The organism is Rhodovulum sp. DZ06, assembly GCF_050586345.1.
Classification (GTDB): Bacteria; Pseudomonadota; Alphaproteobacteria; order Rhodobacterales; family Rhodobacteraceae; genus JBOCEF01.
This window is the reverse complement of the sequence record NZ_JBOCEF010000024.1, coordinates 1-54,903: the sequence shown is the minus strand read 5'-3', so window position 1 is coordinate 54,903 and position 54,903 is coordinate 1. Positions and strand designations below refer to the sequence as shown.

The 54,903-nt window shown below is 71.3% G+C and carries 52 protein-coding genes and 3 tRNA genes; 28 read left to right on the top strand and 27 right to left on the bottom strand.

Going from position 1 to position 54,903, the window contains the following annotated elements; all coding sequences use genetic code 11:
* Positions 1-141: 141 nt before the first annotated feature.
* Positions 142-1,266, bottom strand: coding sequence for a tRNA (adenosine(37)-N6)-threonylcarbamoyltransferase complex transferase subunit TsaD (tsaD, locus tag ACQ5SO_RS12175; protein ID WP_430941872.1), 1,125 nt, complete (start codon positions 1,264-1,266; stop codon positions 142-144).
* Between the two features lie 86 nt (positions 1,267-1,352).
* Here tsaD and hemC point away from each other — a divergent pair, with 86 nt between their 5' ends.
* From hemC to ACQ5SO_RS12145, 6 genes are all read left to right on the top strand, one after another.
* A complete protein-coding gene (gene hemC, locus ACQ5SO_RS12170) occupies positions 1,353-2,339 on the top strand; it encodes a hydroxymethylbilane synthase (protein WP_430941871.1) in 987 nt (328 codons plus the stop codon).
* Positions 2,336-3,127 (top strand): uroporphyrinogen-III synthase, encoded by a 792-nt coding sequence (locus ACQ5SO_RS12165; RefSeq protein WP_430941870.1) that lies wholly within the window; start codon positions 2,336-2,338, stop codon positions 3,125-3,127. The genes hemC and ACQ5SO_RS12165 overlap by 4 nt, the downstream gene beginning before the upstream one ends.
* Positions 3,128-3,253: 126 nt before the next feature.
* The gene (locus ACQ5SO_RS12160; protein WP_430941869.1) at positions 3,254-5,149 is read left to right on the top strand and encodes a hypothetical protein; all 1,896 of its coding nucleotides are present in this window, start codon (positions 3,254-3,256) and stop codon (positions 5,147-5,149) included.
* Between the two features lie 37 nt (positions 5,150-5,186).
* A complete protein-coding gene (locus ACQ5SO_RS12155; RefSeq protein ID WP_430941868.1) occupies positions 5,187-6,713 on the top strand; it encodes a heme biosynthesis protein HemY in 1,527 nt (508 codons plus the stop codon).
* A 206-nt stretch (positions 6,714-6,919) separates the two neighbouring features.
* Positions 6,920-6,995, top strand: a tRNA-Thr gene (locus tag ACQ5SO_RS12150).
* 114 nt (positions 6,996-7,109) lie between these two features.
* Positions 7,110-8,588 (top strand): carboxypeptidase M32, encoded by a 1,479-nt coding sequence (locus tag ACQ5SO_RS12145; protein ID WP_430941867.1) that lies wholly within the window; start codon positions 7,110-7,112, stop codon positions 8,586-8,588.
* A 9-nt stretch (positions 8,589-8,597) separates the two neighbouring features.
* Here ACQ5SO_RS12145 and ACQ5SO_RS12140 read toward each other — a convergent pair whose 3' ends face one another.
* From ACQ5SO_RS12140 to hemE, 14 genes are all read right to left on the bottom strand, one after another.
* A complete protein-coding gene (locus tag ACQ5SO_RS12140; protein WP_430941866.1) occupies positions 8,598-9,338 on the bottom strand; it encodes a gamma-glutamyl-gamma-aminobutyrate hydrolase family protein in 741 nt (246 codons plus the stop codon).
* Positions 9,335-10,339, bottom strand: a complete 1,005-nt coding sequence (locus ACQ5SO_RS12135) for an amidoligase family protein (RefSeq protein ID WP_430941865.1) — start codon at positions 10,337-10,339, stop codon at positions 9,335-9,337. Before ACQ5SO_RS12135 ends, ACQ5SO_RS12140 begins: the two co-directional genes overlap by 4 nt.
* Before the next feature lie 284 nt (positions 10,340-10,623).
* Positions 10,624-12,069, bottom strand: coding sequence for a hypothetical protein (locus tag ACQ5SO_RS12130; protein WP_430941864.1), 1,446 nt, complete (start codon positions 12,067-12,069; stop codon positions 10,624-10,626).
* Complete coding sequence (locus ACQ5SO_RS12125) at positions 12,066-12,743, bottom strand: ABC transporter ATP-binding protein (RefSeq protein WP_430941863.1); 678 nt, start codon at positions 12,741-12,743, stop codon at positions 12,066-12,068. Before ACQ5SO_RS12125 ends, ACQ5SO_RS12130 begins: the two co-directional genes overlap by 4 nt.
* Positions 12,740-13,525, bottom strand: coding sequence for an ABC transporter permease (locus ACQ5SO_RS12120; protein ID WP_430941862.1), 786 nt, complete (start codon positions 13,523-13,525; stop codon positions 12,740-12,742). The genes ACQ5SO_RS12125 and ACQ5SO_RS12120 overlap by 4 nt, the downstream gene beginning before the upstream one ends.
* Positions 13,522-14,610: a hypothetical protein gene (locus tag ACQ5SO_RS12115; RefSeq protein WP_430941861.1), complete on the bottom strand. Its 1,089-nt coding sequence runs from the start codon at positions 14,608-14,610 to the stop codon at positions 13,522-13,524. The genes ACQ5SO_RS12120 and ACQ5SO_RS12115 overlap by 4 nt, the downstream gene beginning before the upstream one ends.
* Before the next feature lie 170 nt (positions 14,611-14,780).
* Positions 14,781-15,662: a ParB/RepB/Spo0J family partition protein gene (locus ACQ5SO_RS12110; RefSeq protein ID WP_430941860.1), complete on the bottom strand. Its 882-nt coding sequence runs from the start codon at positions 15,660-15,662 to the stop codon at positions 14,781-14,783.
* 20 nt (positions 15,663-15,682) lie between these two features.
* A complete protein-coding gene (locus tag ACQ5SO_RS12105; protein WP_430941859.1) occupies positions 15,683-16,465 on the bottom strand; it encodes a ParA family protein in 783 nt (260 codons plus the stop codon).
* A gap of 7 nt (positions 16,466-16,472) precedes the next feature.
* Positions 16,473-17,099 carry a 16S rRNA (guanine(527)-N(7))-methyltransferase RsmG gene (rsmG, locus tag ACQ5SO_RS12100; RefSeq protein ID WP_430941858.1) on the bottom strand — a complete coding sequence of 209 codons (627 nt, stop codon included), beginning with the start codon at positions 17,097-17,099 and terminating at the stop codon, positions 16,473-16,475.
* Complete coding sequence (gene mnmG / locus ACQ5SO_RS12095; protein WP_430941857.1) at positions 17,096-18,988, bottom strand: tRNA uridine-5-carboxymethylaminomethyl(34) synthesis enzyme MnmG; 1,893 nt, start codon at positions 18,986-18,988, stop codon at positions 17,096-17,098. The genes rsmG and mnmG overlap by 4 nt, the downstream gene beginning before the upstream one ends.
* On the bottom strand, positions 18,985-20,274 hold the full coding sequence (gene mnmE / locus ACQ5SO_RS12090) for a tRNA uridine-5-carboxymethylaminomethyl(34) synthesis GTPase MnmE (RefSeq protein WP_430941856.1): 1,290 nt from the start codon (positions 20,272-20,274) through the stop codon (positions 18,985-18,987). The genes mnmG and mnmE overlap by 4 nt, the downstream gene beginning before the upstream one ends.
* Before the next feature lie 85 nt (positions 20,275-20,359).
* Positions 20,360-21,631, bottom strand: a complete 1,272-nt coding sequence (gene rho / locus ACQ5SO_RS12085) for a transcription termination factor Rho (RefSeq protein ID WP_430941855.1) — start codon at positions 21,629-21,631, stop codon at positions 20,360-20,362.
* Positions 21,632-21,790: 159 nt separating this feature from the next.
* On the bottom strand, positions 21,791-22,195 hold the full coding sequence (gene hemJ / locus ACQ5SO_RS12080; protein ID WP_430941854.1) for a protoporphyrinogen oxidase HemJ: 405 nt from the start codon (positions 22,193-22,195) through the stop codon (positions 21,791-21,793).
* Positions 22,196-22,251: 56 nt separating this feature from the next.
* Complete coding sequence (gene hemE / locus ACQ5SO_RS12075) at positions 22,252-23,283, bottom strand: uroporphyrinogen decarboxylase (protein WP_430941853.1); 1,032 nt, start codon at positions 23,281-23,283, stop codon at positions 22,252-22,254.
* 458 nt (positions 23,284-23,741) lie between these two features.
* Here hemE and ACQ5SO_RS12070 point away from each other — a divergent pair, with 458 nt between their 5' ends.
* Genes ACQ5SO_RS12070 through dnaQ form a run of 5 tightly spaced genes read left to right on the top strand, consistent with a single transcriptional unit; the run spans position 23,742 to position 27,363 of the window.
* Entirely contained in the window at positions 23,742-24,593 is an 852-nt protein-coding gene (locus tag ACQ5SO_RS12070; RefSeq protein ID WP_430941852.1) for a pyruvate, water dikinase regulatory protein, read from the top strand.
* The gene (locus tag ACQ5SO_RS12065; protein ID WP_430941851.1) at positions 24,590-25,210 is read left to right on the top strand and encodes a Maf family protein; all 621 of its coding nucleotides are present in this window, start codon (positions 24,590-24,592) and stop codon (positions 25,208-25,210) included. The genes ACQ5SO_RS12070 and ACQ5SO_RS12065 overlap by 4 nt, the downstream gene beginning before the upstream one ends.
* A complete protein-coding gene (locus tag ACQ5SO_RS12060; protein WP_430941850.1) occupies positions 25,207-26,046 on the top strand; it encodes a shikimate dehydrogenase in 840 nt (279 codons plus the stop codon). Before ACQ5SO_RS12065 ends, ACQ5SO_RS12060 begins: the two co-directional genes overlap by 4 nt.
* A gap of 4 nt (positions 26,047-26,050) precedes the next feature.
* Entirely contained in the window at positions 26,051-26,659 is a 609-nt protein-coding gene (gene coaE, locus ACQ5SO_RS12055) for a dephospho-CoA kinase (protein WP_430941849.1), read from the top strand.
* Positions 26,659-27,363: a DNA polymerase III subunit epsilon gene (gene dnaQ, locus ACQ5SO_RS12050; protein WP_430941848.1), complete on the top strand. Its 705-nt coding sequence runs from the start codon at positions 26,659-26,661 to the stop codon at positions 27,361-27,363. Before coaE ends, dnaQ begins: the two co-directional genes overlap by 1 nt.
* A 153-nt stretch (positions 27,364-27,516) precedes the next feature.
* Here the strand turns inward: dnaQ and secB are convergent, their stop codons facing one another.
* Positions 27,517-27,996: a protein-export chaperone SecB gene (secB, locus tag ACQ5SO_RS12045; RefSeq protein WP_430941847.1), complete on the bottom strand. Its 480-nt coding sequence runs from the start codon at positions 27,994-27,996 to the stop codon at positions 27,517-27,519.
* 167 nt (positions 27,997-28,163) lie between these two features.
* Positions 28,164-28,709, bottom strand: coding sequence for an FxsA family protein (locus tag ACQ5SO_RS12040; protein ID WP_430941846.1), 546 nt, complete (start codon positions 28,707-28,709; stop codon positions 28,164-28,166).
* A gap of 209 nt (positions 28,710-28,918) precedes the next feature.
* Here ACQ5SO_RS12040 and ACQ5SO_RS12035 point away from each other — a divergent pair, with 209 nt between their 5' ends.
* From ACQ5SO_RS12035 to ACQ5SO_RS12025, 3 genes are read left to right on the top strand one after another with little or no spacing between them, the layout of a single operon-like run.
* Positions 28,919-29,587, top strand: a complete 669-nt coding sequence (locus ACQ5SO_RS12035) for a Tim44/TimA family putative adaptor protein (RefSeq protein ID WP_430941845.1) — start codon at positions 28,919-28,921, stop codon at positions 29,585-29,587.
* 9 nt (positions 29,588-29,596) lie between these two features.
* Positions 29,597-30,673, top strand: a complete 1,077-nt coding sequence (gene mltA, locus ACQ5SO_RS12030; RefSeq protein ID WP_430941844.1) for a murein transglycosylase A — start codon at positions 29,597-29,599, stop codon at positions 30,671-30,673.
* A 3-nt stretch (positions 30,674-30,676) separates the two neighbouring features.
* Entirely contained in the window at positions 30,677-31,315 is a 639-nt protein-coding gene (locus ACQ5SO_RS12025; protein WP_430941843.1) for a Smr/MutS family protein, read from the top strand.
* A 136-nt stretch (positions 31,316-31,451) separates the two neighbouring features.
* Here ACQ5SO_RS12025 and dapB read toward each other — a convergent pair whose 3' ends face one another.
* From dapB to ACQ5SO_RS12005, 4 genes are all read right to left on the bottom strand, one after another.
* The gene (gene dapB / locus ACQ5SO_RS12020; RefSeq protein WP_430941842.1) at positions 31,452-32,261 is read right to left on the bottom strand and encodes a 4-hydroxy-tetrahydrodipicolinate reductase; all 810 of its coding nucleotides are present in this window, start codon (positions 32,259-32,261) and stop codon (positions 31,452-31,454) included.
* A gap of 441 nt (positions 32,262-32,702) precedes the next feature.
* On the bottom strand, positions 32,703-33,836 hold the full coding sequence (queG, locus tag ACQ5SO_RS12015) for a tRNA epoxyqueuosine(34) reductase QueG (protein ID WP_430941841.1): 1,134 nt from the start codon (positions 33,834-33,836) through the stop codon (positions 32,703-32,705).
* Entirely contained in the window at positions 33,817-34,524 is a 708-nt protein-coding gene (locus ACQ5SO_RS12010) for a glutathione S-transferase family protein (protein ID WP_430941840.1), read from the bottom strand. Before ACQ5SO_RS12010 ends, queG begins: the two co-directional genes overlap by 20 nt.
* 264 nt (positions 34,525-34,788) lie before the next feature.
* Positions 34,789-35,349, bottom strand: a complete 561-nt coding sequence (locus tag ACQ5SO_RS12005) for a hypothetical protein (RefSeq protein WP_430941839.1) — start codon at positions 35,347-35,349, stop codon at positions 34,789-34,791.
* A gap of 304 nt (positions 35,350-35,653) precedes the next feature.
* On the opposite strand from ACQ5SO_RS12005, the gene ACQ5SO_RS12000 reads away from it, so the two are divergent.
* On the top strand, positions 35,654-35,965 hold the full coding sequence (locus tag ACQ5SO_RS12000) for a hypothetical protein (RefSeq protein WP_430941838.1): 312 nt from the start codon (positions 35,654-35,656) through the stop codon (positions 35,963-35,965).
* Positions 35,966-36,026: 61 nt separating this feature from the next.
* On the opposite strand, the gene gltB is transcribed toward ACQ5SO_RS12000, so the two are convergent.
* From gltB to ACQ5SO_RS11980, 4 genes are all read right to left on the bottom strand, one after another.
* Positions 36,027-40,562 carry a glutamate synthase large subunit gene (gene gltB, locus ACQ5SO_RS11995; RefSeq protein ID WP_430941837.1) on the bottom strand — a complete coding sequence of 1,512 codons (4,536 nt, stop codon included), beginning with the start codon at positions 40,560-40,562 and terminating at the stop codon, positions 36,027-36,029.
* 36 nt (positions 40,563-40,598) lie between these two features.
* Positions 40,599-41,078: a Spy/CpxP family protein refolding chaperone gene (locus ACQ5SO_RS11990; protein WP_430941836.1), complete on the bottom strand. Its 480-nt coding sequence runs from the start codon at positions 41,076-41,078 to the stop codon at positions 40,599-40,601.
* Between the two features lie 170 nt (positions 41,079-41,248).
* Positions 41,249-41,683 (bottom strand): GFA family protein, encoded by a 435-nt coding sequence (locus ACQ5SO_RS11985; RefSeq protein ID WP_430941835.1) that lies wholly within the window; start codon positions 41,681-41,683, stop codon positions 41,249-41,251.
* Between the two features lie 124 nt (positions 41,684-41,807).
* Entirely contained in the window at positions 41,808-43,241 is a 1,434-nt protein-coding gene (locus ACQ5SO_RS11980) for an NAD(P)-dependent oxidoreductase (RefSeq protein ID WP_430941834.1), read from the bottom strand.
* Positions 43,242-43,620: 379 nt separating this feature from the next.
* On the opposite strand from ACQ5SO_RS11980, the gene ACQ5SO_RS11975 reads away from it, so the two are divergent.
* Positions 43,621-44,424 (top strand): undecaprenyl-diphosphate phosphatase, encoded by an 804-nt coding sequence (locus tag ACQ5SO_RS11975; protein WP_430941833.1) that lies wholly within the window; start codon positions 43,621-43,623, stop codon positions 44,422-44,424.
* A 4-nt stretch (positions 44,425-44,428) separates the two neighbouring features.
* Here the strand turns inward: ACQ5SO_RS11975 and ACQ5SO_RS11970 are convergent, their stop codons facing one another.
* The gene (locus tag ACQ5SO_RS11970; RefSeq protein ID WP_430941832.1) at positions 44,429-44,947 is read right to left on the bottom strand and encodes a GNAT family N-acetyltransferase; all 519 of its coding nucleotides are present in this window, start codon (positions 44,945-44,947) and stop codon (positions 44,429-44,431) included.
* Positions 44,948-45,044: 97 nt separating this feature from the next.
* Entirely contained in the window at positions 45,045-46,037 is a 993-nt protein-coding gene (locus ACQ5SO_RS11965) for a complex I NDUFA9 subunit family protein (RefSeq protein WP_430941831.1), read from the bottom strand.
* Positions 46,038-46,292: 255 nt separating this feature from the next.
* On the opposite strand from ACQ5SO_RS11965, the gene ACQ5SO_RS11960 reads away from it, so the two are divergent.
* The 12 genes from ACQ5SO_RS11960 (at position 46,293) to ACQ5SO_RS11905 (ending at position 54,716) form a co-directional block, all read left to right on the top strand.
* Positions 46,293-46,379: transfer RNA gene (locus ACQ5SO_RS11960), tRNA-Leu, on the top strand.
* A 232-nt stretch (positions 46,380-46,611) separates the two neighbouring features.
* A tRNA-Leu gene (locus ACQ5SO_RS11955) sits at positions 46,612-46,698 on the top strand.
* 95 nt (positions 46,699-46,793) lie between these two features.
* Positions 46,794-47,381 carry a DUF411 domain-containing protein gene (locus ACQ5SO_RS11950; RefSeq protein WP_430941830.1) on the top strand — a complete coding sequence of 196 codons (588 nt, stop codon included), beginning with the start codon at positions 46,794-46,796 and terminating at the stop codon, positions 47,379-47,381.
* Between the two features lie 37 nt (positions 47,382-47,418).
* Positions 47,419-48,030, top strand: coding sequence for a ribonuclease D (locus ACQ5SO_RS11945; RefSeq protein WP_430941829.1), 612 nt, complete (start codon positions 47,419-47,421; stop codon positions 48,028-48,030).
* 57 nt (positions 48,031-48,087) lie between these two features.
* Complete coding sequence (locus tag ACQ5SO_RS11940; protein ID WP_430941888.1) at positions 48,088-49,068, top strand: KpsF/GutQ family sugar-phosphate isomerase; 981 nt, start codon at positions 48,088-48,090, stop codon at positions 49,066-49,068.
* A gap of 12 nt (positions 49,069-49,080) precedes the next feature.
* Positions 49,081-49,749, top strand: coding sequence for an LPS export ABC transporter periplasmic protein LptC (gene lptC / locus ACQ5SO_RS11935; protein WP_430941828.1), 669 nt, complete (start codon positions 49,081-49,083; stop codon positions 49,747-49,749).
* On the top strand, positions 49,746-50,270 hold the full coding sequence (lptA, locus tag ACQ5SO_RS11930; protein ID WP_430941827.1) for a lipopolysaccharide transport periplasmic protein LptA: 525 nt from the start codon (positions 49,746-49,748) through the stop codon (positions 50,268-50,270). Before lptC ends, lptA begins: the two co-directional genes overlap by 4 nt.
* A 20-nt stretch (positions 50,271-50,290) precedes the next feature.
* The gene (gene lptB, locus ACQ5SO_RS11925) at positions 50,291-51,067 is read left to right on the top strand and encodes an LPS export ABC transporter ATP-binding protein (RefSeq protein WP_430941887.1); all 777 of its coding nucleotides are present in this window, start codon (positions 50,291-50,293) and stop codon (positions 51,065-51,067) included.
* Positions 51,068-51,105: 38 nt separating this feature from the next.
* The gene (rpoN, locus tag ACQ5SO_RS11920) at positions 51,106-52,632 is read left to right on the top strand and encodes an RNA polymerase factor sigma-54 (RefSeq protein ID WP_430941826.1); all 1,527 of its coding nucleotides are present in this window, start codon (positions 51,106-51,108) and stop codon (positions 52,630-52,632) included.
* Between the two features lie 139 nt (positions 52,633-52,771).
* A complete protein-coding gene (gene hpf, locus ACQ5SO_RS11915; RefSeq protein WP_430941825.1) occupies positions 52,772-53,350 on the top strand; it encodes a ribosome hibernation-promoting factor, HPF/YfiA family in 579 nt (192 codons plus the stop codon).
* Positions 53,351-53,441: 91 nt separating this feature from the next.
* Complete coding sequence (gene ptsN / locus ACQ5SO_RS11910; RefSeq protein WP_430941824.1) at positions 53,442-53,906, top strand: PTS IIA-like nitrogen regulatory protein PtsN; 465 nt, start codon at positions 53,442-53,444, stop codon at positions 53,904-53,906.
* 393 nt (positions 53,907-54,299) lie between these two features.
* The gene (locus tag ACQ5SO_RS11905; RefSeq protein ID WP_430941823.1) at positions 54,300-54,716 is read left to right on the top strand and encodes a VOC family protein; all 417 of its coding nucleotides are present in this window, start codon (positions 54,300-54,302) and stop codon (positions 54,714-54,716) included.
* Positions 54,717-54,903: the final 187 nt, after the last annotated feature.

The window sequence follows — 54,903 nt, the reverse complement described above, 5'->3', positions numbered from 1 at the left end:
GAAAATTCTTCGCGGCGGGGGCGCGGGCGGCCGGCGCGGGGCGGGGCCGAGGGGCGACCGCGCGAAGGCGCGGGGCGGGCGGGCGGATGCCGAAGCGCAGCGAAGGCGGCGGCCGCGCGCAGCCCCGAAACCCCGAAACCCTTACGCCTTCGGCCCCTTCTTGCCGCCGCCCAGCATCCCCGCCCGGGCCTTGTCCAGCGGCCAGCGGGGCCGGGCCGACAGGTCCATCCCGTCCGCCTCGCCCCGCGCAAGCCGCTCGGCCCCCGCCCAGGCGATCATCGCCGCGTTGTCCGTGCACAGCCGCAGCGGCGGCGCGTCGAAGCTGAACCCCTCGGCCGCCGCCGCCGCCTCCAGCGCCCCGCGCAGGGCCGTGTTCGCCGCGACCCCCCCGGCCACCGACAGCGCCTCCGCCCCCGTCTCGGCCCGGAAATCCGCCAGCGCCCGGCGCACCTTCCCGGCCAGGAGGTCCGAGACCGCCGCCTGGAACCCCGCGCAGATGTCGGCCCGGTCCTGCACGCTCAGCCCGCCCTGCGCCTCGACCAGCAGGTCCCGCTGCCGCCGCACCGCGGTCTTCAGACCCGAAAAGCTCATGTCGCAACCGGGCTTGTCCAGCAGCGGCCGAGGGAAGCGGAACCGCTTCGGATCGCCCGCCTTCGCCTCGCGCTCCACCTCCGGCCCGCCCGGGTATCCAAGCCCCAGCATCTTCGCGACCTTGTCGAAGGCTTCGCCCGGCGCGTCGTCGATGGTCGCGCCCAGCCGCCGGTAGTCCCCCGGCCCCAGCACGCCCAGGATCTGGCAATGCCCGCCCGAGGCGAGCAGCATCACGTAAGGATAGCCCTGCCCCGACACCAACCGCGGCGTCAGCGCGTGGCCCTCGAGGTGGTTCACCCCGACCAGCGGCAACCCCGCGCCCCAGGCGATGCCCTTGGCGCACATCACCCCGGACAGGACCCCGCCGATCAGCCCCGGCCCGGCGGTGCAGGCCACCGCGTCCATCGCCGACAGGCCCAGCCCCGCCTCGGCCAGCGCCTTCTCCACGCAAACATCCAGCCGCTCGGCATGGGCGCGCGCCGCGATCTCGGGCACCACGCCGCCGAAGGCCGCGTGCAGGTCGGCCTGGCCGAGGGTCACGGAACTCAGGATCTCCCCCGCCCCGATCACTTCCCCGCCGTCCACGCGCACCCGCACCACCGCGGCGGCGGTGTCGTCGCAGCTCGACTCGAGCCCGAGGATGGTCAGCGTTCCGGTCGGCATGTTTTCGGACATCCGCGGCCTCCTGCGGCCAAAAGGGGCGCATCCGCCCCCGTTCGGGGCCGTTGCATGGGCGCGAGGCCGCAGGTAACACCAAGCCCATGACCGATGCAATTTCCAGCGCCGCGGGCGCACCCGACCTGCCCACGCCCGACCGCCCGCTGCGCATCGGCACCCGCGGCTCGCCCCTCGCGCTCGCCCAGGCGCACGAGACCCGCGACCGGCTGATGGCGGCCCATGGCCTGCCGCCCGAGGCCTTCGCGATCACCGTCCTCAAGACCACCGGCGACAAGGTGCTGGACCGGCCGCTGTCCGAGATCGGCGGCAAGGGCCTGTTCACCAAGGAACTCGAAGCCGCGCTCCTCGAAGACCGCGCCGACATCGCGGTGCATTCGATGAAAGATGTCGGCGTCGAGCGCCCAGACGGCCTGTCCCTGACCTGCATCCTCCCGCGAGAGGACGTGCGCGACGCCTTCATCTCGCACCATTTCAAATCCATCGCGGACCTGCCGCAGGGGGCCGTGGTCGGCTCCTCGTCCCTGCGCCGCCGGGCGCAGCTGCTCAACCGCCGCCCCGACCTGCGCTGCGTGGAATTCCGCGGCAACGTGCAGACCCGGATGCAGAAGCTCCAGGACGGCGTCGCCCAGGCCACCTTCCTCGCCGTCGCGGGTCTGCGGCGGCTGGGGATGGACGACCTCGCCGCGGGCGCCATCGAGACCGACGAGATGCTCCCCGCCGTCGCCCAGGGCGCCATCGGGATCGAGCATCGGACCGGCGACGACGCCCTGCGCGCGCTGCTCGCCCCCCTCAACTGCGCCGAGACCGCGCTGCGGCTTGAGGCGGAGCGGGCGTTCCTCGCGGGCCTCGACGGGTCCTGCCGCACCCCCATCGGCGGGCTGGCCGAGCTGCTGCCCGGCGGCCGGATGCGCCTGCGGGGCGAGATCATCAAGCCCGACGGCTCGATCCGCCACGCCACCGAGCGCGAGGGCCCGGTCTCGGACGCCGCCGCCATGGGCGCCGACGCGGCGGCCGAGCTGCGCGCCAAGGGCGGCGAGGGCTTCTTCGACGGGATGGAGCAGCGCCCGTGAGCGTCCCGGGCCGGCCAGACCGGCCCAATGAAACGGCGGGCCGGGACGACCGGCCCGCGCCCACCCCGCCCGGGTGGCTCATCACCCGCCCCGAACCGGGGGCGGCGACCGAGGCGGCGACCCGCGCCGCCCAGGGCTGGACCCCGATCCGCGCGCCGCTGACGGAGCTGCGCAAGGTTCCCGCCGCGCCGGACCTCTCCGGCCTCTCCAGCCTCGTCTTCACCTCGGCCAACGGCGTGCGCTGCGCGGACCTGCCCGGGGCCGCCCGCGCCCTGCCCGCCTGGTGCGTCGGCCCGGCCACCGCCGAAGCCGCCCGCGCCGCGGGATTCGACGCGCGGACCCCGCCCGAAGACGCGGGCGGGAACGCCGAGGCCCTGGCCGCCCACCTCTCCGCCGCCCTCGCCCCAGGCGCGCGGCTGCTGCACCTGCGCGGCCGCCACGGGACCGGCGGTCTGGCCGAGGCGCTGGCCCGGGATGGAATCACCCTGTCCGAAGCCGTGGTCTACGAGATGGCCGAGGCCGACCCCGCCCCGGCCGCCGCCGCCCTGCGCGCGGGGCGCCTGGAGGGCGCGGGGTTCTGGTCCCCCCGCGCGGCGCGGCTTTTCGCCGGGATGGTTGCGGGCGCGCCCGATCTCCTGGCCCCCGCGGCCCGGATTTCCGCCGCCGCGATCAGCCCCGCGGCCGCCGCGGCGCTTGCCCCGGTGGGATTCCGCCGCATTGTAGTCTCTGAACGGCCCGACGGAGCGGCGATGGATGCGGCGGCCCTGGCCCTGCTGTCCGCGCGCTGACCGCCGCGGGGCCGCATCTGCGCTGCAATCAGCCGCAGCGCGCCGGGGTAGGAAAAGGGGGGGCGACTCTCCTACTCTCGCCGGGAACGAAAATACTTCGGGCGCCATTGGGAGATCTGGAGCGGCATGACCGACAAGAAGAAGACCGAGGATGACCTGAGCCAGGCGGACGCGCCCGCCGACGGCGCGGCGAAGACCCCGGAGGACGCCGAGGCCGCGGAACTGGCGCAGCTGGAGAAGGAGCTCGCCGAGCTCGAGGCCGCCGAGAAGGCCGAGGCGGACGCCGCCGCGCGCGCCGAGGCCGAGGCCGCCGAGGCCGAAGCCCGCGCCGAGGCCGAGGCGAAGGCCCGCGTGAAGGCCGAATCGGAGGCCGCCGTGGCGAAGCTCGAGGCCGAGAGCGCCGCCGAGGAGGCCGGGGCCGACCCCGTCGCCGCCACGCCGACCCCGCCCATCGAGATCCCCGCGGACGAGAGCGCGCCCGCGGCCGAAGCCGACGCGCCCGCCGAAGAGACGCAAGCCGCCGCGCAGGACGAGACCCCCGAGGACGAGACTCGAGAGGACGAGACCCGGGAAGACGAGGCCTGGGACGACCCCGAGGGCGCCGCCGCGGACGAGGTGATCGCCGAGGGCGCGAAGGACGAGGACGACAGGGACGAGACCCCGGACGCGGCGAAGGACGACCCCGCGCCCGCCGCGGCCGCCGCCCCCATCGCCGCCGCAGCCGCCATGGGCGCCGCCGCCGCGTCGCCCGCCCCGGTGCATGACGACCACCACGACGACGACCACCTGCATGACGACGACGACTACGAGGACGAGCATCGCTCCTCCCTCGCCGCCCGCGCGCTGCAGGGGCTGGTGCTGATCCTGGTCGGCGGCGGCATCGCGCTCTGGGCCGCGCCCAAGGTCGCGCCGGTGCTGCCCGCCTCGGTCGCCCGTCACCTGGTGGTGTCGGTCCCGGTCGAGGAAACCGAGTTCGCCGCCTACAAGGCCGATGCCGACGCGCGCATCGCCGCGCTGGAATCGGCGCTGGAGGACCGCGCCGCCGCCCTCTCGGCCGATATCGAGACCGCCGGGCAGTCCGGCCTGTCCGAGGCCGAGGTGCAGGAGGCGATCTCCGCCGCCACCTCCGAGCTTTCGGCCGAGTTCGAGAGCCTCAACCAGACCCTGGAATCGGGCGACCTGTCGGGCCTCGGCGCCCGCCTCGCCGCGCTGGAAAGCACCGCGCGCGGCCTGACCGGGCAGCTCGACAGCCTTGCGGGCGGACTCGCCAACGTGAACGCCGAAACCGGCGAGGTCGGGGAGATGTCCCAGGCCGCCGCCGCGACGCTCGCCGCGAACGCCGCCCAGATCGAGGGCCTGCGCGCCCAGATCGAGGAGATGGCCGCCCAGAACGGCGCCCTGCGCCAGCAGGTCGAGGCGGCGCGCGCCGATCTCGCCGCCCGGGCCGACCAGGCCGAGGCCGCCGCGAAGGCCGAGGCCGAGGCCGCCGCCGCCGCGCAGCGGGCCGCCGAGGAAGCCGCCGCCGAGAAGGCGCGCCTCGCCGCCCTGTCGGCCGCGCTGACCGAGGTGGCGGGCGCGCTCGACACCGGCGCGCCCTATGCGGACGCGCTGGCGAAGATCGAGACGGACGCCCCCGCGGCGCTGGCCGATCACGCCGGGACCGGCATCCCGACCCAGGACGCCCTGCGCAAGGCCTTCGCGGCCCCGGCGCAGCGCGCCCTCTCGGCCGCCGCGGTGGCCGAGGCGGACGGGACCATGGGCAAGCTGCTGGCCGGGTTCACCGCCCCGCTGCGCGGCGTGCCCACCGGCGACGTGGGCGGGGACGGCGTCGACGCCGCCATCGGCCGCGCCGCCCAGGCCCTCGCCGCGGACGACGTCGACGCGGCGCTGGCCGCGCTCGACGCCCTTCCGCCCGAGGCCGCCGAAGAACTGACCGCATGGCGGGCGCAGGCGCTGGTGCGCCGCGACGCCAAAACCGCCCTCGCCGACTGGCGCGGCGCCCTCATCGGCGCCGACGGCTGAGCCCCGAGCGCGACAGGAACGACAGGGAGAAACGCCGATGATCTGGCTTCTCATTCGCGTCGCGATCTTCATCGCGATCCTCATCGCCGCGACTTTCGGCGTGGCGACGCTGCTGGACACGCCCGGGCAGGTCACCATCGAGTGGGCCGGCCGCACGCACGTGTTCGAGCAGCCCATCCACTTCGCCGCCGCGCTGCTGGCCGGGTTCTTCGGCCTGTGGCTGGCCTTCTGGCTGCTGGGGCTGATCATCGCCGTGATCCGCTTCGTCACCGGCGATGAAACCGCCATCGACCGCTTCTTCAACGCCAGCCGCGAACGCCGCGGCGTGCGCGCGCTGACCCAGGGCATGATCGCCCTTGGCGAAGGCGACGGGCGCACGGCGATGGAGAAGACCGAGAAGGCCGCGCGCCTGCTCGACACGCCCGAGCTGACCAACATCCTCGGGGCCCAGGCCGCCGCCAAGGCCGGCGACAAGCCCGCCGAGACCGCCTACCTGAAGGCCCTCGCCCGCACCGAGCGGACCAAGGCCATCGGCGTGAAGGGCCTGCTGGCCCAGGCCGTGGAGGAGGGCGACGAGGAACGCGCCAAGCTGCTGGCCGAGCGCGCCTTCGCCCTGCGTCCCAAGGACGGCGAGGTGATGGACGCCCTGTTCGACCTGCAGACCGGCGCCGGCGACTGGGCCGCCGCCCGCCGCACCCTGGCCGCCGAGGTCCGCACCGGCGCCATGCCGCGCGAGATCGGCGCCCGCCGCGACGCCGTGCTGGCGCTGGCCGAGGCGCGCCTCGCGCTCGAGACCGGCGACGCCGCCCGCGCCCGCGACGCGGCGCTGGAGGCGAACCGCCGCGCCCCGACGCTGGCCCCCGCCGCCGCCGCCGCGGCCCGCGCGCTGGCCTCGAGCGGGTCGCAGCGCAAGGCCGAGCGGATCCTGCGCAAGGCCTGGAAGGCCGCCCCGCACCCGGATCTCGCCGCCGCCTATGCCGCGATCGAGCCGGATGAGGACATCGCCGCCCGCCGCCGCCGCTTCGTGGCGCTGATCGACGAGAACAAGTCCCACCCCGAGAGCCGGATGCTCGAGGCCGAGCTGGCGCTGGCGGCCGAGGACTTCCCCGCCGCGCGCGCCGCCCTTGGGGACCTTGCCGAGACCATGCCCACCACCCGCACCCTCGCCATCATGGCGGCGGTCGAGAAGGGCTCGGGCGCCGAGGAGCAGGTGGTCCGAGCCTGGCTCGCGCGCGCCCTGTCGGCCCCGCGCGGCGAACGCTGGACCTGCGAGGCCTGCGGCCACGTGCATGACGAGTGGCAGCCCGTCTGCGACGGCTGCAAGGGCGTCGACACCCTGGCCTGGATCCAGCCGAAGGGCGCGGGCGAGACCTCGGAGACCGCCACCGCCCTGCTGCCGCTGGTGATGGGTGCGCTGACCAAGGCCGAGGAGACCCCGGATTTCGAGGCCGAGGTCGCCGCCGAGGACGCCGCCGCCGCGAAGGAGGCCGCCGCGAAGCCTGCCGCCGAGGCGCCGATGGACGCCGAGGTGGTCGAGGACGACGGCAAGACGCGCCCGGCCTGACGGGCCGTCACAGGGGCGCCACAGGGCCGCCTCGCCCCGCCGAAGACACGCACGGCCCCGCATCCGCCCGGATGCGGGGCCGCTGCTTTTCCGGGCGTCGTTGCGGGCCCCGGCGCGCGCCCCGCGGGGCGCGGCGCCCTTCCGGGACGATCCCCTTCAAACCCCGCTTGCATTGCCCGCGGGGCCTGAGTATACGGCCCGTGGTTGCCGGTGTAGCTCAGCTGGTAGAGCACGTCATTCGTAATGATGGGGTCGTAGGTTCGAGTCCTATCACCGGCACCACCTCTCTTTCCCGGACATCGCCGGTCATCCCGCCGCCGCGCCCACGCGCGCCCGGATGACGCCCCCCGCCGCGCATGCTAGGCAAGTCGCCCACGCATCGCGCCCGGAGGCTCCATGTCCGCCCAAGCCCTCTCCGACCTGATCGCCCATGCCCGCGAAACCGCCGCCCTCGGGCGCGTCTCGGGGCTGATCTCCTGGGACCAGGAGGTGATGATGCCGCCGAAGGGCGCCGAGGGCCGGGCCGAGGAAGCCTCGGCCATGGCCGCCGTCCTGCACGCCCGCCGCACCGACCCGCGCCTCGCCGAGTGGATCGCCGCCATCGACCCCGCCGCCCTGCCCGACGACGCGGCGCGCCGGGACGTGGAGCTCGCCGCCCGCGACCATGCCCGCGCCACCCGCGTGCCCGCGGCGCTCGAGGCGCATCTCGCCTCGCTCTCGGTCCGCAGCCAGGGCATCTGGGCGAAGGCGCGGGCCGAGGACGACTTCGCCGGTTTCGCCCCGATCCTCGGGCAGATGGTCGAGGCGCGGCGCGAACAGGCCGCCGCCCTCGCCGAACCCGGCCAGGACCCCTATGATGCGCTGCTCGAGGAATACGAGCCGGGGATGCACGCGGCGGCGCTGGACGCGCTCTTCGCCCGCCTGCGCGACGGGCTGGTCCCGCTGGCCGCCGAGGCCGGCGAGCGCACCCTGCCCCCGCCCCTGACCGGCTTCTTCGGCCAGGACCAGCAGATGCAGCTGGCCCGCGAGGTCGCCACCGCCTTCCGCTATGACTGGCAGGCCGGGCGGCTGGACCTGTCCACGCACCCGTTCTCCTCTGGCCATCGCGGGGATGCGCGGATCACCACGCGGGTGGATGAAGGCGACCCGTTCAACTGCCTCTATTCCACGATCCACGAGACCGGCCACGCGGTCTACGAGCAGAACATCGCCGCCGATCTGTATGGACGCCCGGCGGGGTCCTATTGCTCGATGGGCGTGCATGAAAGCCAGAGCCGGTTCTTCGAGAACCAGGTCGGCCGCTCCCGCGCCTTCGCCGAGTGGCTGGCCCCGAAGATGCGCGCCGCCTTCCCCGATGCGCCCGCGGACGCCGAGGCGTTCTTCCGCGCCGCCAACCGCATCCATCCCGGCTTCATCCGCACGGAATCGGACGAGGTGCATTACAACCTGCACATCCTGATGCGCTTCGACCTGGAGCGGGAGCTGATGGCCGGGCGCCTCGCCGCCAGGGACCTGGCCGAGGCCTGGCGCGCGCGGTTCGAGGCCGATTTCGGGACGCCCCCGCCGGACGACCGCCGCGGCGCGCTGCAGGACGTCCACTGGTCGCTGGGCCTGTTCGGCTATTTCCCGACCTACAGCCTGGGCAATCTCAATGCCGCGATGCTCGAGGACGCGATGCGCCGCGACCTGCCGGACATGGACGCGATGATGGCGAAGGGCGAGCTGGAGGCGATCGTCGGCTGGCTGACCGACAAGGTGCACCGCCACGGCGCGACCCTGCCCGCCCCGGCGTTGATCGAGGCGGCGACGGGCGCGCCGCTGTCCGAGGCGCCGCTGCTGGCGCACCTGCGGCGCAAGGTGGATGCGCTGGCGTAACGCCCGGGCTCAGATCTCCACCGCCTCGATCCCCGGCGCCGGGCCCTCGGCCCGCTCGGGGCGGCCGTCCCGCGCCTCGCGCGCGGCGGCGACGAGGGCGCGGAAGATCGCGCGCTGGCGGCGGGCGTAGAACAGGTGCTCGGGGTGCCACTGGACGCCGAGCGTCAGCGGCCCCTCGGTGCTCTCGACCGCCTGGGTGATGCCCCACTGGTCGCGGGCGGCGAGGCGCAGGCCCTGGCCGAGGCGGCTGACCGATTGCGTGTGCAGCGCGTTCACCCGGGCGTCCTTCGGTCCCATGACGGCGGAGAGGCGCGTTTCGGGGCAGATTTCCACCGTCTTGCGCGGCAGGACGGTCCACATGCGCTTCGCGTCCTCGTAGGTCTCGTAGATGTCCTGGTGGAGCGCGCCGCCGCGCACGATGTTGATCATCTGCGCCCCGCGGCAGATGCCGAGCACGGGGCGGCCGAGCTCCGCCGCCTCCTCGATCAGGCGTTTCTCGAGCGCGTCGCGCTCGGGGTCGATGCGGCTCTCGAGCATGATCTCGCCATTGTAGAGATCGGCCGAGATGTCGTCGCCGCCGCCGACGATCAACCCGTCGACCTCCTGCGCATGGGCCGGGCGGCCGACATGGAACCAGCGCGCGCGGCCCCCGGCGAGCAGGACGGACATGGCGATCATCGGGAAGATCCGCCAGCCGGAGCGGGCCGAGGTGGTGATGCCGATGACGGGGCGGGAGCGGGGGAGCATCATTCGGTCGGCGCTCCCCTGGCGTCGACCAGCCCCGCGGCGCGCAGCATGTCGGTGCAGCGCTGGACCCAGTCCTCGCGCGTCGCGGTCCAGCGGTCGCGGTGTTCGCGCCAGCCGAGGGTGAGGGCCATGGTCAGCGCGGGGTCCTCGGCGGCGCGCTCGATCACGCGCCACAGGGTCCAGTCGGGGACCGGGGACCAGCCCTTCTCGTCCACCCGCGCGTCGGGCAGGCGGTAGTGGAAGGTGGGGCGGGCCGAGCGTTTCTCGTCCCCGAGCACGGCCTGGGCCCGGTCGGGGTCCGCCATCTCGATGATCGGGGTCAGGTCCAGCGCGCGGTTCCGGGTCGGGTTGGCGGACAGGTAGTCGTCGAAAAACCGGGCGCGGTCAGGGGCGTAGCCCTCGGCGGCGACGGTGTCGATATACTCGCGCGGATAGGATTTCACGAAGCCGGTGAGGCGGCGGTTGAGGCTGATCTCCAGCGTCTTGCGCAACCAGTCCTCGAGCAGCGCGAAGCTGCGGGTGACGGGCAGCAGGTGATCGACCGAGAGGGAGACGGCCTCGACGTTGAAATGCATCCCGTAGGCGGTCTGCGCGCCATGGCCGGCGCCGGTGGCCCCGGCGGTGCGCAGCGCCTCGATCAACGGGTCGAGCGCGGGCAGCCGCTCGGGGGCCAGCGGCGGCGCGACCAGTTCGACGGGAGTCAGCCAGTGGACGATGTCGCCGGTGATCTTGCGCACCGGGTCGTCCTCGGCCCCTTCCTTGTGGGCGAAGGCCTCGCGGTGGCGGCGGGCCATGTCGAGCTCGAGCGTGAAATCGCCCAGCTCGGGATCCGCCAGGGTCTGGTGATGCTGCGACTGCCGATCGATCTCGGCGTCGCCGAAGACCTTGCGCGCGGCCCGGACCGCGTCCTCGACCGTGAGGCCGCCGAACTCGATCTCCACCCCGACGCGGCGGGGCTCGCCCTCGGTGGTGTCAGGTCGGGGAAGCGGCGGATAGGCGGTCATGAAGGCTCCTGGTCGGCTGTCGGAGCTTCATGTGGGGCGATCGGCGCGGCGGGCAAGCGGGCGCGCCGCCGCGGACCGGGCGGGCGGCGCGGCGGGGGGCGCGGACGTCCCCGGGCGGGACCGCCGGGTGGGCGGCGGCGGTTCGCCCCCTGGCCCGCACGCAGCGCGGGAGGGCGCGTCCGGCCGTTCAGGGGGGCCTGGGCCCCCGTTCTCGGCCGGAGGCGGCGTGCCGCCGCCGGGCGCGGTTCCGCGCGTTCCGCAGATTTTGAACGTTGTTCACGGCATCAGCTGCGGTCCCGGATGCTGGAGGCGATGAGCTGCAGGATCGACCAGAGCACCAGGCACAGCGCGCCGGTGGCGATGGACAGGACCCAGCGCCGCGGATGTTCGGCCATCTGTGCGCGGGTCGGGGCGATGTGGATGGCGAGGTAGCGCTGCGCCCGGCGCGCCTCGGCCCGGGCGATCTCCACCGCGGCGAGGGCGGCGGTGTACATGTTCTCGGCGAACTCGCGCTCCACCATCAGCTCCTCCTGCCGGCCGGCGGCATCGGCGAGCGAGCCGTCGGCGGGGGCGCCGTCGGTCCCGGCGGAGGCGACGCGCGCCTCCTCCTGCGCGATCTGCACGTCGAGCGCCGCCAGCCTGCGATCGAGCGCGGCGAGCACGGGCGAGTCCGCCCCGAGCATGTCGCGCCGCGAATCCCGCTCGGCCGCGAGGTCGGCGCGGCGGGCGCGCAGCTCTCCGACCAGGCCCATCGAGGACTGGATGTCGAGCGAGACGTCCGCCGTGCCCGCCGCCCCGCGGAAGCTCTGCAGGTCGAGCCGGACCTCGCGCACCCGCGCCTCGGCCTCGCGCAGGTCGGCGAGGGCGAATTCGACCGCATCCTTGCGCGACTTCTCGGACAAGGCGTTGATGAGACGCTCTGATTCCGCGGTGACGGCGGTGGCGACGGCATGGGCGTCATCGGGGTCGAAGGCGCGGATCTCGGCATAGATGATGCCGGCGGAGCTGTCGTAGCTCACCGTCTGGGCGAGGTTCCAGTAGTCCACCAGCGTCTCGACAGAGGGATCGTCGCCGAGGCGGAACAGCCAGTCCGCCCCCTCGCGCCGATACATGGCGCGCAGGTCGAGCTGGTCGTCGATCCGTTCCACCAGCGGCTGGCTTTGCAGGTATTCGTAGAGGATGCGGCTGTCGGCGGCGGCCGCGTCGGGGGCGCCGCCGAGGATCTCCAGCATCGGGGAGGGGGCCGCGGCGTCCGCGCTGCGCACCGCGAAGGCGACGGTCGAGACGTACTGGTCGGCGGCCTTCTCGAACAGGTACCAGCTGGCCAGCGCGGTGGGGGCGACGACCAGCAGCAGGAAGCTGAGCCAGACGCCGATCCGGCGCCGCCGGTCCGCCCGGCGCACGCGCGCGGCCGAGGTGGGGTCGGCGATCTCGATCAGGATGTCGGGCTGCGGCGGCGCCGGCGGGCGCGGGGCCGGGCGCTGCGCCTGCGCGGCCTGCTGAACCGCCATGCCCGGCGGGACGGGGCCGCCCTGGCCCTTGCCTGCACCCTGGCCCTTGCCCTGGCGGCCGGGTCCCTTTCCCGCCCCCTTCCCCGCGCCCTTGCCGCCGGGCTGACCCGGCCTCCGGCGCGCGGCGGGGCCCTGCCCGTCCTGGAGACGGTGCACCACGCCCTCCGCGTCGGGGGCGGCGCGCGCGGCGCCGCCGCCGGTCCCGTCGCGCCCGCTCATGCCGCGCCTCGCGCAGCGTGGGACAGGTCCGACATGTGGCGGGCGATGGCCGCCTCGACATCCTCGTAGAACGCCACGCGTCCCTCCTCGAGCACCAGGGCCGCGTCGCAGAAGCTGCGCACGGTCTGCATGGCGTGGCTGACCATGATCACGTCCGAGCTTTGCAGCCGGGCCGCGAACACGTCGCTGCACTTGCGCCGGAACCGCGCGTCGCCGACGGCGGTGATCTCGTCCACCAGGTAGACGTCGAAGCCGAGCCCCATCGACACGCCGAAGGCGAGGCGCGCGCGCATCCCCGCGGAATACCTGGACATTTTCTCATACATGTAGGGGCCGAGCTCGGCGAAGCCGTCGACGAAGGCGAGCAGCGCCTCCTCGTTCACGCCGTAGATGCGGGCGACGAAGCGCACGTTCTGCGCCCCGGTCATCGCGCTGTGGAAGCTGCCCGAGAAACCCAGCGGGAAAGACACCGAGCAGTCCCGGATCACCCGCCCGCGGTCGGGTTTCATGGTCCCGGCGATGATCTGCAGCAGGGTCGTCTTGCCGGCGCCGTTGCGCCCCAGGAGCGCCAGCGAGCGGCCGCGCGGGATGGTCATCGTCAGGTCCTTGACGATCCACCGGCGCCCGCCGGTCTTCAGGCGGAAGGACTTGCTCACGTTCTCGAGCCGGATCATGGCGACGCCACCTCCCGCCGCATCCGGCGCAGCAGCAGAAGACCCACGAGCAGCAGCCCGAGGCCGAGCGTCGCCGGGAAGACCAGGGCCGCGTTCTGCGCCAGGTAGACCGGGTAGATTCCCTGCCGAAGCGCCGCGATCACGTGGATCAGCGGGTTCCAGGCCAGCGCCTGCTGCACGCTCCAGGGCATGTCCTCCGGCAGGAAGATGACGCCCGAGATCAGGAACAGCGGCCGCGTCAGGATGCCGAACACCCGCTGCCAGATCGGCGCGACGACGAAGAGCACCGCGTTGCACGACCCCACGCCCGCGGCGAGCAGGGTCGCGGCGCCGAACGCGGCCGCGATGCGGGGTTGGTCGATGCGCACCGGCTCCTCCGTCAGCAGGAACGCGCCGCCGAGCACGATGAACGCCACCGCGATATTGGTCAGCGCCTGCAGGATCACGCGGGCGAGGATGGCGTCGTAAGGGTTAACGTTCGGAAAACGCAGCAGCGGCTTGTTGGCCAGGATCGCCTGCGCGGTGCTGTCCGCGGTCGAGCGGAAGAAGGCGAAGCCGATATAGCCCGTCGCGAAGAAGGTGATGAAGCTGCCCCCGAGCGGCGGGTGATGCGCGATGGCGGAGAACACGAGCGCGAGCATGGCGACCATGCCCACCGGCTCGGCCACCGCCCAGGCGTAGCCGCCGGCCGAGCGCCCGTAGCGCGTCGACATCTCGCGCCGCAGAAGCGCGCCGACGACCCGCAGGTGCGCCGCGACCGGGGATTGCGCCGCCGCCCTCATGCCCCGCGGCCCGTCAGCGCGGCAAGGAGGAACCCCGTCCGCGAGGGGCGGCGCAGGGGCGGCGGCGGCCCGCCATCGGCGAGGCGGCGCAGCGCCTCGCCCGCATCGAAGAATGAGACGGGACGGTCGCCGCCCGGCTCGAACCACGTGCAGTGGTCGAGATAGGCGGCGGCCAGCACGGCGGCGAGGGTGGCGGGGCGCCCGGGCCTCTCGAAGCGGTCGTCGGTCAGGCCGCGCCCGGCATAGAAGCCCGGCGCGTGGCAGGTGACGGGGACGCCATGGACCAGCGCCTCCAGCCCGATCAGGCTGTTGGCGACATGGAGGCGGGCGGCGCCCTGGAAGACGCTCGCGGGCGCGGCAGCGGCGGGCAGGAACCCCAGCCGCCCCTCGCGCAGCGCAGATGCGATCCGCCGGCTTCGGCGCGCGGCGTGCAGCAACACGGCGGGCGTGAGGTGCCCCGTCGGCGCGGCGGGGTGGGAACGGATCAGGACCGGCGCGTCCGGGTGCTCGGCCAGCACGGTGCGCAACATGCGCAGGAAGAACGGCCGACCGGCGCCGCCGAGCGCCGCATCTCCGGGCGCCTGGTCGGCGAGGATCACCGCGCCGCGCGGGATCCGCGGCTGCGGCCCGCCGGGCAGCAGGTACTTGCTCAGCCGCAGCCGGCGCATCGCCTCGGCCACCTGCCCGCCGTCGCGTTTCGACCGTCGGTCCTGCATCCGAAGGTCTATCAGCCGATCCAGCCGTCCGGGGCGCGCGGGATCGCCGTGCCAGCCCTCGGGATCGACCGCCAGCCCGACCGTAAGCGCGTGTCGGCCCGGTTCGACCGAGCGCAGGAAGGCGTCCTCGACATGCAGCAGCCCCGCGCGGGCCCTCCGGGCGACGGAGAGCGTCGTGAGTCGGCCCCTGCCCCACACGGCGACATGGGACGCTCCACCAGCGCCAAGCAGCGCAGGCGTCGCCTCAAGCCCCGTGGCGGCCTCGATCCGGCGGCGCATGCCCCACAGGTCGCGATTGCACAGCGCGACGCGTCCATCGCCCTCCGCCGCAAGCGCCCGATGGGTCCAGTTCTGCGAACCTTCCAGCATGGCTATGCTGCATCGCAACATTGAAAATGCTGCGCAGCATTTTCAGTTCGGCGCCATCGCGGGCGCCGATGCCAGCCCCAGTGTCCATCGCGTTTCATCGCGCGGGATCCGTCCTTCCGGACCCTCCTGGCCCGTCAGGACGACCCTAGCCGCCGCCGGTTAACGAACCGTCACCGCGAAAGAATGGAACAGATGGAATCCAGTTCCTCGAGGCTCCCATAGCGGAGGCGAACCTCCCCGGCGCCGTCGTTGCGATGCTCGATCGCCACTTTCACACCCGTCGCCGCGGCGAGGTCCGCCTCCAGCGCGCGGGTATCGGCGTCTTTCTCGGGCTTCTTCGGCTTCTTCGGCGTATTCGCCTCGACCTTCTGCGCCCGGGCGAGCGCCTCGGTCTGGCGCACCGAAAGGCCGCGGGCGATGACCTGCTCGGCAAGCGCCGCGGGATCGGGCGAGGTGATCAGCGCGCGCGCATGCCCGGCGCTGAGCCGCCCTGCCCGCAGGTGCTCCACCACCGACTCCGGCAGGGTCAGCAGGCGCAGCGCGTTGGCGATGTGGCTGCGGGACTTGCCCATGGCCTCGGCCAGCTTCTCCTGCGTGTGGCCGAACTTGTCCATCAGCTGGCGGTAGCCCAGCGCCTCTTCCACCGGGTTGAGGTCCGCGCGCTGGATGTTCTCGATGATCGCGACTTCCAGAGCCTCGTCATCGGACAGCTCACGCACCACGATGGGCAGCTCGTGCAACTGCGCCCGCTGGGCCGCGCGCCAGCGCCGCTCACCGGCCACGATCTGCCAGCCGCCTTCCTTCTTCGGATCCGTGCGCACGACCAGGGGCTGAATCACGCCCTTCTCGCGGATCGAGGCGGCGAGCTCGGCCAGGTCTTCCTCGCGGAAATCACGGCGCGGCTGGTCCGGGTTCGCGCGGATCATCTCGATCGGCGCGGTCTGCACGGCGGCGCCGCCGCCCGCCTTCTCGGCCTCGGCCGGCGCGGAATCGTCCCCGATCAGGGCCGACAGGCCGCGGCCCAGCCCCCTCTGCTGCGGTTTGCGCGTCATTCTCGGACTGCTCCCGTCTCTCAGGCGGCGCGATCTGCGTCGGCGCGCGCCAGCATTTCCCGGGCCAACGCGCGATAGGCGAGGCTTCCGGCGGAATTCGAATCGTAGACCGTGGCCGGCATCGCGTAGGACGCCGCCTCGGACAGGCGCACATTGCGCGGGATAACGGTGTTGTAGACCACGTCCCCGAGATTGCTGCGCACGTCCTTGGCCACCATGTGGCTCAGGTTGTTGCGGCGGTCGAACATGGTCAACACCACGCCGTCGATCTCCAGCTCCGGGTTCAGCACCCGGCGGATCTCTTTCACCGTCTTCAGCAGCTGGCTCAGCCCCTCCAGCGCGAAGAACTCGCACTGCAGCGGCACCAGGACGGCGTCCGCCGCGGCCATCGCGTTGACCGTCAGCAAGTTCAGCGAGGGCGGGCAGTCGATCACCACGTGATCATAGCCCTCCAGCCCCGAGGACAGCGCCCGCATCAGGCGCTTCGCGCGGTCCGGATCGTCGACCAGCGCCACGTCGACCGAGGCGAGATCGCCCGTCGCCGCGACGATATCCAGCCGCTCGATCTGGCTGTTGCGGGTGACGTCGCCGACGGCGGCGCCTTCGACCAGCAGGTCATAGGAGGTCGAATCGCGGTCCGCGACATCGATCCCGAGGCCGGTGCTGGCATTTCCCTGGGGGTCCAGGTCGATCAGGAGGACGGATTTGCCGTTTTCGACCAGCGCCGCGGCCAGGTTGATGGCGGTGGTGGTCTTGCCCACCCCGCCCTTCTGGTTCGCGACGGCCAGGATACGGCGCCTCACAGGCCCCTCAGCGCGTTTCTCCGACACGGGAAAACTCCGAGATTTCGAGGATGCAGCCGGCCGGGTCCGACATGCTCGGGTGGCGACGACATTCAATATGCCAAGTTGCGCGGGCTTCGGTCAATTCGCTTTCCGCCGCTGCGCCCTTTGGAAACAAAAGCGTGGCATTCGGGCCGGCCAACGGGGCAGCGAATGCCAGCAGTTTGTCGAGCGAGGCGAGCGCCCGGGCCGAAATGACGTCCTGGGGCGGCAGTTCCGCCGCTTCGATCCGCTTCCGCTCGATGCGGATCTTCAGCCCCATCTCCTGCGCGGCGGTCTGCAGGAACACCGTCTTGCGGGTATCGCTCTCGACCAGGGTCAGCGCCATGTCCGGGGCCTCATCCGCCGCGAACGCACCGATCACGAGGCCCGGAAACCCGCCGCCAGCGCCCAGATCGGCCCATTCCCCGCAGATCTCGGGCTTCAGACGCCAGATCTGGGCCGAATCGAGGATATGGCGGGTCCAGATCTCCGGGATCGTGGATCTGGCGATCAGGTTGATCTTCGGCGTCCACTTGGCGGTGAGGGCGGCGAGGATCTCCAGCCGCTCGCGTGTTTCACGTGAAACATCGAGCCGTGCGAGCGCGTCGGTCACGAGGCGGCCCTTTCCCGTTTGCGCAGATGCGCCGCCAGCAGGGTCAGCGCAGCCGGGGTCATGCCCTCGATCCGCCCGGCCGCGGCCAGGGTGTCCGGGCGCACGCGGCGAAGCTTGTCATGGAGCTCCCGCGACAGGCCCGGGATCTCGGACGCGTCCACCAGGTCGCCGATCGGGAGCGCCTCGTCGCGGCGCATAGCGTCGACATCGGCCTTCTGGCGCGCGACATAGTCCGCATACATGGCGTCGATCTCGATCTGCCGCGCGATTTCCGGCGTGATTCCAGCGGCTTCGGGATAGAGCGGCAGCAGCCCGGCGATATCGACATCCGGGAACGCCAGCATCTCCAGCCCCGTGCGGCGCACACCGTCCAGATTCACGGACAGCCCCGCAGACCGCGCCTGCGTCGGCGTCACGGTGTGAGCGGTCAGGACGCCCTGCCCCGCCGCCAGCGCCTCTTTGCGGGCCTCCCAGGCCGCTTTCCGGCCCTCCCCGATGCAGCCGATCGCAAGGCCCAGGTCGGTCAGCCGCTGGTCGGCATTGTCCGCGCGCAGCGCCAGCCGGAACTCGGCGCGGGAGGTGAACATCCGGTACGGTTCGGTCACGCCGCGCAGCACCAGGTCGTCGATCATCACCCCGATATAGGCGTCGGCGCGCCCGAGGATGACGTCTTCGCCGCCCGTGGCCCGTCGCGCGGCGTTCAGACCCGCCATCAGCCCCTGCGCCGCGGCCTCCTCGTACCCCGTGGTGCCGTTGATCTGGCCGGCAAGGAACAGGCCCGGAACCGCGCGCAGCTCCAGCGTCCGCCGCAGCTCTCGCGGGTCCACGTAGTCGTACTCGATGGCGTAGCCGGGCTGCAGGATCTCCGCCGCCTCAAGGCCAGGGATCGAGCGGACATAGGCCTCCTGCACCTCGACGGGAAGCGAGGTCGAAATCCCGTTCGGATACACCTGGTCCGAGGTAAGTCCCTCTGGCTCAAGGAAAATCTGGTGCGAGTCCTTGTCCGCGAACCGCACGATCTTGTCCTCGATCGACGGGCAATAGCGCGGGCCGACGCCCTCGATCCGGCCCGCATACATGGCGGATCGGTGGAGGTTCTCGCGGATGATCTCGTGCGTGCGCTCGGTGGTCCGGGTGATGTGACACGGGACCTGGCGCGCCTCCGTGGCGCGGGTCGCGGTCGAGAAGAACACCGGATCCTCGTCCCCCGGCTGCGTCGCCAGGGCGCTGAAATCGATGCTCCGCTTGTGGAGCCGCGGCGGCGTGCCGGTTTTCAGCCGTCCCAGCGCCAGCGCGAAGCTGTCGAGCCGCTCGGCCAGGCGGTCCGAGGGCCGGTCGCCCATGCGGCCGCCGCGCAGGGTCTGGTCCCCGATATGGATGACGCCCCGCAGGAAGGTGCCCGTGGTCAGGATCACCGAGGGCGCGCGCAGCGTCACGCCGTCATGCGTGACCACCCCTCGCACTTCCCCGGCCTCGACCACCAGGTCCGTGACCTCGGCCTGGATAACCTCGAGGCCCTCGGTGCCGGCGATCTCCGCCTGCATCGCGATCTTGTACAGCGCGCGGTCGGTCTGGGCCCGCGGACCCTGCACCGCGGGGCCTTTTCGGCGGTTCAGAAGGCGGAACTGGATGCCCGCCCGGTCCGCCATCCGGCCCATCACGCCGTCCAGGGCGTCGATTTCACGGACAATATGGCCCTTCCCGAGCCCTCCGACCGCCGGATTGCACGACATTTCGCCGATCTTGGCCGCTTCCTGGGTGATCAACGCGGTGCGCACGCCCATTCGGGCGGCCGCGCAGGCCGCTTCGGCGCCGGCATGGCCGCCGCCGATTACGATCACGTCGAACTGGGTCTCCGTCCGGTGTTTCACGTGAAACACTCCCCTCATTTCCCGAGGCAGAAGGTAGAGAAGATATCGTCCAGAACCCGCTCCGCATCAACCCGGCCGATCAACGCTTCCAATCGGTGAGTCGCCGCCCGCAGGTCCTCTGCAGCGATATCCAACGCATCCTCCCCCCGAGACAAGGCCCCAACCGCCTTTTCCAGGTGAGTGTGGGCCGCGCGAACCGCCTCGACATGGCGCGCGCGGGTCAGGGCCGAGGCGCCGGCGACGCGGGTCTGGAGCTCCGCCCCGATCCGGTCGAGCAGCGCGGACACCCCCTGCCCCGTCCGGGCCGAGAGCGCATCGGGGCCGGTCGCGCCGGTCTCATCCGCCCGGCTCCGGAGGATCACGTCTCCGTCCCGCAGCAAGCCCCGATCCGCATCGCCCCAGGGGTCGAGCAGGACCCGGATATCCGCCGCTTCCGCCCGCTTGCGGGCGCGATCCACGCCGATCGCTTCCACCGGGTCGGCGGTGTCGCGCAAGCCGGCGGTGTCGAGAACGGTGACAGCGAGGCCGTCGATATCCATCGCCACCTCGATCACGTCGCGGGTGGTGCCCGCGATCTCCGAGGTGATCGCCGCTTCGCGCCCCGCAAGAGCGTTCAGAAGCGTCGATTTTCCCGCGTTCGGCGGCCCGATCAGCGCCACTTCGAACCCGTCGCGCACCCGTTCCGCCGCCCGCGCGCCCTTCAAGGCCGTTTCGAGCGAGCCGATGACGCCGGATACCAGCCCCTGCACCTCGGGTCCCACGTCCTCGGGGACCTCCTCGTCCGCGAAATCGATCACCGCCTCGACCAGCGCCCGGGCGCGGATCAGGTCGCGGCGCCAGGTCTCGACATCCCGGGTCAACCCGCCGCCCATCTGCGCCAGGGCCTGGCGGCGCTGCGCGTCGGTCTCGGAGGCGACGAGGTCCGCAAGCCCCTCGACCTCCGACAGGTCCATCCGTCCCGCTTCCATCGCGCGGCGGGTGAACTCGCCCGGTTCGGCCAGGCGCAGACCCTGCGCCGAGAGCGCCGACTGGATCGCCGACACCACGGCGCGGCCGCCATGGCACTGGATCTCGGCCGAGGCTTCGCCGGTGAAGCTCGCGCCATCCTCGAACCGGATCACCAGCGCCTCGTCCAGCACGGCGCCGTCGGCATCCCGCAACCGGCGCAGGCCCGTCTTCCGCGGCGCCGGGAGCGTGCCGCACAGGGCCGCCAGCGCCGCGTCGGCGCCCGGGCCCGAAATGCGGATCACCGCGACGGCGGAGACGCCCGGCGCGGTGGCGGGGGCGTAGATCGTGTCGGTCATCGCGTCCTCCTCGAACGCTGGTCCCTGGAACGCAAAAGGCCCGGGCGCATGGCCCGGGCCCCTGCCCTGCATGGCCCGTGCGGCCTCAGGTGTTCATCGAATCGAAGAAATCGCCGTTGGTCTTGGTCTGCTTCAGCTTGCCGATCAGGAAGTCGATCGCATCCGCCGGTCCCATCGGGTTGAGGATGCGGCGCAGCACGAAGATCTTCGCCAGCTCGTTCTTCTCGACCAGCAGGTCCTCTTTCCGGGTGCCGGATTTGAGGATGTCGATGGCCGGGAACACGCGCTTGTCGGCGACCTTGCGGTCCAGCACGATCTCGGAGTTGCCGGTGCCCTTGAACTCCTCGAAGATCACCTCGTCCATGCGCGAGCCGGTGTCGATCAGCGCGGTGGCGATGATCGACAGGGACCCGCCCTCCTCGATGTTGCGCGCGGCGCCGAAGAACCGCTTGGGCCGCTGCAGCGCGTTGGCGTCGACGCCGCCGGTCAGCACCTTGCCCGACGAGGGGACCACGGTGTTGTAGGCGCGCCCGAGGCGGGTGATCGAGTCGAGCAGGATCACCACGTCGCGGCCGTGTTCGACCAGGCGCTTGGCCTTCTCGATCACCATCTCGGACACCGCCACGTGGCGGGTCGCCGGTTCGTCGAAGGTCGAGGCCACGACCTCGCCCTTCACCGAGCGCTGCATGTCCGTGACCTCCTCCGGGCGCTCATCGATCAGCAGAACGATGAGGTAGCACTCGGGGTGGTTCTCCTCGATGGAGCGCGCAATGTTCTGAAGAAGCACGGTTTTACCCGTGCGGGGCGGCGCCACGATCAGGGCGCGCTGGCCCTTGCCGATGGGGGCCACCAGGTCGATCACGCGGGCCGACTTGTCCTTGATGGTGGGATCCTCGATCTCCATCTTCAGGCGCTGGTCGGGATAGAGCGGCGTGAGGTTGTCGAAGTGGACCTTGTGCCGGGCCGCCTCGGGGTCATCGAAGTTCAGCACCGCCAGCTTCACCAGGGCGAAGTAGCGCTCGCCCTCTTTCGGCGCGCGGATCACGCCTTCGACGGTGTCGCCTGTGCGCAGCGAGTGTTTGCGGATCTGCTGGGGGGAGACGTAGATGTCGTCCGGCCCCGGCAGGTAGTTGGATTCGGGCGAGCGCAGGAAGCCGAAGCCGTCCTGGAGCACTTCGAGCACGCCGCCGCCCGAGATTTCGACGTCGCGATCCGCCAGTTCCTTGAGAACGGCGAACATCATGTCCTGCCGGCGCAGCGCGGTGGCGCCCTCGATCTCAAGCTCTTCGGCGAAGGTGAGCAGCTCCGACGGCGATTTCGCCTTCAGCTCGGAGAGCTTCAGTTCCTGGTTGTCCATGCGGAATGCATAACCCGTCTGGGCCTGAACAGGGCGAGAGCGCGTGATCAGGCGGAGGTGGGGGGAATTGGAAACCGCACGAAGACAGAAGCGCCCGAACGGGCCGCGCGGTGGCAAGGACCATGCGGCGCCGGGGCGGGTTTGTCAAATAATTGTCGCTCAGAAGGGTTTCAGAACCGCCAGCGGCACGATCACCAGCATCAGCAGCGTCGGCATCTCGTTCCACATCCGGTACGAACGACCAGAACGCGTGTTGGCATCCGCCGCGAAGTCCTTGGTGAACTTCGCCAGCTTGTGGTGGAACCAGGTCATCGCCGAAATCAGCACCAGCTTGATCTGCAGCCAGTGATTGTCGACCAGGTAGTCCCAGCCCAGCGACCACAGCATCAGAAGCCCGAACACCCAGGTCACGATGGACGACGGATTAGTTATATATTTCAATAACTTATGTTCCATGACCTTGAAGGTCTCGGACATCTCCGACCCCGGCGTCGCGCGCTCGGCATGGTACACGAACAGGCGGGGCAGATAGAACAGCCCCGCCATCCACGTGATCACGGCCATGATATGGATGGCCTTCAGGACATCGTGCCAGTCGCGCAGAAAGTCCTGCATCAGGCTCACCCCCGGATCGTGTTCAGCAGAAGCTCGACATTCTTCGGATCGGCGTCCGGGGTGATCCCGTGGCCGAGGTTGAAGATGAAGGGCCCGCCCGAGAAGCCGTCGACGATCTTCCGGGTTTCGTTCACCAGGAAGTCGCCGCCGATCACCATGGCGAGCGGGTCGAGGTTGCCCTGCACGCAGAGCTTCGGTTGCAGCCGCTCCGCCGCCCAGGCGGGGTTCACGGAGCTGTCGAGCGCCACGGCGGACACGCCGGTGGCCTCCGCGAAGGCCTCGTAGCCGGTCCCTGCCCCGCGCGGGAAGCCGATGATCGGCAGATGCGGCCAGCGGGCGCGCAGCGCCTCGACGATCTGGCGGTTCGGCGCGATGCAGTAACGTTCATAGTCCGACCAGTTTAGCGAACCGGCCCAGCTGTCGAAGATCTTCACCACCTCGGCGCCCGCTTCGACCTGTTTCTCGAGGTAGGCGATGGTCGCCTCGGTCACGCGCTCGATCAGGCGGCCGAACGCGTCGGGCCGCTCGGCGATCATGCGCCGCGCGGGCTCCTGGCTCGGGGTGCCGCGCCCGGCGACCATGTAGGTCGCCACGGTCCAGGGCGCCCCGGCGAAGCCGATCAGCGTCGTTTCCTTCGGCAGCGCCTCGGAGAGGCCCTTCACCGTCTCATAGACGGGGCTGAGCGTGTCGTGGATGCCCTCGACCGGCGCCAGCCCGTCGACCCCGGCCTCGTCCGTGATGGTGGACAGGCGCGGGCCCTCGCCCTGGACGAATTTCAGATCGCAGCCGAGCGCCTGGGGCACCAGCAGGATGTCCGCGAACAGGATCGCCGCGTCGAAGCCGAAGCGGCGGATCGGCTGCAGCGTGACCTCGATGGCGAGTTCGGGGTTGTAGCAGAGGTCGAGGAAGCTCCCCGCCTGTTCCCGGGTCGCCCGGTACTCCGGCAGGTAGCGGCCGGCTTGCCGCATAAGCCAGACGGGGGGCGTGGGCAGGGTCTCTCCGGCGAGCGCGCGGAGCAGGAGCTTCGTGTCAGTCATGTCGTTTCCAGCGAGGGGAGATCGGATTTCCGATTGGTTGTGGAGGTTGTAGGTATCCCGGGTCAACGGGGATTACCGTCGCTTCACCCGTCATCCACGCAGTTATCCACAGAAGGAATCGGCGGCCGGAGAAGCGTTTACGTCAAATCCGAGATCTGAAAAGGCAAGATCAGAAATTTTTCTGTTAAAAATCAGTATCTTGCGAATTTTCGCTAAAATGGAGTCTGCGCCGCATTTCCTGAACGAAGCGTTACGGTGAAGGAAGCGTGGATTTGTCCACATATCCCGCGGGCGGCCCTCGGATTCCGTGCACATGTGGAGGACTCGCGGCGCCGATGCTGCGTTTGGGCCACATAACCGCCGAACCGGGCGTTCGGCGCCCAACATCCCCGTTATCCACATGCGCCGGAGCCGTTAGAGTCCCGCCAAAACCATAACGACTATCCCGGGGACCCGCCTTGAACCGCCACGTGCTGCATCTCCTGTCGGACTCGACCGGAGAGACCGCGACCGCCGCCGCGAACGCGGTGCTCAGCCAGTTCGAAAATCCCGACATCACCCTGCGCATGCATGTCTTCGTGCGCAGCGCCGCCGATATCGACGCCGCCGTGAAGGCCATCCGCAAGGAGCCGGGGCCCGTCGTCTACACCCTGCTCGACAGCAAGCTGTCGGACCGGCTGGTGACCGGGGTCGACGACCTCGGGGTCGAGACGATCCCGCTCCTGAACCCGCTGTTCAAGGCGGTGCGCGACCGGCTCGGCGCCCCGCGGCGAAACCGGCCGGGCAAACAGTACCAGATCGACGCGAAATATTTCGGCCGCGTGGCCGCCATCGACTACGCCATGGCGCTCGATGACGGGGCCACCGCGGACCGGCTGAGAAAGGCCGACGTGATCCTGCTCGGCGTCTCGCGCACCTCGAAGACGCCCACCTGCCTCTACCTCGCCGTGCGCGGGGTGAAGGCGGCCAACGTGCCGCTGGTGCCGGGCGCGCCCCTGCCCCCGGGCCTCGACGATGCGCTGGCCGCCGGGGTGCCGGCGGTGGGCCTGACCGCCTCGCCCACGCGCCTCGCGCAGATCCGCACCCAGCGGCTCGAGGTCATCGGCTCCGAGAAGGGCATCGACTACGCCGAGCTTCCGCGCGTGCGCGAGGAGGTGTCCGAGGCGCTGATGACCTTCGAGCGGCTCGGCATCCCCACCATCGACGTCACCCGCCGCAGCATCGAGGAGACCGCCGCCTCGATCATGGCGCTGATGCGCGACGACCTTGACGCGACCGAGCGCGGTGAAAACCCGGAGGGCGCGGCATGAGCATGGGCGACGCGACCGGCGCAGACCCGATCATCCTGGCCAGCGCCTCGAAGGCGCGCGCGGACATGCTGCGCGCCGCGGGCGTCGCCGTCGAAACCCTGCCCGCCCGGGTGGACGAGGACGCGGTGAAGGCCGCGCTGAAGGCCGAGGACGCCGCCCCGCGCGACATCGCCGACGCGCTGGCCGAGCTCAAGGCGCTCAAGATCTCCGCCAAGGCGCCCGGGGCGCTGGTGCTGGGCGCCGACCAGGTGCTGGTCTGCGGCGGCGAGATGTTCGACAAGCCGCGCGACCGGGACGAGGCCGCCGAGCACCTGCGCCGGTTGCAGAACCGCCCGCACGAGCTTCTCTCCGCCGCCGTGATCGCCGAGAACGGCCGCCCGGTCTGGCGTCACGTGGGCCGCGCGCAGCTGGTCATGCGCTCCTTCACGGAGACATTCATCGCGGAGTATCTTGACCGCGCGGGGCCGGACGTGCTGCACAGCGTAGGCGGCTACCATCTCGAAGGCCTCGGCGCGCAGCTGTTCGCACGGGTCCAGGGAGACTACTTCACGGTCCTGGGCCTGCCGCTTCTGGAAGTTCTTGGATACCTGCGCGCAAGGGGGCGCCTGACGGAATGAGCGAGCACAAACGCAAGCCCCTCGCCGGCGTCATCGGCTGGCCCATCGCCCACAGCCGTTCGCCGCAGCTGCACCGGTTCTGGCTGAACCGCAACGGGATCGACGGCGATTACGTCGCCATGGGGGTGGAGCCGCGCGACCTCGAACAGGCGATCCGCGCGCTGCCGCTGCTCGGGTTCCGCGGCGTGAACGTCACCCTGCCCCACAAGGAGGCGGTGCTGAAGCTGGCGACCAAGGTGTCGGACCGCGCCTCGCTGATCGGCGCCGCCAACACCATCACCTTCCGCGAGGACGGGTCGATCTACGCCGACAACACCGACGGCTACGGGTTCCTCGAGAATATCCGCCAGAACGCGCCCGGCTGGCGCGGGGCGGATGGTCCGGCGCTGGTGATCGGCGCCGGGGGCGCGGCGCGCTCGATCATCTCGGCGCTGCTGTCCGACGGCTGCCCCGAGATTCGCCTCGCCAACCGCACCCGCTCGCGGGCCGAGTTCCTGGCCCAGCAATACGGCGCCAAGGTGAAGGTGGTGGACTTCCTGCATCTCGACGACGTGCTGGACGGCGTGGCGACGGTGGTGAACACCTCGTCGCTGGGGATGACCGGGCAGCCGGCGCTGAACCTGTCCCTGAAGCGCGCGCCGAAGACCTGCCTCGTGACCGACATCGTGTACTCCCCGCTGAAAACCCCGCTGCTGGAAGAGGCCGAGAGCCGCCGCCTGCGCTGGGTCGACGGGCTGGGGATGCTGCTCCACCAGGGCCGCCCGGGCTTCGAGGCCTGGTTCGGCAAGCCCGCCGAGGTCGACGAGGAGCTGCGCCGCGCGGTCCTGGAGGGCTGAGCGGATGTTCAAACTGGCGCTGACCGGCTCCATCGGCATGGGCAAATCCACCACCGCCGCGATGTTCGCGGAAGAAGGCGTGCCGGTCTGGGACGCGGACGCCGCCGTCGCGCGCCTCTATGGCCCCGGCGGCGCCGCGGTCCCCGCGGTGGCCGAGATCGCGCCGAACGCGGTGCGCCCCGTGGACGGAACGCTCGCCGTCGACCGCGCCGCCCTGCGCGCCGCCGTCACCGAGGACCCGTCTCTGGTCAAGCTGCTGGAGAAGGTCGTCCACCCGCTGGTGGGCGAGGACCGGGCCGATTTCCTCGCGCAGGCCGAGGCCAATGGCGCGCCCATCGCGCTTTGCGACATCCCGATCCTGTACGAGACCGGCGGCGACAAGGCGTTCGACGGCGTCGCCGTGGTCTCCGCCCCTGCCGATGTGCAGCGCGAACGGGTGCTGGCCCGCCCCGGCATGACCGCCGAGACGCTGGACATGATCCTCTCGCGCCAGACCCCGGACGCCGAGAAGCGGGGGCGCGCGGATTGGGTCATCGACACCGGCCAGGGCCTGGAGGCGGCGCGCGATCAGGTCCGCGCCGTGCTGGACGAGATCCGCGAAAGGACCGCCTGATGCGTGAAATCGTGATGGATACGGAGACCACCGGCTTCGACCCGTTCGGCGCCCATCCCGACCGGATCGTCGAGATCGGCGGGGTCGAGCTGTGGAACCACCTGCCCACCGGCAAGACCTATCACCAGTACATCAACCCCGAGCGCGACATGCCCGCCGAGGCCTTCGGCGTGCACGGGCTGTCCGAGGAGTTCCTCTCGGACAAGCCGGTGTTCCGGGAGATCGCGCAGGATTTCATCGATTTCGTCGGGGACGCCAAGCTGGTGATCCACAACGCGAAATTCGACATGAAGTTCCTGAATGCGGAGTTCGGCTGGCTCAACCTGCCGCCCCTGCCGATGGAGCAGGCGATCGACACGCTGGCCATCGCCAAGAAGAAATTCCCCGGCGCGCAGGCCACGCTGGACGCGCTGTGCCGCCGCTTCGGGATCGACAACTCGGCCCGCACGCTGCACGGCGCGCTGCTGGATTCCGAGATCCTGGCCGAGGTGTATCTCGAGCTGATCGGCGGCAAGCAGCCCGATTTCGTGCTGGATGCCGGGGGCGGCGCCAAGGGGGGCGGGGCGGTCGGCGCCTCGGCCGACTGGACCCCGCCGCCGCGCCCGCGCCCGCGCCGGTCCCTGCTGACCGAGGCGGAGGCCGAGGCCCATGCCGCCTTCGTCGAGAAGCTCGGCGATGCGGCGCTGTGGAAAAAGACCGGCTGAGCGCCCCGCCGCGGGCCCGCCGGGCCGTGTGATCACAAGCGCCGCGCCGCGGGGCGAGTCCCTGCCCCGCCCCGGCGCGCGGGACCCGGGCACGAAAAACGCCCGCCGGATCCCCTCCGGCGGGCGTCTTGTTTCCTGCGATCTGCGGCCGGATCAGTTGGCGACGGGCTGGCCCTGGGCCTGGCCCGCGGCCTGGCGCTTGGCCAGTTCGGCGCGGTAGATCTGCATGAAGTCGATGATGTCCAGCATCAGCGGCGGGAAGCCGCCGTCGCGGGTCACGTCGGCCACCACGCGGCGGGCGAACGGGAACAGCTGGCGCGGGCACTCGGTCAGCAGGATCGGGTGCAGCAGCTCCTGCGGGGCGCCTTCCACCTGGAACACGCCGGCATATTCGAGCTCCACCAGGAACAGCGGGCCGGAGGGCGCCGAGGCGTTGGCGTTGACCTTGAGGATCACCTCGAAGCGGTTCTCGCCGGCCGGCTTGGCGTCGAGGTTCACGCCCACCTTGATCTCCGGCTTCTCGCCCGGGTTGGCCTGCCGCTGGGCCGCGGCGTTCTCGAACGAAAGATCCCGGATGTACTGGGAGATGATGTTGATCTTCGGCGCCACCGGGGCGGCGTTCGCGTCGGCCATGGGTCCTGCTCCATATATGCAATGGGCGAATGCGTCGGCATCGGGCTAGCACGCCCGGCCCGGCCCCGCAATGCGCCCCGCCCGCGGCGGGCGGGCGCGGCGGGCCGGGAAACCGGGGAAAACCGCGGCGCGGGGGCGGGAAACCGCCCGGTCCGCGCCGCCGCGGCTTATTCCGGCGGGCGGGTCCAGCCGCTGGGCTTCGATCCGGGCGGCGGGGGGACCTCTTCCCACTCGGCGTCCTGGATGTCGGCGCCCTGGTCATGGGCGGGGTTGTGCGGCCCCTCGGGCGGGCGCGTGGCGCGGCCCTCGGGGCGCGGGCCGGGCCCGAACCCGCCGCCGAAGCCCTGCATGTGCACGCTTCCCTGCATCTGCACCCGCTTGCCCACGGTCTTCATCAGCCACAGCCGCACGGGCGGCAGCAGCAGCGCGAAGCCGACCGCGTCGGTGAAGAAGCCCGGCGTCAGCAGCAGCACGCCCGACACCAGGATCATCGCGCCATGGGCCAGCGCCTTGCCCGGGTCGCCCTGCCCCGACAGGCTCCGCTGCAGGTCCTGCATCGCCCAGGCGCCCTGCCCGCGCAGCATCGCGGTCCCGATCACCGCCGTCAGGATCACGATCCCGATGGTCGGCCACAGCCCCAGCGCGCCCCCCACCTCGATGAACAGCGCGATCTCGATGATCGGCACGATGACGAGCAGCAGGAACAACGGCATATCGGCAGGACTCCCTATCCTTTTGCGCCCGGCTTTTGCGTACGGGGCGCGGCGACGCGGGGCCTGCGCATGGACGAGGCCCCGTCGCCCTCCTACATAGCGATCCAAAGGCGGCCTCGCCATTCGCGTCCGCCAACCTTATCATCTCGCTCCGGGGGCATCCCATCCTGCCCGAGTCCCCCCGCCCGGAGCGCTGTCGGAGCCCGCGAATGATGATCGAACTTGTTCTTCTCGCCGCCATCGCCATCTTCGTGTTCGCCAAGCTGAAGAACACGCTGGGCACGCGGACCGGCTTCGAAGACCCCACCCGGATCGATCCGGCGGCCGAAAAGGCGCGCGGGCGGCCCGATTTCGTGGTCGTGGATGGCGGCCAGAAACCGAGCGCCGAGCCCGAGCCGGTCGAGGACATCCCCGGCGTCGACGCCGACAGCGCCGCCGCCCTGCGCCGCATGGCGATGGCCGAGCCGGGCTTCTCGCCGCGCGAATTCCTGGGCGGCGCCCGGCAGGCCTATGAGTGGATCCTCATGGCCTATGAGAACGGCGACAAGAAGACCCTGCGCCCGCTCCTCGCCGATGACGTTTACGAGAGCTTCGCCGCCGCCATCGACGCGCGCAAGGCCGAGGGCCTGACCGTCGAGGCCCGCTTCGTCGGCATCAAGGACGCGCGCATCTTCTCGGCCATCTTCACCGAGGAGACCGGCGACGCGGATATCGAGATCCGCTTCACCGGCGAGCTGGTCAGCGTCGTGCGCAACGTGAACCACGAGATCGTCGAGGGCGACCCGACCGAGGTGCGCCGCCAGACCGACCTGTGGACCTTCACCCGCCGCATGGGGTCCTCGGACCCGAACTGGATCCTGACCGCCACCGGCGGCTGAGGCCGCCCCGTGGCCCGGCCAGACCAGAACGGCCGCCGCGCCGCGCTGCGCCTGATCGCCGCTGCGGGGCTGGTGGCCGGATGCGGCCCCGCCGTCGCGGTCGGCCAAGGCGCCCCCATGAAGACGCTTCCCTTCTCCGCGCTGGACGGCTGGCGCGACGATGACCACCAGGCGGGCCTGCGGGCCTTCCTCGCCGGGTGCGGATCCGTCCGCCCCGGCCTTGGCGTGACGGAACGGGACTGGGCGCAGGCCTGCGCCGGCGGCGCGGATGCGGCCGCGACCTCCCGCGCCGCGGCGCGCGCCTTCCTCGAGACCCGCTTCGCCCCCGTGGCGCTGTCGGGCGCGCCGCTCTTCACCGGCTATTACGAGCCGGAGATCGACGCCGCCCTCGCTCCCGACGACCGCTTCCGCTTCCCCCTCCACGCCCTGCCCGGCGGCCCTGCCCCGAGCCGGGCCGAGATCGCCGCCGGCGCGCTGGATGGCGCGGGGCTGGAGATCGCCTGGCTCGACGACGCGGCCGAGCACTATTTCCTCCACATCCAGGGTTCGGGCCGGTTGCGCCTGCCCGGCGGGCGCCGCCTGCGGGTCCGCTATGCCGGGCGCAACGGGCGCGATTACGTCTCGATCGGCAAGATCGCGCGGGACGAGGGGCTGATCCCCCGCAGCCAGCTGACCGCGGAAGGCATGAAGACCTGGATGCGCGCCAATCCCGGGGCCGCGCGCCGCCTGACCGACCGCAACCCGTCCTACATCTTCTTCCAGCTGGCGCCCGAGCTCGAGCACGCGCCCGGCCCGGTCGGCGCGCTCGGCGTGCCGCTGACGCCGCTGCGCTCGGCCGCCGTGGACCCGGCGCATGTGCCCCTCGGCGCGCCCGTCTGGATCGAGACGCAGGCGAGTTTCGGCCCCATTCGCCGCCTCTTCGCCGCCCAGGACGTCGGATCGGCGATCAAGGGCCCCCAGCGCGCCGACCTGTTCTTCGGCGGCGGCGCCGATGCGGGCCGCGTGGCCGGGGAAATGGCGGGGGCCGGGCGGATGGTGCTGCTGCTCCCGCGCACCGCGCTGCGCCGCCTCGGCCTGGAGGGCTGAGCCATGGCGCGGCGCAAGTCCCGCGGCCTGACCGAGGCCGACCGCGAGGTATGGGCGTTGGTGGCGAAGACCGTCACCCGCGCCGCGCCGCGCGCGCCCTCGGCCCCCGGGCGCACCCCGCCGCCCGCCGCGCCCGCGCCGGGGGGCGAGCGCGCGCATCCCGTCTCGGCCCCCGACGTGCGCCCCCAGGCCGCCGCCGCCCGCGCCGTGCGCCCCGAGGGGCGCGCGCGGCCCGGCTGGGCGCTGGACAGCGCGCCGGACATTCTTGACGGGCTCGACCCGGCGCGGGGCCTCGACGGGCGCACCGCGACGCGGGTGAAACGCGGCAAGCGCAGCCCGCAGGCAAGGATCGACCTGCACGGGATGACCGCCGACCGGGCGCATTCGGCGCTCGCCGCCTTCATCCGCCGCAGCCATGGGCAGGGGCTGCGTTTCGTGCTTGTGATCACGGGCAAGGGCGGGCGCAGGCGGGCGCCCGAGGACGCCCACTGGCTGCCCGAGGGACGGGGCGTGCTGCGCCACGCGGCGCCGCGCTGGCTGCGCGAACCGGCGCTGGCGCGCTTCGTGACCGGCGTTTACCCGGCCCATATCACCCATGGCGGAGAGGGGGCGTTCTACGTCCAGCTCTCGAAGAACCGCTGAGGCGCGCAACCGGCGTCCGCCGCTGATTATTCCAACGTTTCCAAAGCGAAACGGCCGCCCGGGGCAGGGCGGCCGTCAGCGGTCGTCAGTGTCCGACATTGGCGAATCAACTGGCGCCTGACATCAGCTTCACGCCTCAACGCAGCCCGAGCACGTCGATCATCTCGTATTCGCCCGGCTTCTGGGACTGGCCCCAGATCGCGGCCTTCACCGCGCCGCGGGCGAAGATCCCGCGGTCGGTGGCGATGTGCTTGAGGGTGATGCGCTCGCCCTCGGCCGCGAAGATCACCTCGTGCTCGCCCACCACGTCGCCGCCGCGCAGCGCCGCGAAGCCGATCCGGCCCTTGTCGCGCGCGCCGGTGATCCCGTCGCGGCCGCTGTCGCGCATCTCCTCGAGGCTCACGCCCCGGCCCTCCGCCGCCGCTTCGCCCAGCATCAGCGCGGTCCCCGAGGGCGCGTCGACCTTGCGGTTGTGGTGCATCTCGACGATCTCCACGTCCCAGTCGGCGTCGAGCGCGGCGGCGACCTTTTTCGTCATCTGGGTCAGCAGGTTGACCCCCAGCGACATGTTCCCGGCGCGCACGATCACCGCGTGGCGGGCGGCGGCGGCGAGGTGGTCGAGGTCCTCCTTCTCGAACCCCGTGGTGCCGATCACGTGGACGCAGCGGGCCTGCGCGGCCAGCGTCGCATGGGCCAGCGTCGCGGCGGGCGAGGTGAAATCGAGGATCGCGCGCGAGCGGGCGGCGGGCTCGAGCATGTCGTCCTCGACCAGCACGCCCGTGGGGGCGCCGCCCAGGATCTCGGCCACGTCCTTGCCGACCCATTCGGAGCCCGGGCGCTCGGTCGCGCCCACGAGCCGGGTGTCGGGATTGTCGATCACGGCCTTCATCAGCATCCGGCCCATGCGGCCGGAGCAGCCGGCGACGGTGACGGGAATGGCGGACATGGCGGATCTCCTCGGCGCTTGGGCGAAATTCGGCGCAGACTAGCCCCGCGCGCGGGGCGGGTCCATGGGCCGCGACAGCCGCCCTGCGGGCCGCCGCGCGATCACGAACGAGTGATGGGGCGAAACCTGAAACTTTTCTGTACGCGCCCCGTTCCTACGGGTGCGCAAGGCCCGAGGGTCCTGCGTGCGAGCCGGGCCGCCCTTCTGTCACACAGGCACACCCCCCAAACCCGGGCGGTCCGGTTCGCCCACGATCTTGCAGTTCCCGGCGACGCAGCCCTCCCGGCCCGTCGTCGGGGCGGGCGTGATCCCGTCGAAGCCCCCGGCCGGTGTGTGGCGGTCGGGACGCTCCGGGACAGGCCCAGGGGCGGCGCCTGGGGGCAGGCGCCGCCCAATCACCCCTCCGATCACCCTCGCACTGCAGTCAGCGTCGGACGCCGATCAACCGGCGCCCGCCATCGACAAACGCCATTCCGCGGCGACCTGGGGATCGGGGTCGGGCAGGGCGGGCGCCTCGGTCCGCAGCGCCGCGGGGCCGATCAGCCGCCCCAGCGCCCAGACCGCCGCGCCGCGCACCAGCGGGTCCGCGTCCGACAGCCTCCGCCGGGCGCTCTCGGCCAGGTCGGCATCCCCGGAATTTCCGATGGCGATCAGCACGTTGCGCAGGAATCGCCCGCGCCCGATCCGCTTGATCGGGCTGCCCGAGAACACCTCTCGGAAGCTCGCATCATCGAGCTCCGCCAGGTCCCGCAGCCGCGGGCGACGCAGCTCCGCCCGGTGCGCATAGGCGATGTCGGACGCCGATTTCGCGAACTTGTTCCACGGGCAGACGGCCAGGCAATCGTCGCAGCCATAGATCCGGTTGCCGATCGGCGCGCGCATCCCGCGGGGGATCGGCCCCTTCAGCTCGATGGTCAGGTACGAGATGCAGCGCCGCGCATCGAGCTGATACGGCGCCGGGAAGGCCGCGGTCGGGCAGGCGTCGAGGCACCGCCGACAGCCGCCGCAATGCGCCGTCCCCGGATCGTCCCGCCGCAGCTCGGCCGTGGTGAAGATGGCGCCGAGGAAGAACCAGTTCCCCAGCTCTCGCGACAGCAGGTTGGTGTGCTTGCCCTGCCAACCGAGCCCCGCCGCCGCGGCCAGCGGCTTTTCCATCACCGGCGCGGTGTCGACGAACACCTTCACCCCGACATCCGCCGCCGCGACCATGGCCCGGGCCACCCGCTTCAGGCGCTTTTTCACCCCGTCATGGTAGTCCTTGCCGCGCGCATAGACCGAGACCGCGCCGCGATCCGGCATCCGCGTCACCGCCAGCGGGTCCTCGTCCGGCCCATACTCATCCGCCAGCATGATGACCGACTTCACCTCGGGCCACAGCACGGCGGGATCGGCGCGCCAGCTCTCGCGGTCCTCCATCCAGCCCATGTCGCCATGGCGCCCGGCGGCGAGGAATTCGCGCAGCCGGGCAGGGGCCCCGGGGATCGCGTCGGGGCCGCAGATTCCGAAGGCGGCGAAACCGGCGGCCTTCGCCTCGGCCTCTGCCACGCTCCGCAGGTCAGAAGTCGAGGTCGTCATAATGGTCCGGCGGGCGCATCCCCGGCAGGCGGTCGGCGAGAAGCGAGCGGAAGCCGGGCCGCGACTTGATGCGCGCGTACCACTCCTTCACCAGCGGGACCGAGCCCCAGTTCACCACGTCGATATAGTCGAGGCAGCTCAGGTGCGCCGCGGCGGTGAAATCGGCGAGCGTCAGGCGATCCCCGGCCAGGCACTCGTTCCGCTCCAGCAGCCACGAGATGTAGTCGAGATGGGTCGCGATGTTGCGCAGCCCCGCCTTCACCCGCGCGCTGTCGGGATAGCCGCCGCCCTTCACCTTCTTCATCACCCGCTCGTCCAGCAGGTTGGCGGTGACCTCGCGGTGCATCTTGTCGTCGAACCAGGCCACGAGGCGCCGGATCTCGGCCCGCTGGCGCGCGATGGCGCGGCGCTCGTCCGAGGTGACGTGCGGCCCGGGCATGGCGGGCATCATGGGCACGTCCGGGCGGGTGTCCTCGAGATACTCGATGATCGCGGCGGAATCGGAGACCACCGTGCCGCCGTCATCGACGAAGACCGGCACCCGCCCCGCGGGGTTCAGGCGCAGGAAGTCGTATTCGCGGGCCCAGGGCGTCTCCTCCACCAGGCCGACCTCGACCTTCTTCTCGGCCAGCACCAGGCGGACCTTGCGGCAGAACGGGGAGAGGGGGATGTGGTGCAGACGGCGCATGCGCGGAACGGCCCTGTCGCGAATAAGTCACGGGAATGGGCCGACGATGCGGCGCCGCGGCGGGCGATGCAACCGGGCGCGGCGGCGCGGGCGGGCAGGGCGGGGCGCGCGCCGCCGACCGATGCAAAGATGCAAGAAAGACCCCCGCATCCGGGGGGATGCGGGGGCGACGGGGACGACCCGGAGCGCCGACGAACAGGCGGGCGGATGGGAGAACCGCGCGGCTGACAGGGGGGCCGGCGCCCGCCCCGTACTCGGTGCGCCTCAGCCCTCGCCGGAGACGAAGAGGTCGTAGGCCCGCATCTGCTCGCGCGTCAGCTTGGAGCGCATCTTCGCGCGGGCGCTCAGGTGGATCGCGCGCAGCTGCGCCTCGAGCGCCGCGGATTCCTCGGTCAGCTTGCGGATCATCCCCGGGGTGGTGCGGCCCGAGCGGAACAGCTCCTCCAGCTCCGCCTCGGCGTCGAGGAATTTCGGCGCGATCATCTTCGCCCACATCACCATGTCGTCGTGGATCTCGTAGACCTGGTCGAGCTGGCCGGGGCTGAGGTTCAGCCGCCCGGACCAGCGGATCACCCGGCCGGGGCTGGGATAGCCATAGGCGCCGGCGACGGAATCATCGCCCCATTCCTCGCCCGCCAGGATCGCCTCGATCTCCTCGCGCGAGCGGGAGACGGCCTCGGTATAGGGGCGCTTCTCCTTCTTCGCGGGTTTCGCGGCGGGCTTGGCGTCATCCATCGCCTCGGCGGCGGCCGGGGCGGCGGAGAGCGCCAGGAGGGGCGCCGCGAGCGCAGCGGCGACGAGGGCGGAAGCGATGCGGTGGGTCATGGTCAGGCGCCTCGGGGCATGTGGAACGCGGGGGGTCGGCGGAGCGCCGACCCGGAACGCGTACCGGCATAGCGCGGCGCGGCGCGGCGCGGACATGGCGCCTTGGTACGAAGTAACGGAATTGATCGATATATCAGGGCCATAAATATTCGGATTTCTTCGCCGGATAACGCAGAAATATCGAGGGTTGAATTCACGAGTTGCAATGTTATTTTTCGACGTCGTTCAAAGGTCGTACTGAATTCGACCTAAGTCGCAGGGGCCGCCGGGGCTGATTCGGCGGGGCAGGGGGGCGAAGATGCGCGTGGAATTCACCCGGGACAGCGTCTGCATGGGCGACGACATCGACGCGCCGCACGCGCGCATCGTGGATCTGCCGCCCGGCTCCACGCTCGCGGAAGCGCTCGGACCCGCGGGGCCGCTGCCGCGCTATCTCGCCAGCGCGTCGGGCGCCTGGATCACCTGGGCGGCGGAGGCGGAGGGGCGGGCGCTGGCCGAAATCGACCATTGCAACGCGGCGGGGCCGCGCCTGGAGCTGCGCCTGCTGGTCCCCGACGGGCCGCTGACGGCGACGCGGGTGCATTTCGTGCATCTGCGCCAGCGCCCGGTGGGCTGAGGGCCGAAATGGAAAAGGCCCCGCCGAAGCGGGGCCTGTCCTGTCTGCGCGGATCCGGGGATCAGGCGGTCGCCTTCGCCGCGCCCTCGGTCAGCGGGTGGGGGATGCGCTTGAGCATCTCCTTCGGGCAGATCTGCAGGAACTTGCCCCGCACGTCGTCCCAGTTGCGCAGGATCTCCTTGGCCTTGGGCGAGCCGGTCTGCGCCGCGTGCTCGCGGATCAGGCCCAGCAGCTGCTCTTCCCAATGGGTCGAGGCGATGGGCTGCATCACCAGCGTCTCGGCATTGGCGCGCGCTTCGAAATCGCCCGCCTCGTCAAGCACATAGGCCATGCCGCCGGTCATGCCCGCGCCGAAGTTGTCGCCAACCGCGCCCAGGATCACCGCCACGCCGCCGGTCATGTATTCGCAGGCGTTGGAGCCCGCGCCTTCCACGACCACCGCCGCGCCCGAGTTGCGCACGCAGAAGCGCTCGCCCGCCCGGCCGTTGGCGAACAGCTTGCCGCCGGTCGCGCCGTAGAGGACCGTGTTGCCGATGATCACGTTGTCCTCGGCCCGCAGCGGCGTGTTCAGCGGCGGACGCACGACGACGGTGCCGCCGGAGAGGCCCTTGCCGACATAGTCGTTGGCGTCGCCGAACACCTCGATCTTCAGGCCCGGGGCCGCGAAGGCGCCCAGCGACTGGCCGGCGGAGCCCGAGAGCTTCACCGTCAGGTGGCCTTCCTGCAGATCGTTGCGCATCCCGAAGCGCTTCACGATATGGCTCGACACCCGCGCGCCGATGGAGCGCAGCGTGTTCTCGACCGTGTAGGACAGCTCCATCTTCTCGGCCTTGTCGAAGAAGGGCTTGGCGTCCTCGACGATCTGGCTGTCGAGGGTCTCGAGCCCTTCCTGCCGCGGGCGGGTGCGGTCGAAGACGACCGAGCGGCCCTCGTCGATCTTCACCAGCAGCGGGTTGAGGTCTAGATCGTCCAGATGCTCGGACCCGCGGGAGACCTGGGAGAGCAGGTCCACGCGGCCGATCACGTCGTCGAGCGACCGGGCGCCGAGGCTGGCCAGGATCTCGCGCACTTCCTGCGCGTAGAAGGTGATCAGGTTCACCACCTTGTCCGCATCGCCGGTGAACTTGGCGCGCAGCTCTTCCTTCTGCGTGCACACGCCCACCGGGCAGGTGTTGGACTGGCACTGGCGCACCATGATGCAGCCCATCGCGATCAGCGCGGCGGTGCCGATGCCGAACTCCTCGGCGCCCATCATCGCCGCCATCACGATGTCGCGGCCCGTCCGCAGGCCGCCGTCGGTCCGCAGCGTGACGCGGTCGCGCAGGTGGTTGAGCGACAGCACCTGGTGGCCCTCGGTCAGCCCCATCTCCCACGGCAGGCCCGCGTACTTGATCGAGGTCTGCGGGGACGCGCCCGTGCCGCCATTGTGGCCCGAGATCAGGATGACGTCGGCCTTCGCCTTCGCCACGCCCGCCGCGATGGTGCCGACGCCGGTCGAGGACACCAGCTTCACGCAGACCTTGGCGCGCGGGTTGATCTGCTTGAGGTCGTAGATCAGCTGCGCGAGGTCTTCGATCGAGTAGATGTCATGGTGCGGCGGCGGCGAGATCAGCGTCACGCCGGGGGTCGAGTGGCGCAGGCGCGCGATCAGCTCGGTCACCTTCATGCCGGGCAGCTGGCCGCCCTCGCCGGGCTTGGCGCCCTGGGCCACCTTGATCTCCAGCTCCTCGCACTGGTTCAGGTATTCCGCGGTGACGCCGAAGCGCCCCGAGGCGACCTGCTTGATCTTGGCCGACGGGTTGTCGCCGTTGGGCTCCGGCTCGAAATGCGCCGGATCCTCGCCGCCCTCGCCGCTGTCCGACTTCGCGCCGATGCGGTTCATGGCGACGTTCAGCGTCTTGTGCGCCTCGGGCGACAGGGCGCCCAGGGACATGCCCGGGGTCACGAACCGCTTGCGGATCGAGGTGATGGATTCGACTTCCTCGAGCGGGATCGCCTTGCCGTCGGTCTTGAAGTCCAGCAGGTCGCGCAGGTGGATCGGCGGCTGCGCCTGCATCCCGGCCGAGTACTGCTTCCACAGGTCATAGTTGCCGGTGTTGCAGGCCGTCTGCATCAGGTGCATCAGGCGCGCGCCCCAGGCATGGGTCTCGCCCGAGCGGCGCAGCTTGTAGAGCCCGCCGATCGGCAGCGTCTCGCCGCCATCGCGGAACGCCTTGGCGTGGATCGCCTCGGCCTTCTGCTGGATGCCGTTGATGCCGATGCCCGAGATGCGCGAGGCCATGCCCGGGAAATACTCGGCGCACATGGCGCGCGACAGGCCCACCGCCTCGAAGTTCAGGCCGCCGCGGTACGAGGAGATCACCGAGATGCCCATCTTGGACATGATCTTCAGCAGGCCCTGGTCGATGGCGCTGCGGAAATTGGCGACCGCCTTCGACAGCGGGCCGTCCAGCAGGCCCTTCTCGATCCGCTCGGCGATGGCTTCCTGCGCGAGATAGGCGTTCACCGTGGTGGCGCCCGACCCGATCAGGACGGCGAAATAGTGGGGGTCGATGCACTCGGCCGCCCGCACGTTGATCGACGTGAAGGTGCGCAGGCCCTGCTTGGTCAGCCAGGAATGCACGGCCGAGGTCGCGAGGATCATCGGCACGGCCACGCGGCGCGCGTCGACATTCTCATCCGTCAGGATCAGGTGGCCGATCCCGGCGCGCACGGCCTCCTCCGCCTCGGTGCGGATGCGGTGCAGCTCATGACGCAGCGCGCCCGGCTCGGCGCCCGCGGGGAAGGTGCAGTCGATCTCGCGCACGCTGTCGCCGAACGCGGTCTTCATCGCCGCGAACTGGCCGTTCGACACGAACGGGCTCTCGAGCGTGAAGATCTCGACCTGGGAGCTGTCCTGGTCGAGCACGTTCTTGAGGTTGCCGAAGCGGGTCTTCAGCGACATCACCCGGTGCTCGCGCAGCGGGTCGATCGGCGGGTTGGTGACCTGGGAGAAGTTCTGGCGGAAGAAGTGGGACAGCGGGCGGTACTGCTCGGACAGCACGGCCGAGGGCGTGTCGTCGCCCATCGAGCCGATGGCCTCCTTGCCGTCCTCGGCCATCGGGGCGATGGTCGCCTCCAGCTCTTCCATCGAGTAGCCGGCCGCGATCTGCCGCAGGCGCAGCGCGTCGCGGTCGAACAGGCGCGGCTCCTCCGCGTCCTGCACCATTTCCTCGAGGTCGGTGACCTTGCCGATCCACTCGCCGAAGGGCTGGGCCGCCGACAGCTCGTCCTTGATCCCCGCGTCGTGCAGGATCCGGCCCGTCTCCATGTCCACGGCCAGCATCTGGCCCGGGCCGAGGGCGCCCTTCTCCTTCACCGACATCTCGTCGGTCGGGACCATGCCCGTCTCGGAGCCCGCGATGACCAGCCCGTCGCCGGTCACCACGTAGCGCATCGGGCGCAGGCCGTTGCGGTCAAGGCCCGCGACCACCCAGCGGCCGTCGGTCATGGCGAGGGCGGCGGGACCGTCCCAGGGCTCCATGACCGAGTTCGAGTAGGCGTACATGTCCTGCCACGCCTGCGGCATGGCGCTGGCCGACTTGGACCAGGCCTCCGGCACCAGCATGGTCTTGGCCATGGGCGCGGAGCGGCCGGCGCGGACCAGCACCTCGAACACCGCGTCGAGCGCGGCCGAATCCGAGGACCCGCCGGGGATGATCGGCTTGATGTCTTCCGCCATCTCCTCGAAATACGTCGAGGCCATGCGGATCTCGTGGGACTTCATCCAGTTGATGTTGCCCTTGATCGTGTTGATCTCGCCGTTATGCGCCAGCATCCGGAAGGGCTGCGCCAGCCACCACTGCGGGAAGGTGTTGGTGGAATAGCGCTGGTGATAGATCGCGAAGGCCGAGATGAAGCGCTCGTCCTGCAGGTCCGGGTAGAAGACCGACACGTCCTCGGCCAGCATCATGCCCTTGTAGATGACCGAGCGGCAGGACAGCGAGCACATGTAGAAGCCCGACGACACCTGCGCGGCGGCGGCGGCCTTCTCGATGCGGCGGCGGATGACGTAGAGCTCGCGCTCGAAGTCCTCTTCCGACAGGCCCTTGGCGTTGGAGATCAGGATCTGCTCGATCTCGGGGCGCGTGGCGTTGGCCTTGTCGCCGAGGCAGGTGATGTCCACCGGCACGTGGCGCCAGCCATAGATGTAGTGGCCCATGCGCAGAACTTCGGATTCCACGATGGTGCGGCAGGCCTCCTGGCCGCCGAAATCGGCGCGCGGCAGGAACACCATGCCGACGGCGATCAGCTCGTCGCCCGGCTCGTGCCCCGTGCGGCGGATCTGGTCGTGGAAGAAGGCGCGCGGGATCTGGACGTGGATGCCCGCGCCGTCGCCCGTCTTGCCGTCGGCGTCGACCGCGCCGCGGTGCCAGATCGCCGAGAGGGCCTGGATGCCCGCTTCGACGACGCCGCGGCGGGGGGTTCCGTCAACGGCCACGACCAGGCCGACGCCGCAGGAGGAATGCTCCTCCTCGGGCAGGTACATGCCGGTGTCGGCCAGGGTTTTCTCCGCGAGCTCGCGGGACTTGACCCATTCAGCGTCAAACTTGGTCATGGCGGCGCCTCCTCTGAGGTGGGGGCGGCGAGGGCGTCAGCTCTCGCCGGCCTTGATGCGGTTGTAGGCTCGCAGCTGATCGCGCGTCAGTTCGAAGCGCATGCGCAGGCGAGCGTCGAGATGGATGAAACGGAGCCGGCCCTCGAGCTCGGCGATGTCGGCGGTCAGGGCGCGCACCTTGGCGGAGCCGGCGCGGCCGCCCTCGAACAGCGCGTGCAGCTCATGCTCGAGCCGCACGTAGTCGGGCGCGATTTCCTTGGCGTCCGCGATCATGGCGTCGCGAATGCGCGTGGCGGCGGCGACCTGGCCGTCGGACAGCCCGAGGCGCGCGGCCCACTGGATCACCAGCTCCGGGTCCGGGTAGCCGGCGGATTCGGCCAGCGCGGCGTCCCCGAACGCCTCGCCGGACAGGATCCGGGCCTCGTTGTCGAGCGTGTAGGTCCCGGCCGCATGGGCGGTCGAGAGGCCGAGCGCGAGCGCGGCGGCGGTCACGGCCGCCTTGGTCATGATGGTCATCTGCAGTTTCCCTCTTCGATGGAGGACCGACACGCGCCCAAATTCGCGTGTCAGCATCCGTTCAGGGAACTTAGGCCCGGTCGACGCGGGAATGTTGCAGATTTTATGCACTTTCTGCGCGAAATTCGCAGTCTGCTGAAGCGCCGAGCCGCGGCGTGCGGGGGCCGCGCTCACGCCCGGTCCTCCGCCGGGGCGAAGCGGGCCAGCGCCTCGGCCTCGGTCAGGCGGCTTTCGAGACCGGCGAGCGCGTAGATCCCCTGCTGGTTGTCGCAGAAGATCTCGCCCGTCACCTTCAGGCCCGACTGGTCGTCGAGCGCGCCCACGGACAGCTCGAACTCCGTCTCCTCCCAGGACAGGACCCGGTAGAACAGGTTCGAGCCGCAGGCGGCGCAGAAGCCCCGCTCGGCCCAGTCCGAGGAGCGGTAGCGCGCGGGCTCCCCCTCGAAGGCGACGTCCACGCAATGGACGGCCATGAACGGGCCGGTCCCCCAGCGGCGGCAGGACGCGCAGGAGCAGGCGTTGAACGCATGCTGCCGGACGTCGGCGCGGAACCGCACCGCGCCGCACAGGCAGCCGCCTTCCCTGATGTCCTTCGCGTCGGTCATATGCCTCGCTCCGCAGCGCGCCCGGCGGGCGCGTGTCGGCTGGGGGATGGGGTGTTCGGCGCGCCCCGCCCGCAGCGGGGCGGCGCGGGGCGCGCGAAGGGCCGTTCGGCCCGGTGGGGGCGGCTTACTCGGCCGCCACCGCGGCGGCGCCGGACAGCTCGGCGTGGATCGCGTCCGCCGCCTCGCGCCCGTCGCGGATCGCCCAGACCACCAGCGAGGCGCCGCGGACGATGTCGCCCACCGCGTAGACGCCGGGCAGGGCGGTCTTGTGGGTCAGGTGATCGGCCTTGATCGTGCCCCAGCGGGTCACTTCCAGCCCGTCCTCGCCCCAGAGCTTCGGCAGCTCCTCCGGCTCGAACCCGAGCGCCTTGATCACGAGATCCGCGTCCTCGGTGTAGTCCGAGCCCTCGATCTCCTCCGGCGCCTGGCGCCCCGTCGCGTCGGGCGGGCCGAGGCGCATCTTGATCGCCTTCACGCCGGTCACCGCCGCGTCGCCGGTGAAGCCGCGCGGGGCGGTCAGCCACTGGAACGACACGCCCTCTTCCTCGGCGTTCTGCACCTCGCGCTGCGAGCCGGGCATGTTGGCCCGGTCGCGGCGGTACATGCACTTGACCGAGGTCGCGCCCTGGCGGATCGCGGTGCGCACGCAGTCCATGGCGGTGTCGCCGCCGCCGATCACGACGACCTTCTTGCCCGAAGCGTTCAGCGAGCCGTCCTCGTATTCCGGCACCGAGTCGCCGAAGGACAGCTTGTTGGAGACGGTCAGGTAGTCGAGCGCCTTGACGATGCCCGGCAGCCCCGCGCCCGGCCCGCCGAGATCGCGCGACTTGTAGACGCCCGTGGCGATCAGCACCGCGTCATGCTTGGCCCGCAGGTCGGCGAAGGTGATGTCCTCGCCCACATTGCAGTTCAGCACGAACTTCACGCCGCCCTCTTCGAGCTGCTTGTTCCGGCGCATCACCACGTCTTTCTCGAGCTTGAAGCCCGGGATGCCGTAGGTCAGCAGGCCGCCGGAGCGGTCATACCGGTCATAGACGGTGACCTTGTAGCCGCGGCGGCGCAGGAAGTCGGCGGCGGCGAGGCCCCCCGGGCCCGCGCCGATGATGCCGACCGAGGCGTCCCGCTCCTGCGCGGGAACGATCGGTTTGACCCAGCCCTTCTCCCACGCGGTGTCGGTGATGTATTTCTCGACCGAGCCGATGGTGACGGTGCCGTGGCCCGACTGCTCGATCACGCAGTTGCCCTCGCACAGGCGGTCCTGCGGGCAGATGCGGCCGCAGATCTCGGGGAAGGTGTTGGTGGCCTGGGAGATGGCGTAGGCCTCCTCCAGCCGGTCTTCCGCCGTCATCTTCAGCCAGTCGGGGATGTTGTTGTGCAGCGGGCAATGCGTCTGGCAGTAGGGCACGCCGCACTGCGAGCAGCGGGAGGCCTGCTCCTTCGCCTTTTCATCGGCGTACTGGCGATAGATCTCGCCGAAATCCTCGCGGCGTTCCTCGGCGGCGCGCTTCTGGGGCATGTCGCGGGCCACATCCACGAATTTCAGCATCTTCTGAGGCATTCCGCCCTCCCGGCTTGGTCGTCGGCGCATCCCGCGGCGCATCGCGCGCGCGAGCGTCGCGCAGCCCCGGCGGCGTTTTGCCGCCGCCCGGGTCCTGGCGTTCGGTACTTAGACTGACCGGACCGGCGCGGGCCTGTCCCCAGGGGAGGCGGCGCGCATGATCCGGCGCCCGCGCCCGACATGGACGCGGCGTTCGGTCTTTGCATACCCCAAGGCGACGCAGATGAAAAGTCATAAACACTGACCTAAACCACTTCCTTTGCACCTGGCGCGACGGAATTTCGCGCCCCGTCGCCTGATTTATGGTCAGCATTGCTGACCCACCATCTTCGCGCGCCCTCGCGCCGCGTCTCGATTCGCCGGAAAGGCGCCCACGACCATGAGCCTGCTGACCCTCGTCTTCCTCGCCGTCATCCAGGGAATCACCGAGTTCCTGCCGATCTCCTCCTCCGGCCACCTGGCGCTGTTCCCGCAGCTGACGGGGGGCGAGGACCAGGGCCAGGCGCTGGACGTGGCGGTGCATGTCGGAACGCTGGTGGCGGTGATGCTGTTCTTCCGGGCCGAGACGGCGGATGCGCTGCGCGGGACCGGGCACCTGCTGGTCGGGCGCTGGAAGACGGAAGAGGCGAAGCTGGCGGCGCTGCTGGCGCTGGCCACGGTGCCGGTGATGATCGCCGGGCTGATCCTGTCGGTCACCGGGCTGGCCGACGCCATGCGCTCGGTCGAGGTGATCGCCTGGGCGACCATCGGCTTCGGCGCGCTGCTGTGGCTGGCCGACAAGAAGGGCGTGCAGACCCGGGCGTATGAGGATTGGGGCCTGCGCGACGCCGTCATCATGGGGCTGGCGCAGGCGGTGGCGCTGATCCCGGGGACCTCGCGCTCGGGCATCACCATGACCGCGGCGCGGGGGCTGGGCTATGACCGGGTCGACGGCGCGCGGATCTCCTTGCTCATGTCGATCCCGACGATCATCGCCGCCGGGGCGCTGAAGACCAAGGACCTGGTCGAGAGCGGGGATTCGGCGCTCGGCCTCGACGCGCTGATCGGCGCGGGCCTGTCCTGCGTCGCGGCGCTGATCGCGCTGTCGCTGATGATGCGGATGCTGGCGAACTGGACGATGACGCCCTTCGTGATCTACCGCTTCGCCCTCGGCGGCGCGCTGCTGGCCTGGCTGTATCTCTGACGGCTCAGCCCAGCCGTTTCTCCATGAACACCAGGACGGGGAGCACGTCCGCGGGCGCCTCGTAATAGGGCCCGCGGCCCTTGAACCCCTCGGAGCGATACAGCGCCTGCGCCGGCTTCTGGATGTAAGAAGTGTCGAGGCGCATCACCTCGTGCCCGTCCGCCAGCGCCTGCGCGCAGGCGGCCCGCAGCAGGGCGCGCGCAAGGCCGAGGCCCCGCGCCGCCGGGTCCACGAACATGCGCTTGAGCTCCACCGCCCCCGGGTCGTCCAGCGGGCGGAGCATGGCGCAGCCCATCGGCGCGCCGTCCACCCGGCCGATCAGCACGCCGCCGCTTGGGCGGGCGTGGACCGCCGGCAGCTCGGCCAGCAGCGCGTCCCAGGCGGCGGGGGGATAATACCGCTCCACCACGTGGGCGATCTCGGCCAGGTCCGTCTCGAAAAACCGCTGGAAGCCGCGGCACAGCGCGCGGGCGGCGTCGAAATCGGCGTCGGTCTCGGCCAGGGCGACCTGGATCTCGGGCATGGCGGCTCTCCTTCCCGGGCCTTGTGCCGCGGGGCGCGCCAAAAGCAAAGGGCCGCCCCGGGGGACGGCCCTTCACGTCGCCGGCAGGGCGGCGCGATCAGGCGGAGAGCTTCTTGGCGTTCTCGGTGATGTCCGAGTACTGGCCATAGGGCCGCCAGGGGTAGAGGTAGCTGTCGAGCACCGCCTCCGCCGGGGTCGGCTCGATCCCGAGGTCCGCGAAGGTCTTCGCGTCGCCGGACACCACGTTGTCGGTCTTGAGCATCTCGAGCTGGTCGAGCGTCAGCTGGGTGTTGGTCCAGATCCCGAAGGACAGCGTCTCGAGCAGGCCGAACGCCCGCGCCATCATCTTCGCGGCGAAGCGGGGCAGGGCGACGATGAAGCGGCGGCGACGGATGACGGAGAGCATCAGCTCCATCAGCTCGCGGAACGAGTAGGTCGCGGGGCCGCCGAGTTCATAGACGCCGCCCGGGGCCTCGCCCGCGGCGCAGCGCGCGGCGGCCTCGGCCACGTCGTCCACGTAGACGGGCTGGAACTTGGTCTCCGCCTCGGCGATCGGCAGGACCGGCGACAGGCGGGCCATGGCGGCGAAGCGGTTGAAGAACTGGTCCTCGGTCCCGAAGATGATCGAGGGGCGCAGGATGGCGGCGCCGGGGAACGCCTCGAGTACGGCGGCCTCGGCCGCGGCCTTGGTGCGCCCGTATTCGCCGGTCGACCCGGCGTCGGCGCCGATGGCGCTGATCTGCACGAAGCGCTGGACCCCGGCTTCGGCCGCGGCTTTGGCGACGCGGGCCGCGCCCTCGGCCTGCACGGCCTTGAAGGTCTGCTTGCCGCCCTGGGCGAGGATGCCGACGCAGTTCACGACCGCGTCCGCCCCGGCCACGGCGCGCGCCACCGAGGCGTCGTCGCGGATATTGGCCTGGATCGGCTCGACCTGGCCGACATCGCCATAGGGTTTGACGAAGATCGCCTCGTTCGGGCGGCGGACCGCGACGCGCACGCGCCAGCCGCGGCGGGCCATGGCCTGGGCGATGTAGCGGCCGACGAAGCCGGAGCCGCCGAAGATGGTGACGATGGGCGCCGAAGCGGTCATGCGAGGACCTCCCGCGTGCGGTAGGAATTCAAGGATTGGGGAGGGAGTACCGGAGCAGGGCCCTCGCCCGCAAGGAAGCGGAACGCCGCAGCCGGTCGCGCGGGGGGGCGCGGCGGGGGCGGGGCGAGCGCCCAGGCGGGCGTCGCGGGGGGGCGTCCGGGGGCGCGCGACGGAAAAAATGCATGTCGCGGCGAATTCCTGCGCAAGGGCCGTTGACAGCCCCCGCGCCGCTCCGTAGAAGCCGCGTCACACCTTGCCCAGGTGGCGGAATTGGTAGACGCGCTAGCTTCAGGTGCTAGTTTCCGTATGGAAGTGGAAGTTCGAGTCTTCTCCTGGGCACCACCCCCTCTCTCGGGTGGTTGAACGGCCAACGCGGCGATCGGGTCCCCCGGTCGCCGCGTTTGCGTTTCGGGGCCCGGCGCGCCCCGCCCCCGCCATCGGCGACCCTCCGGCCGGCCCCGCCCCCCGGGCGCCCGACGGCGGGTTGACCTTCGCGTCACCCGCGCCGCGCGATTCCCCGTCCGCGCCCCATTGACAGCCCCCGCGCCGCTGCGTAGAACCCGCGCCACACCTTGCCCAGGTGGCGGAATTGGTAGACGCGCTAGCTTCAGGTGCTAGTTTCCGTATGGAAGTGGAAGTTCGAGTCTTCTCCTGGGCACCACCTACCCCATGACCGTCCGTCGCGGCGGGAACGGGACAGGGCGGGACGGCGACGGCCGAAGCCCGCTGCCTGGACCGGACGGGGCGGAGCAGACGATGCGACATGGTGTGAAGCGCGTGAACGCGGCGATCGGAACGACCCTCGGGGCGGCGCTGATCGCCGCGTTCGCGTTTTCGGCCCCCGCAAGCGCCGGGCAGGCCGCGCCGGTCCTGCGCGTCGCCCATCCGGCCCACGCCGCGCCCGCCGCCGCCGATGCCTCCGCACGGGCCGTCGCCCATGGCGAAAACCGCCCCTTCCTGCACGTGATCACCAGCGATGCGCGCGACCCGCATGGCTGCTGCGCCGCCTGGGCCGCGCGGATGCGCGAAGCGGGCTTCCGCGTGCTGGTGGAACGCCGCCCGCCCGACATCCTCAACCGACTCAAGATCGCCTCGGGGATCACCCCGCGGCTCGCCGCCTGCCACACCGCCCGGGCGGAGGGCTACGTGATCGAGGGCCACGTGCCCGGCGGCGACATCCACCGCCTGCTGGAGGACCGCCCCGAGGCCGTCGGCCTGTCGGCCCCCGGCATGCCCGTCGGGGCCCCGGGGATGGAAGATTTCGGCCGCTCGGAAACCTATCAGACCCTGCTGATCCGGCACGATGGCGCGGTCCGGCCCTGGGCCATCCATATCGGGCGCTGATTCCCCCGCGCCCCCGCCAGAAGCAAGAGACCTGCACATGACCATCCACGCCCATGAAGGCGACCTGCCCGACGGCCTGTCGCTCGGCCCCATCGTCGCCATCGACACCGAGACCATGGGCCTGCGCCCGCATCGCGACCGTCTTTGCGTCGTGCAGCTTTCGGCCGGGGACGGGGACGCCCACGTGGTGCGCATCGCCAAGGACCAGACCGAGGCCCCGAACCTCTGCGCCATGCTGGCCGACCCGGAGGTGCTGAAACTCTACCATTTCGGGCGCTTCGACATCGCCGCGCTGGCGGGCCGCTTCGGCGTCGTCTCGCGCCCCGTCTGGTGCACCAAGATCGCCTCGAAGATGGTGCGCACCTATACCGACCGGCACGGCCTCAAGGTCCTGTGCCAGGAGCTCGCGGGCGTCGACATCTCCAAGCAGCAGCAGTCCTCGGACTGGGGCGCGGACGCGCTGTCCGAGGCGCAGCTGGCCTACGCGGCTTCGGACGTCCTTTACCTGCACAAGATCCGCGAGGTCCTGCGCGAGCGGCTGATCCGCGAGGGGCGCCTTGAAATCGCCGAGCGCTGCTTCGACTTTCTGCCGGACCGGGCGATGCTCGACCTGATCGGCTGGGACGAAGAAGACATCTTCTCGCACTGATCCAGGCCGCCCCGACTTCAAGGAGAACCCGACCCCGTGACCCAGCCTGCCCCCGCCCTGACCGACGCCGACCGCCGCGCCGCGGATATCGAGAACGGCCGCAAGGTCCTGCGCACCGAGGGCGCCGCGCTGGCCGCCTATGCGGACGACCTTGGCGAGCGGTTCGCCGACGCGGTGGCGGCGATGCATGCCTGCGAAGGGCGCGTGGTGGTCTGCGGCATGGGCAAGTCGGGTCACGTGGGGCGCAAGATCGCGGCCACCCTCGCCTCCACCGGAACGCCGGCCTTCTTCCTGCACCCGGGCGAGGCGAGCCACGGCGATCTCGGGATGCTCACCCGCGCCGACGTGGCGCTGGTGCTGTCCAACTCGGGCGCCACGCCCGAGCTGTCGGACGTCATCGCCCATACCCGGCGCTTCTCGATCCCGCTGATCGGCGTCGCGTCGAAGATGGACAGCCCGCTGATGCAGGCCGCGGACATCCCGCTCGCGCTGCCGCGGGCGCCCGAGGCCTGCCCGATGGGCCTTGCCCCGACGACCTCCACCACCCTGACCCTCGGCCTCGGCGACGCGCTGGCCGTCGCGCTGATGGAGCGGCGGGAGTTCAAGCCCGAGGATTTCCGCACCTTCCACCCCGGCGGCAAGCTGGGGGCGCGGCTGCTGAAGGTCGACGCGCTGATGCATTCGGGGGACATGCCGCTGGTCGGCCTCGACACCCCGATGACCGAGGCGCTGCTGGTCATCTCGCGCCACGGCTTCGGCGTGGCGGGGGTGATCGACGACGCGGGCCGCCTGGCGGGCGTGATCACGGATGGGGACCTTCGGCGCAAGATGGAGGGCCTGCTGGAGCGCACGGCGCGCGAGGTGATGACCGCCAATCCGGTCACCATCCCCCCGCGCGCCCTGGCGCAGGAGGCGATGGCCCTGATGAACGACCGCAAGATCACCTGCCTCTTCGTCGTCGACCCGGACGGGGGCGGCGCCCCCGCGGGGGTCATGCACGTGCATGACTGCCTGCGCGCGGGCCTCGATTCCGTCTGACCGGCCCGGCGCATGACCTATTCCCGCTTCGTCCGCTGGCTCAAGCTCGGCCTGCCGCTGATCGCGCTGGCGATCCTGTCGGCGGTGTTCCTGCTGCCCAAGGACCGCGCCTTCGACGGCGGCCTGATCTATTCCACCGCCGACCTCATCGCGCTGGGCGAGGGGATGAACGTGGACAACCCGCGCTTCACCGGCACCACCGAGGCGGGCGAGCCCTTCGTGGTCGCCGCCGACAACGCGGTGCCCGACGGGCCGAACCCCAGCCAGATCGTGCTGGCGCGGCCGCGCGCCTCGATCGACCAGGACGACAGGTCCATCTCGCTCACCGCGCGCGAGGGGGAGCTGCGCCCCAAGGCCCACCTGCTGGAGCTTTCCGGCGACGTGCGCCTCGACACCACCGACGGCTGGCAGGTGCGCACCAACTGGGTCGAGGCGGACATCAAGCGCGGCATCGTCCGCGCGCCCGGCAAGGTCCGGGCCGAGGGGCCGCAGGGCGCCATCGAGGCGGGGTCCTTCCGCGCCGAACAGGGCGGGACGGGCGATCTCGGCGCCCCTGCGGCGAATCAGGGGCTTTCCTCGGACGCCCGTTTTTGGTTCGAGAACGGCGTGAAGGTGACTTATGCTCCGCGCCCGAGGGGGGAGGCGGCGGGCGCCTCCGAGACAAGGGGAGCCGAAGAATGACGGGTTGGTTCAAGGGCGGATGCGTCGCTGCGGCGGCGGCGCTGGCGTTTTCCGCGATCGCGTCGGGCGCCTCGGCGCAGGAGAACAACCCCTTCGGGTCGTTCAAGCATGACGCCGATCAGCCGATCGAGATCGTCGCCGACAGCCTCGCCGTGGACAACGCGACCGAGACCGCGACCTTCACGGGCAAGGTCGAGGCCGCGCAGGGCACCCTGCGCCTGACCGCCGACAAGGTCACCGTCAACTATGGCGGCGGCGAGGGCGAGAACGGCCGCATCGACCGGCTGCGCGCCGAGGGCGCGGTGTTCCTGTCCAACGGGGCCGAGACCGCGGCGGGCCAGTGGGCCGATTACGACGTCTCGGGCGGCAAGGTGAACATGGGCGGCGGCGTGACCCTGACCCAGGGCGACAACGCCATCTCGGGGAACACGCTCTCCATCGACCTCAACGCCGGCAAGGGCCAGATCTCCGGGGGCCGCGTGCGTTCGGTGTTCAAACCGAAGACCGCCGGGGACGACTGAGCTTGGACGCGGACGCGCATATCGACCCCGCGCCGGGGGATCCGACCGAGGATTCGGTCTTCGCGGCCCCCGGGGCCCAGGGCCTCGTGGTGCGCGGCATCGGCAAGAGCTTCCGCCGCCGCCCCGTGGTGCGCGACGTCTCGCTGCACATGGCGCGGGGCGAGGCGGTCGGCCTGCTCGGCCCCAACGGCGCGGGCAAGACCACCTGCTTCTACATGATCACCGGGCTGATCCCGACCGACGCGGGCCAGATCTTCGTCGACGGCGCGGACGTGACCGAACTGCCGATGTATCGCCGCGCCCGCCGCGGCATCGGCTACCTGCCGCAGGAAGCCTCGATCTTCCGCGGGCTGACGGTCGAGGAGAACATCCTCGCCGTGCTCGAGCTGTCCTATGCCGAGCGCGCCCGGCGCAACGCGCGGCTCGAGTCGCTGCTGGCGGAATTCTCCATCACCCACTTGCGCCGCACCCCCGCCCAGGCCCTGTCGGGCGGCGAGCGGCGGCGGGTGGAAATCGCCCGCTGCCTCGCCTCCGATCCCGCCTATGTCCTTCTGGACGAACCCTTTGCGGGCGTGGACCCGATCGCCGTGGGCGACATCCGGGCGCTGGTCTCGCATCTCAAGGAGCGGGGGATCGGCGTCCTCATCACGGACCATAACGTCCGGGAAACGCTGGAGATCATTGACCGGGCATACATCTTGCATGATGGTCATGTCCTGATGAGCGGGAGCCCCGCCGAGGTGGTCGCGGACGAGACCGTCCGCCGCGTGTACCTGGGGCAGAACTTCCGCGTCTGAACCGGCGAGGCAGCGCGTAGCGAAGGGAGGGCCGCGTCATGAAGATGGGCCCGCGCCTCGAGCTGCGGCAGAGCCAGCAGCTGGTGATGACCCCCCAGCTGCAGCAGGCGATCAAGCTTCTGCAGATGAACAACCTCGACCTCTCGGCCTTCATCGAGGCCGAGCTCGAGCGCAACCCGATCCTTGAGCGTCCCGCCGCCGACGCGCCCGCCGATGCGCGCGGCGCGGGCGAGGCGCCGGTGGACGCCGCCGAACAGCGCGCCGCCGCCAGCGACCTGGCCGACCGGATCGACCGGCTGATCGACGATGCCGGGCCCGAGGCGATGGCCGCGGGCCTCGACCGCGGGGCCGAGAACGCCTGGGACGGCGACGCGCCGATCCGCGCCGCGCAGGACCGCGGGGCAGGGGGCGACGGCGGCACCCGCGCCTCGGGCGACGCCGCGATCACCGACATCATCGCCGACACCGCCGCCGCCGCGCCGACGCTGATCGACCACCTCTCGGCCCAGATCGGCATGACGCGCGCCCCGGCCAAGATCCGCGCCCTCGCCGCCGCCTTCGCGGCCGAGATCGACGAGGCGGGCTATTTCCGCGCCGACCTGGCCGAGGCCGCCGCCCGGCTCGGCGCCTCGACCGCCGAGGGCGAGGCCGCGCTGGCGCTGATCCATGGCTGCGAGCCGACGGGGATCGGCGCGCGGGACCTGGCCGAATGCCTCGCGCTCCAGCTCGCGGAACGCGACCGGCTCGATCCGGCGATGCGCTGCTGCCTCGAGCATCTCGACACCCTCGCCCGCGCCGATTTCGCCCGCCTCGCCCGCCAGTGCGGGGTGTCGGAGGAGGACGCGCGCGACATGGCCGCCGAGATCCGCGCGCTCGACCCGCGCCCGGCGCGCAACTTCTCGGCCGAGCCGGCGCTGGCGGCGCCGCCCGACCTGCTGGTGCGCCGCGCGCCCTCGGGCGCCTGGATGATCGAGCTGAACCCCGAGACCCTGCCGCGGGTGCTGGTCAATGACAGCTACGCCGCCGAGCTGACGGCGACGGGCGGCGTCGCGGCGAAGGAATTCGTGGCCGAGTGCCGCCAGAACGCCTCCTGGCTGGTGCGCGGGCTGGAAAGCCGCGCGCGCTCGATGCTGGCGGTGGGGGCCGAGATCCTGCTGCGCCAGGGGGCCTTCTTCGACGAGGGCGTCTCGGCGCTGCGTCCCATGACCCTGCGCGCGGTGGCCGAGGAGACGGGGCTGCACGAATCCACCGTCTCCCGCGTCACGGCCGGCAAGCGGCTGGCCTGCGAGCGGGGCGTGTTCGACCTGCGCTTCTTCTTCACCCAGGCCATCGCCGCCTCGGATGGCGGGGACGCGCATTCGGCCGAATCCATCCGCCACCGGATCAAGGCCATGATCGACGCCGAGGATCCGCGCAAGACCCTGTCGGACGATAAAATCGTTAAGACTCTCAAAGATGAGGGCGTTGATATTGCGCGGCGGACGGTGGCGAAATATCGTGAGGGCATGAGCATTCCCTCCTCGGTTCAGCGCCGACGACTCAAGGCCGCCTCGCAGGCGGGCTGAGAGTCGTTTATCGCGCCGGAGGAGGGGAGGACTCCCCCCCTTTCAGGCGCTGGCGACGATCCTTACGTAAGGTGGGCTGCCATCGCCGCGGGCGCTTTGCCCGCGGTCGTCCCGAAAGAAAGAAAACACGGGAGCTGTCATGTTCATTCAGGTCAACGGTCACCAGATCGATGTCGGCGACGCGCTTCGCCAGCATGTTGAGGAGCGCTTCGGCGCCGCCGTGGGCAAGTACTCCGAGAACCCGATCGACTGCGTGGTGACCTTCTCCCGCGATCGTCATGAACTGATCTGCGATGTGACCGCCCATCTCTCGACCGGCCTGACGGCCAAGGCCAAGGGCCGCGCCACCGACATCTACGCCGCCGCCGACGGCGCGTGCGAGCGGGTGGAAAAGCAGCTGCGCCGCTACAAGCGCCGCCTGAAGGACCACCACAAGAAGCGCTCCGAACCCGTCGAGGCGCTCGAGGCCTCGTCCTACGTCCTCCAGGGCCATGACGACGACGCCGAGGAGCCGGCGGATCTCCAGCCGATCATCGTCGCCGAAATGAAGGCGAAGATTCACACGCTGAGCGTCGGCGAGGCGGTGATGCAGATGGAGATGGCGGACGAGTCCTTCCTCTTGTTCAAGAACCATGGCACCGGCGGCCTCAACGTGGTATTCCGCCGGCCCGACGGGAACATCGGCTGGATCGACCCGGCGAACCTGTCGGACGCGTGATCGAAGCGGGAGCTCAGCCCCGCTGATCGGCGTTTACGTGCGTTGGAGGGGGTTTGCGCCCCCTCCGCGCCGCGATCGAAAGCGGAGACCCATGAACCTGGACGGACTGATCACCCCCGATTCGGTGGCCCCTGCCCTGCGTGCTTCTTCCAAGAAGCAGCTGCTGCAGGAACTGGCGAATCGAGTGGCCGAAGCCGAGGGGCTGGACTCGCGCGGCGTGTTCGACGCGCTGATGGAGCGGGAGCGCCTCGGCCCCACCGGCATGGGGCGCGGCGTGGCGATCCCGCATGCGCGCATGGAAGGCGTCTCCGAGGTGCGCGGGTTCTTCGCGCGGCTGGACCGCGGGGTGGATTTCGATGCGCCCGACGGCGCGCCGGTGGACCTGGCGTTCCTGCTGCTGGCGCCGGAAGACGCCGGGGCGGACCACCTCCGGGCGCTGGCCAAGGTCTCGCGGCTGCTGCGGGACGAGGGGCGTTGCGCCAAGCTGCGCTCGACCGCCGACGCCTCCGCGCTCTACGCCATCCTGGTCGACGACATGTCGAGCCGCGCGGCCTGATCCGCCGCCCGGGCTGACGAACCGACAGGCTGAACCGCCGCCGCGAGGGGACCCTCGCGGCGGCGGTTCGCGTTTGCGGGGCTTCCGGGAGCGCGCGAGGGAGGGCGGCCGTCGTCGGGGGGCGCGAGGCCCCCGCTCCTCCGTCCGCGCGCGCCGCGGGCGCGCGGCCCCGCCCCGAAGGGCGCCGCCCGCCCCCGGGCCGGCGCGCGAAGCCGCGCCGCGGGCGGGCGAACGGGGGGCATGCCCCCCTGAGACCGGCCGCCCCTCCCCCGCCCGAAAATTCTCGCCCACCCCTGACAGGCTCCTGACAGAACGCTGGCAGGAGGGGGGCCCTATGCCTTGGGTCATCGAAACGCAGCGCCCCGCCGGGCGCCGACACCAAGGACCGCCGCCATGACCGCCGACACCCTGACCGCCGCCGCCTCCCCCGCCGCGACCGCCGCCGCGCCCCAGCACGCCGTGATCTGGACCGAAATCCCGGTCACCGACTTTCCCGCCGCCATCCGCTTCTACGAGGCGCTCATGGGCCAGCCCCTGGCGGTGGAAGAGGACGGCGACAAGCGCATGGCGGTCTTCTCCTCCCAGCCGGGCGGGGTCGCGGGCCACATTTACCCCGGCACGCCCGCCGCGCCGGGGACCGGCCCGACCGTCCATCTTGCGCTGCCGGGCACGGTGGAAGAGTCCGCCGCCCGCTGCGTCGCCGCCGGGGGCGCGGTGATGGGCCCGGTCATCGAGATCCCGCCGGGCCGGTTCCAGTACGCGACCGACCCCGACGGCAACTCCATCGGCCTGTTCGAGAGCCGGGCCTGAGCCGGGGCGGCGCCCCCCTCCTGACAAAACGCGGGGGGGGGGGGGTTTTTTTTCCCCCCCCCCCCCCCCCTCCCCCCCCCCCCCCCCCCCCCCCCCCCCCCCCCCCCCCCCTCCCCCCCCCCCCCCCCCCCCCCCCCCCCCCCCCCCCCCCCCCCCCCCCCCCCCCCCCCCCCCCCCCCCCCCCCCC

Excerpts from the sequence above, each read along its gene's own strand:
- queG (WP_430941841.1), bottom strand. The coding sequence starts at position 33,836 with ATGACGACCTCGACTTCTGACCTGCGGAGCGTGGCAGAGGCCGAGGCG.
- tsaD (WP_430941872.1), bottom strand. The coding sequence starts at position 1,266 with ATGTCCGAAAACATGCCGACCGGAACGCTGACCATCCTCGGGCTCGAG.
- ACQ5SO_RS12135 (WP_430941865.1), bottom strand. The coding sequence starts at position 10,339 with ATGACCGCCTATCCGCCGCTTCCCCGACCTGACACCACCGAGGGCGAG.
- ACQ5SO_RS12010 (WP_430941840.1), bottom strand. The coding sequence starts at position 34,524 with ATGCGCCGTCTGCACCACATCCCCCTCTCCCCGTTCTGCCGCAAGGTC.
- secB (WP_430941847.1), bottom strand. The coding sequence starts at position 27,996 with ATGGCCGACGCGAACGCCGCCCCGGTGGCGCCGAAGATCAACATCATC.
- ACQ5SO_RS12115 (WP_430941861.1), bottom strand. The coding sequence starts at position 14,610 with ATGCTGGAAGGTTCGCAGAACTGGACCCATCGGGCGCTTGCGGCGGAG.
- mnmE (WP_430941856.1), bottom strand. The coding sequence starts at position 20,274 with ATGACCGACACGATCTACGCCCCCGCCACCGCGCCGGGCGTCTCCGCC.
- ACQ5SO_RS12040 (WP_430941846.1), bottom strand. The coding sequence starts at position 28,709 with ATGCCGTTGTTCCTGCTGCTCGTCATCGTGCCGATCATCGAGATCGCG.
- hemE (WP_430941853.1), bottom strand. The coding sequence starts at position 23,283 with ATGACTGACACGAAGCTCCTGCTCCGCGCGCTCGCCGGAGAGACCCTG.
- ACQ5SO_RS12145 (WP_430941867.1), top strand. The coding sequence starts at position 7,110 with ATGTCCGCCCAAGCCCTCTCCGACCTGATCGCCCATGCCCGCGAAACC.
- ACQ5SO_RS11985 (WP_430941835.1), bottom strand. The coding sequence starts at position 41,683 with ATGACCGACGCGAAGGACATCAGGGAAGGCGGCTGCCTGTGCGGCGCG.
- dapB (WP_430941842.1), bottom strand. The coding sequence starts at position 32,261 with ATGTCCGCCATTCCCGTCACCGTCGCCGGCTGCTCCGGCCGCATGGGC.
- ACQ5SO_RS11975 (WP_430941833.1), top strand. The coding sequence starts at position 43,621 with ATGAGCCTGCTGACCCTCGTCTTCCTCGCCGTCATCCAGGGAATCACC.
- ACQ5SO_RS11990 (WP_430941836.1), bottom strand. The coding sequence starts at position 41,078 with ATGACCATCATGACCAAGGCGGCCGTGACCGCCGCCGCGCTCGCGCTC.
- ACQ5SO_RS11945 (WP_430941829.1), top strand. The coding sequence starts at position 47,419 with ATGACCATCCACGCCCATGAAGGCGACCTGCCCGACGGCCTGTCGCTC.
- hpf (WP_430941825.1), top strand. The coding sequence starts at position 52,772 with ATGTTCATTCAGGTCAACGGTCACCAGATCGATGTCGGCGACGCGCTT.
- ACQ5SO_RS12035 (WP_430941845.1), top strand. The coding sequence starts at position 28,919 with ATGATGATCGAACTTGTTCTTCTCGCCGCCATCGCCATCTTCGTGTTC.
- lptA (WP_430941827.1), top strand. The coding sequence starts at position 49,746 with ATGACGGGTTGGTTCAAGGGCGGATGCGTCGCTGCGGCGGCGGCGCTG.
- ACQ5SO_RS12110 (WP_430941860.1), bottom strand. The coding sequence starts at position 15,662 with ATGACGCGCAAACCGCAGCAGAGGGGGCTGGGCCGCGGCCTGTCGGCC.
- hemC (WP_430941871.1), top strand. The coding sequence starts at position 1,353 with ATGACCGATGCAATTTCCAGCGCCGCGGGCGCACCCGACCTGCCCACG.
- rpoN (WP_430941826.1), top strand. The coding sequence starts at position 51,106 with ATGAAGATGGGCCCGCGCCTCGAGCTGCGGCAGAGCCAGCAGCTGGTG.
- lptC (WP_430941828.1), top strand. The coding sequence starts at position 49,081 with ATGACCTATTCCCGCTTCGTCCGCTGGCTCAAGCTCGGCCTGCCGCTG.
- ACQ5SO_RS12130 (WP_430941864.1), bottom strand. The coding sequence starts at position 12,069 with ATGAGCGGGCGCGACGGGACCGGCGGCGGCGCCGCGCGCGCCGCCCCC.
- hemJ (WP_430941854.1), bottom strand. The coding sequence starts at position 22,195 with ATGGCCGTGATCACGTGGATGGCGGGGCTGTTCTATCTGCCCCGCCTG.
- ptsN (WP_430941824.1), top strand. The coding sequence starts at position 53,442 with ATGAACCTGGACGGACTGATCACCCCCGATTCGGTGGCCCCTGCCCTG.
- coaE (WP_430941849.1), top strand. The coding sequence starts at position 26,051 with ATGTTCAAACTGGCGCTGACCGGCTCCATCGGCATGGGCAAATCCACC.
- ACQ5SO_RS12120 (WP_430941862.1), bottom strand. The coding sequence starts at position 13,525 with ATGAGGGCGGCGGCGCAATCCCCGGTCGCGGCGCACCTGCGGGTCGTC.
- mnmG (WP_430941857.1), bottom strand. The coding sequence starts at position 18,988 with ATGAGGGGAGTGTTTCACGTGAAACACCGGACGGAGACCCAGTTCGAC.
- ACQ5SO_RS12155 (WP_430941868.1), top strand. The coding sequence starts at position 5,187 with ATGATCTGGCTTCTCATTCGCGTCGCGATCTTCATCGCGATCCTCATC.
- ACQ5SO_RS12025 (WP_430941843.1), top strand. The coding sequence starts at position 30,677 with ATGGCGCGGCGCAAGTCCCGCGGCCTGACCGAGGCCGACCGCGAGGTA.
- ACQ5SO_RS11950 (WP_430941830.1), top strand. The coding sequence starts at position 46,794 with ATGCGACATGGTGTGAAGCGCGTGAACGCGGCGATCGGAACGACCCTC.
- ACQ5SO_RS12065 (WP_430941851.1), top strand. The coding sequence starts at position 24,590 with ATGAGCATGGGCGACGCGACCGGCGCAGACCCGATCATCCTGGCCAGC.
- ACQ5SO_RS12140 (WP_430941866.1), bottom strand. The coding sequence starts at position 9,338 with ATGATGCTCCCCCGCTCCCGCCCCGTCATCGGCATCACCACCTCGGCC.
- gltB (WP_430941837.1), bottom strand. The coding sequence starts at position 40,562 with ATGACCAAGTTTGACGCTGAATGGGTCAAGTCCCGCGAGCTCGCGGAG.
- ACQ5SO_RS12060 (WP_430941850.1), top strand. The coding sequence starts at position 25,207 with ATGAGCGAGCACAAACGCAAGCCCCTCGCCGGCGTCATCGGCTGGCCC.
- ACQ5SO_RS11905 (WP_430941823.1), top strand. The coding sequence starts at position 54,300 with ATGACCGCCGACACCCTGACCGCCGCCGCCTCCCCCGCCGCGACCGCC.
- rho (WP_430941855.1), bottom strand. The coding sequence starts at position 21,631 with ATGGACAACCAGGAACTGAAGCTCTCCGAGCTGAAGGCGAAATCGCCG.
- ACQ5SO_RS12160 (WP_430941869.1), top strand. The coding sequence starts at position 3,254 with ATGACCGACAAGAAGAAGACCGAGGATGACCTGAGCCAGGCGGACGCG.
- ACQ5SO_RS11970 (WP_430941832.1), bottom strand. The coding sequence starts at position 44,947 with ATGCCCGAGATCCAGGTCGCCCTGGCCGAGACCGACGCCGATTTCGAC.
- ACQ5SO_RS12005 (WP_430941839.1), bottom strand. The coding sequence starts at position 35,349 with ATGACCCACCGCATCGCTTCCGCCCTCGTCGCCGCTGCGCTCGCGGCG.
- dnaQ (WP_430941848.1), top strand. The coding sequence starts at position 26,659 with ATGCGTGAAATCGTGATGGATACGGAGACCACCGGCTTCGACCCGTTC.
- ACQ5SO_RS12125 (WP_430941863.1), bottom strand. The coding sequence starts at position 12,743 with ATGATCCGGCTCGAGAACGTGAGCAAGTCCTTCCGCCTGAAGACCGGC.
- ACQ5SO_RS11965 (WP_430941831.1), bottom strand. The coding sequence starts at position 46,037 with ATGACCGCTTCGGCGCCCATCGTCACCATCTTCGGCGGCTCCGGCTTC.
- ACQ5SO_RS11980 (WP_430941834.1), bottom strand. The coding sequence starts at position 43,241 with ATGCCTCAGAAGATGCTGAAATTCGTGGATGTGGCCCGCGACATGCCC.